The organism is Sphingobacterium olei, from assembly GCF_005048855.1.
Lineage (GTDB): Bacteria > Bacteroidota > Bacteroidia > Sphingobacteriales > Sphingobacteriaceae > Sphingobacterium > Sphingobacterium olei.
On sequence record NZ_SUME01000008.1, the window covers coordinates 173,015 to 230,685 of the forward strand.

The following is a 57,671-nucleotide window of genomic DNA, read 5'->3' on the forward strand; positions in this document are numbered from 1 at the left end:
TTGGAAAGGGCGTGATCCCCGTTTTTATCATGATATTCTCTTCGATGGATTAACGGTCATAAAAGCAACGATACCTATTCCGGACAATATAACAAAAGAAGAAGATAGAATAAAGTATGAAAATGATCGTCGTTATGCACAATTATACAGTAACGGATCTTACCGCAATATTCAGAACGGCAGTCGAACAGGCTATGTTTTACGGAAATTTATTCCTTTAACGACAAATATCTATGACCGTGCATACGATTACGGTTCCAATATGCACATTTATGTACCCTATATGCGCCTAGCAGATGTATACCTCATGTATGCCGAGGCATCGTCAATGGGCTACGGTACAGCAACGGGAAAAGCGCCTAACTACACAAAAAATGCAGTAGAAGCCGTGAACACCATTCGAGACCGCGCGGGCGTCGAAGCTGTAAATAGCAAATTTTTGGGCTCGCCAGAAGCTTTTCTTGGTGAACTACGTCGGGAGAGAGCAGTTGAGCTAGCGTATGAAGGCCATCGTTTTAATGATTTGAGAAGGTGGTTACTATTGACAGAAAGTCCATATACGGTTAAAACAGCCATCCAATTTGATCGCGCAGGAACCTTTAATGCATCCGATCCGACAGAAAACCGAGTAGTTAATATCCGGGAGACCGTTCTACTCGAAAGGAAATTCACCAGTAAACATTATTGGCTTCCGCTTAAAGTTGCAGATGTTAGTATGTACCCCGAATTTTCACAAAATCCCGGATGGTAATCAAGGTAATCGATCCAATTCAATTTAAATGTGAAGACAATGAAGTATAAAAAAATAAAAATAGCATTGTGCGTAAGTATGGTTGGTTTGAGTATGCTTGACTCATCGGCATTCCGCTTATTTGCACATACCAACAATATGGCACCGAATGCTGCATTAATGCAATTGCAGGATAGTTTAATGGCAGATAGCACCCTAGTACAGGTTGCCTTCCGAAAGGTAAGGAAAAAAGACCTTATGGGCGAAGTGCAAGCGATCGATTTCGCCAAATTGCTTCAAAAAAATTACACGACATATAGTTTAGATAACCTTGATGCCTTAATATCAGGTTATAACGGAAACATTTGGGGCTCGGGAGGCCATCTCGTTCTTGTCGACGGATTTCCACGCGATGCAAACAATGTGATGCCTACCGAAATTGAGCAAATTTCGGTATTGAAAGGTGCCAATGCTATTGCGCTTTATGGAAGCCGGGCGGCCAAGGGGGTTATTTATATTACCACCAAACGCGGAAAATCCGGAGATCAAAGAATAGATATCAGAGCTAATGCCGGTGTCAATACGCCCATTAGCTATCCAAAATACCTTGGGTCGGCAGAATATATGACATTGTATAATGAAGCTAGACGCAATGACGGACTACCTAATCTCTATTCGGACGAAAGTATTTATCATCATGCCGCAGGGCTCAATCCGTATCGCTATCCCAACGTCGACTATTATTCGTCGGACTATATCAAAAACAGCTACAACCGATACGACGCTACGGCAGAGGTATCAGGTGGTAGCGAACGCACACAGTATTATACCAATTTTGGTTTTTGGTCTGCCGGCTCCCTATTAAACTTTGGAGAGGCCGTAGATAACAATACCTCCAATCGGTTTAATATGCGCGGAAATATCAACGTACAATTAAATAGCATCATCTCCTTAAATGTAGATGCCGCAGCAAGTTTCTACACCTCCAAAGGCGTAAATGCGGACTATTGGGGTGCAGCTGCAACAGGTCGTCCGCATCGGTTTTCGCCTCTTGTACCTATCGATATGATCGAAGAAAGTGACGAAAACTCCTGGATCTATGTTAATAACAGCAATTTCCTCGTCGATGGCAAGTATCTCTTAGGAGGTAGTCAACTAGACCAAACAAATGCATTCGCTAATATTTATGCTGGAGGAAACAGCCGACACATGAACCGGCAGTTTCAGTTCAATACCGGATTGGATTTTGATCTCAGCAGCGTTTTGGAAGGTTTAACATTCGAGACAGCCATGGCCATTGATTACCAGAACCAGTACAACCAGTCGTACAACAATAGCTATGCCATCTACCAAGCAGCATGGAACAACTATGACGGGAGAGATCAAATCAGCAACCTGACGAAATATGGCGACGATCGGATTTCAGGAGTGCAGAACATTGGCGGAAGTGCCTATCGGCAAACTTTGGGTTTTACGGGGCAATTGAATTACTCCCGTACCTATGATGACCAACATCACGTATCGGCTATCCTACTGGCCAATGCCTTTCAGATCGGACAGTCGCAACAATACCACAAACAAAGTAATGCGAATTTAGGACTTCATTTGGGGTACAACTATGCCAATAAATATTACATAGATTTCAGTGCGGCGCTACCCCATTCTGCAAAGTTGCCACCGGCCAAACGCAAGGCAGTTTCTCCTACCCTTTCCATGGCATGGCGACTTAGTGAGGAAGACTTCATGAAAGATAACAGCATCTTTAATAACCTTCGGTTAATGGCATCAGCAGGAGTAGTCAATACGGATCTCGATATTCAAGATTATTACTTGTATCAGGGCTATTACACCTTCAACAATGCAGCATGGTATAGCTGGCGGGACGGTCAATTGGTACATACTTTCGATCGCTTTCGCGGCGAAAACATGGATATGCGTTACCCCCAGCGCCGCGAAATTAGCTTCGGTATAGAAGCCGGCATGTACAACAACCTCGTAACTTTTAACGCCTCCTATTTTTACAATCAAATGCATGGTATGCTAGTGCAACCAAGTACACTTTATCCGATGTATTTTATGTCCTACTGGCCGAACTATTCGGATATGCCGTTTGTCAACTTCAACGTAGACGAGCGTCAGGGTGTCGATTTTGGCGTCAATGTGAACAAATCTTATACCAACAGCTTTTTTTCTTTAGGTATGACGGGTCTTTATTACGATACCAAAGCCTTAAAACGCGATGAATTGTACGAAAATGCCTATCAAAACCGTACCAACAAACCGCTAGATGCAATTTGGGGACTTCAGAGTCAAGGATTTTACAGCGATCAAGCCGATGTAGATAATGCAGCACTAAGCACATTCGGTGAAATTAAGCCCGGCGACATCAAATATATTGATCAAAACGGAGACGGAACTATTGACACCCGTGATGAGGTATATTTAGGAAGAGGCGGATGGGCAGGAGCGCCATTTTCACTAGGCTTTAACCTTACCGCAAAATGGAAAAATCTGACGTTTTTTGCTGTAGCTACCGGAAGATATGGTGCTTATGCCATGAAAAACAGCTCTTACTTTTGGATGGACGGAGAAGACAAGTATTCTATCTTAGCGCGCGATCGCTGGACCGAAGAAACGAAAGAAACTGCTACATATCCGCGTCTAACTACCGCTATCAGTGATAATAATTTCCGCAGTTCCGACTTCTGGATGTACAAAACGAATCGTTTCGACCTTTCGAAGGTTCAGATCACATACGATTTTCCGAAAAGTATATTAGGAAATGGAATAGTTCGTGAGTTAGGCGCCTATGTGAATGGCTTCAACCTAATGACATTTGCCAAAGAAAAGGAAACCATGCAACTGACAGTAGGTGGCGCGCCACAAACGCGATTTTTCAATTTTGGTGTGAAAGCTTTATTCTAACCCGCAGACTCCTAAATAAATTGACATGAAAAAAACACTATTTATATTCGGCATCGCCTCTACATTATGTTTCACCTCGTGTGAAGATATGTTTTCGCCTGCCATTGAAAATATCCTCGATATAGAAACAGCCTACGACAGGCCGTTATATGCACAGGGGCTGTTATTAAATGGGTATACACGTGTACCTACCAATAGTTGGTCTTTTAACGATGTAGCTACCGACAATGCTGTTACAAACGATCGTGCAAGCGATTACTTGAAAATTGCCACAGGACAGTGGACAGCGATCAACAACCCTTTCGATCAATGGCGCAACAGCAAGTCGGCTATACAGTACCTTAACAACTTTCTAGCGTTGACAGACAAGGTGCAGTGGGCAACGACGGAGCCGGTTACCGCCATGTTTAACGACCGTATGAAAGGTGAAGCTTACGGTCTCCGTGCCCTCTTTCTGTTCCATCTACTCCAATCACACGCCGGAAAAAGCAAAAGCGGCGAACTGCTGGGTGTGCCTATTGTACTCGAGCATGAGACATTGGAGTCTGATTTCAATCATCCCAGAGCGACGTTTGAAGAGTGTATGCAACAAATTTATGCAGACCTCCAAAAAGCAGAGGACCTACTGCCCTTAGATTACGAAGATATTTCTTCGGAAAGTCAAATTCCAACCAAATATCAAAGTATCGGGATTAATGTAAGCGATTACAATCGGGTTTTTGGAGATCATTTTCGGCTGCGGATGACTCGGCGGATAGCCCAGGCCATCAAGGCAAAAGCTGCCCTACAAGCCGCCAGTCCAGCCTACAGTAGTGGCAACACAACCACTTGGGCTGACGCGGCCAACTACGCGGCTCTGGTCATCCAACAAAAAGGAGGAATAGCAGGCATAGATCCACAGGGTGCGTTATTTTATCAATCGGCAAGTGTGAATACGATGAATGAGGGGCGAAATACGGCCGAAATCCTATGGCGCGTGGATCGTGGTGATGTGACATCAAACTTAGAGGCAGACCATTTCCCACCAACATTATTTGGTCGTGGTCGCCTGAATCCGACACAAAACCTTGTCGACGCCTTTCCCATGGCCAATGGATACCCTATTAGTGATGCCGCCAATAGCGGATATGTTGCCACTGCACCTTATGATAATCGTGATCCACGTCTTAAAAACTATATTTTGGTAAACGGTGGCACGGCTGGTGTCAATAATACGGCGATCAACACCGCGGTAAACAGTCCGACCAATGATGGGTTAAATAAGGTAGAAACCTCAACACGGACAGGATATTACATGCGTAAGCTGTTAAGACAGGATGTCAACCTCAATCCGTCTTCTGTATCAGGACAATACCACATCACTCCTAGATTACGTATGACCGAGATTTACCTTGCCTATGCCGAGGCAGCCAATGAAGCTTGGGGACCTATGGGTACAGGTATACATAGCTTTTCCGCTTATGATATCATCAAAGCGATCCGTACCCGTGCCGGTGTAGGTACGACAAACGGAGACCCCTATTTAGAACAAGTGAAAAACGATAAAGCGCTCATGCAGCAACTCATCCGAAACGAAAGGCGTTTGGAATTATGTTTTGAAGGCTTCCGTTTTTGGGATCTTCGAAGGTGGAATTCAAATTTCACGCAGCCTGCACAGGGCGTCAGTATACAAAATAATGCGTATACAACGATCAATGTCGAAAATAGAGTATATGAGCCCTATATGCAGTATGGCCCTATTCCTTACAGTGAAATACTGAAATATAATAATCTCGAACAAAACAACGGCTGGTAAACCATAAAAAAACAATCAGATGAAAAGAATACTTATATTTTCCGCGATGCTACTTTTAGCATTTATCTCCTGTAAAAACCAGGATTGGGAATTCCCGGATTTCGAATACCAGACGATATATTTCGCCTACCAATATCCCGTACGTACGATCACTATGGGAGAAGATATATTTGATACTTCACTTGATAATCAGGGGAAAGTGAATGTCATGGCTACGACCGGTGGTGTCTACAGCAATAAGCAGGATATCACGATTGATTTTGTTGTTGATAATGCCATGACCGAGAATATTACGTACGGTTCAGGGGGTGCAGATGTGCAACCCCTACCTAGTAATTATTATACCCTAGCTTCCAACAAAATTGTTATACCAAAGGGCAAGCCTTCTGGAGGAGTCGAGGTACAGCTTACGGATGCTTTTTTTGCAGACCCAAAAGCTGTTCATACGACTTACGTTCTCCCTATCCGTTTGACAGGCGTAGCCAGTGCCGATTCAATTTTATCGGGCACACCGTCTCCAGGAAGTTTATTACGTAAGGCGGTGGCCGATGACTGGGATATAGCTCCTAAAGATTACACCTTCTATGCTATCAAATACATCAACACCTGGCACGGTAATTACCTGCGCAGGGGACAAGATGTCATTGTTGGAAAAAACGGAAACACTTCCCTTAGCCAAACGCAGGTAAGACGCGAAGCATTCGTTGAAAAAGATGAGGTAAAGAGCCTGTCTACACAGTCGCTAAAGAATACCATACTTCCGCTTACATTCAAGGACGTGGATGGCACAAACATCAACTTTAATCTCATCCTGTCTTTTGATAACAACAATAACTGTAGTGTTAGCTCCGGTACAACAGGCATCACGGCATCCGGTAATGGCAAGTTTATTAAAAGAGGGGAGAAAAACAGTTGGGGCAACACCGATCGCGATGCGATGTATCTGGAATACCAGATCGATATGGCGCAGATGAGTATCAGCACAAAGGACACATTGGTTATGCGCGACAGAGGTGTAAAAATGGAAACTTTTTCTGTGGCTCTAAAACCTTAATTCAACCAATTAAACACTTACAAATATGAACCGAGTTAATAAACGAATTGGATATAGCCTGCTTGCAGGTGTCCTATTAAGTTCATGCGCCAAGCATGAAATGTTAGACTACTTAGCGGGAAAACCAGAAAGTGTCATCGCACAGGAAGATATAAACTCGTATGCACCATTAATGTCATACATAGATAGAAATGCTCATCCTAATTTTAAATGGGGTGTAGCATTGAATATGGATGATTACCTTAATAGAGGGGTGATGTACCGCTTGGTAAATCGCAATTTTGAGGAAATGGTGATGGGATACGAGATGAAGCACTCCTCCATCGTACAAGCAGATGGCTCACTTAACCTGAGCAAGCTTGAGCGTTTGATTACCGCAGCTAAAGAAAATAACATGGCCCTCTTTGGTCACACGCTTACCTGGCACTCCGGACAGAATGCAACCTATCTAAATAGCCTGATTGCGCCGATCAAGTTACCTGGGGGTGGCGGACCAACATGGGATATCGTGACCTCAAATGACTTCGAAAGTTCGGATAATGGTAACTATGAATATAACACCAATGCTGTGGTTTCCTTTACAGCTAACGGCCAGGGCGCCAACGGCGAAGGTCGTGCACTTAAACTGGAAAACGAAAGTGTGCGTACGAATGACTGGGATGTGCAATTTTTCATCAAATTTTCGCCCGTTGTGAAAGCAGGCGAACGTTATACGCTCAGCATAGATATGAAGTCAGACGCTGCAGCTACATTCGGAACACAAGCTCATTTGGTACCCTACTCCTATAAGCATTATGAATTTTTCGGGAGCTTTTCAACCACTCCAACTTGGGCAACATTTACCAAAGAGATCATAATTACGCCAGAAATGGCAGACTGTAGTACCATTGCCTTTAACCTTGGAAAGCACGCGACCACATTTTATTTTGACAACCTGAAGTTGACTAAATACAATGAAGAAGGTACTGGAGGCTCAAGTGAAGCGGGGTACGCGTTAAAACTGACAAATCCGACGGTAGTAAATGCTTGGGAAGCGCAAACGGTCCATGATCTCACAGGTATTGAGAACAATACCGAATATATCTTAAAAGTGGCAGCAAAAGGCAGTAAAGCCGGAAACATTAGCTTTGACCTGCAAAGCACCGCTGATTATCAAGGCAATGGCTTTGGTGCGATAGCTTTAACGACAGATTATAAAGAGTACGAACTTAAACTCACCACTACCGCTTTGCGCAACCGGTTTATCATTAATCACGGACAATATAACGGTACGGCTTTAATTGATCATATCAGTTTAACAAAAGCGGGATCCAATACCAACCTGCTTAGCAACGGGGATTTTGAAAATGGCATCAGCCCTTGGGGCGGTTGGGGTAACAGCTCCACGCGTTCACAATCTGCAAAAGGAGAAGGATATGGTGGCCCCGGGGGTAGTATAATTGAAAAAACACCGGAAGAGAAAAAGTCAATCCTAACCGAGGCACTGGAAACATTTATCGCAGGGATGTTATCGGTTACCAAAGACTATGTTAAAGCTTGGGATGTCGTAAACGAACCGATGTCCGATTGGCCAGATCAGTACGCGCTAAAGACCGGCGTCGGTAAAGCCGAATTGGCAGAAGATGAATTCTATTGGCAGGATTACCTCGGTAAAGACTATGCCGTCCAAGCGATCCAATTTGCTAGGCAATATGGTAACCCAGCCGATATACTTTTCATCAATGATTATGGTCTCGAAGGTGGCGGTAACAAATGTAAAGGCCTGATTGCCTATGTTGATTACGTAGAAAGTCAAGGCGTAACGGTAGATGGTATCGGTACACAAATGCACATTGACATTAAGACCAATAAAGATAACATCATCAACATGTACGAATTATTGGCTGCCACCGGCAAATTGATCAAAGTATCCGAGCTCGACATCGGTCTGGGCGACGGCATCAAAACACCGAATGCGACAGCCGAAATGTACCAAAAACAAGCGGAAATGTACAAGTTTGTGATCGAAAAATATTTTGAGATCATTCCGAAAGCCCAGCAGTACGGTATTACCGTCTGGAGTCCATTAGACAGCCCAGACAACCAATATTCGTTCTGGAGAAGGGGCGAACCAATTGGATTATGGACCGAGTCTTTCGTCCGGAAACCGGCCTATCAAGCAGTTGCTGAGGCACTGGAAAAACAAAAATAACGATATGCTGTTTCCGTTAGAAACACTGAAACAGTTCTTTTTTGGGGGGGCGATAGGGCAATCGTCCCTCCTTTTTTACTAATAGGCACAAAAATCATGAATATAAAGAATTACTTTATCTTATTGACCATTACAACCTCTATTTCAATATATACAAATCAGCAATCATATGCCCAAGACAAAAATTTCCACATTTATCTCTGTTTCGGCCAATCCAATATGGAAGGCCATGGCAAGTTCGAAGATCAAGACACTGTCGGTAATGACCGCTTCTATGCGCTCCAAGCCGTAGACTGCCCTGATCGCGATCGCAAAAAAGGAGAATGGTATATTGCCAAACCTCCTATCACGCGGTGCAATACAGGTTTGACACCTGCAGATTACTTTGGCAAAGCATTGACGGATAATCTTCCAGACAGCATTCGCGTTGGCGTCATCAACGTATCCGTAGGTGGATGCCATATCCAGCTCTTCGATAGAGATAGCACCAGCAGCTACGTAGCCAAAGCACCTAGTTGGATGAAAGGGATGCTGGCAGCCTATAGCAACGATCCTTATGGGAGACTCGTTGAAATGGGCAAGATAGCGCAACAAAGTGGTATCATAAAAGGCATCTTACTGCATCAGGGAGAAAGCAATACTGGAGATCCCGACTGGCCAAACAAAGTGAATAAGGTCTATCAAAATCTATTACAAGATCTTAGACTCGAAGCATCCAAAACACCGTTGTTGGCTGGTGAAATGCTATCAGCTGAGCAGGGCGGGAAATGCGCCAGTATGAATACCATTATTCAAGCCTTGCCACAGACGGTTCGCAATGCACATATCATTTCATCCAAAGATTGTGAAGGTGTGCCTGACGGATTGCACTTTAGCCCTGCAGGCTATCGTCAATTGGGGAAAAACTATGCTTATAAGATGCTTCAGCTTATGAAAAGTGCTCCATAAAAACTATCGCATAAGAAACCCTCAACAATCGGGCGATTGTGAGGGTTCATCCTGTTGCAAAAAGAGCAGCGACGATTAAATAACTTAATGAAGCAGCTTTACATCATTTGCGGACGTGCTATACAAGCCAATCATCGATCCTGTAAATCCGCCGGCAATATCCGTAGAAAGGATATCACCCGATACAGTTCCACCTATATTTTTATAATCCGAATCGATTGAAGCATAGGAAAACTGATAATTATCGCCTTCTGCGTGAACACGTAATCTAATTTTACCAGATTCGGTGAGCTTCTCCTTCGCTACTACTTGCGCACTTCCTTTTTCCGTGCGTTCTAATACCAAGTAATAGTCGTTACCAGATTTGGTCACGCCAAATACATAATTGAATGCTTCACTTTGCAGGCAAGTAATACCAGCCAAATCGCTTTCGGACCTTGGCGTATAGTTCATCTCTACCTCGGTCGTAAATACCATATGTTGCTGCCGATAGAAAAGTGCTGAAATCGGTTTTTGTTCCCTTATACTTACTTCAAATGGCTTAATGATCAGTCCCGCCTTACCCTCCACAACAAACTTGTCACGAGGTCCGCGCAGTGCAATCCAACGCAAATCCAAACCTTTTCCTTCAAATTTATCTATAAACGTAAAGTTGCCATTCTCAAAATATGCCCCTGTATTCATTTCGTTCTTTGCACCTTTAGGCATATGGATAGACGGTTTCAGTGGTTCCATCCCACCTTCAAATACAGGCCATTCGTCCGACCAATCTACCGGTAAGATAAAGGTCTCACGTCCCGTGTTAACCCGTTTTTTTTCGTTGGGTCTAACCGCCAGAAAGACCCCATACCACTCCCCTTCTGGAGTTTGCACCAAATCGGCATGCCCGGCCCACTCTACGGGGTTTGGTCTGCTTTTATCCAAATGACGTTGCGAAAGAATAGGATTCGTCTTCGCAGGGACATATGGCCCCATAGGATTGGTACTGGAAAAAACCACTTCACTGTGATTGCCCCCGGTGCCACCTTCGGCACACATTAAGTAGTACTTCCCATTTTTCTTATAAACATGTGGTGCTTCGATCCAAATGGGTTTTTTCGTAATATCAACCCCTCCGTCCACGATAATTTTACTCGTACCTGCAATTATTTGATCCTTTTCCACATCATACTCCCATATTTTAATGACGCGGTGCCCTTGATAAAGCTCTTTCCCTTCATCAGGGGCATCGTTATGTACGACATACGCTTTGCCGTCATCATCAAAGAACAGCGCAGGATCAATACCTCCAAAGTTCAGTTTTATGGGGTCTGTCCAGTTTCCTTTTTGCGGATCCTTTGTTTTAACGACCATATTACCAATCCCAGAAGCGATCTGTGTCGTGATCATGTAAAAAGTGTCGTTGTATGGGTTGTACATAATGTCTGGAGCATATATCCCCTCACTAATACCTGCTGTTCCGACTTTCAACTGTGATTCCCGATCAAGTACATGCCCGATCTGTTTCCAATTTACGAGATCTTTCGAATGGAAAATAGGCACACCCGGAAACATCACAAAAGATGAATTTACTAAATAATAGTCATCACCCTTTCGCGTAATACTCGGATCGGGGTAACAGCCTTGTAAAATAGGGCTGTAAAACTCTCCCCCTGTGAGCGGGTTTTCATCATATATCTTATCGTTTCCGCTGTATTCAAAGTTACTGAATACCGGTTGCCCTTCAGCAGGACGTGTACTGTCTGCATCATTTGATTTCAAGCCATGGCAAGAAACAAATAATGCGCAAGCCATTAGGCTCCATATTCCTATGTCTCCTGCTATCTTGGTTGTCTTTTTTTGCTTCATTTTTGGTTGTGATTTTACGTTATTCGAATAGGTTAGCGCGTCAGGATTTAATTATGGTGTTTTAACTTTAATTTAATTTTCTTGAGGTCTTCCAGTTCGTGTATGGGTCTTTCGATAGCATACGGAATAGGTTGTTCGGAGAACGTCTGAAAATAAAGCAGGCAGGCGTCCTTCCACCATACCGCGTCCTTCGCCTGGATCTTGAGTTTCGACTGTACATCTGCAAACCGCTGACTGTCGACATGGCTTTCCAGCTTATCCCAGATCTGTTGAAACGCCCGTACCTGTTGCACTCCTTCATCGTATTTATAACATAATTCGGCCCACATGCTACGTCCATTTTTCATCTGATAAGACCAGGGCACATGATGGAACCAAAGCAAAAAATTCTCTGGGCAGGTTTCAAGATCGCCATAGATACGATCCAGCGGTGCGAAATACTGGGACACGGCGTTACTTCCAGTGGCTGATCGGTCAAATCCGAGACCTGCACTATTCGCATTGTGATAATACCATGGCATCCAATCTGGCCTTCCCCCTTGACGATCGCCCCAAGGCTCAGGCCCGTAATGGTGATCAAAGGCGAAGATATGGTGCAGTCCCAAAGGCATCATGTAATTCACTGCAGCTTCGCGCGACTCCAGCATCATTTGTTTGATCGGTTGTACAAATTCTTCGTGCGGGGTGAATGTCGACCGGATCCATTCGGATGCAATTTGGTCGGAAGTAAGGCTGTGATTCCATGCCAATCGTCCGAATGCATACCAATTGGCCTGCGCAAAATTGTGCCCGGTCCAATTGCTGTCTTCCCCGATATTCGCCACGGCAGCAATCGCTGTTCGCTTTGCAGTGCGGAGCGTACCGTCTGTCAATTTAGCTATCGTACTCCCCTTTCCGCTGGCATACGTGTCGCTATCCAACGTTTCCTTAAATAACGGTGCGAGGTATACCAAATGATTCGAAAAGCCAAGGTACTCCTGTGTAATCTGGAATTCGATCATCTGCGTTGTTTCTTTCATCGCGCCGAAGAGTGGCGTGAATGGTTCCCGGGGTTGGAAATCGATAGGACCATTTTTTATCTGTATAATGACATTATCACGGAATGCGCCATCCAGAGGTACAAATTCTAAATATGCTTGCTTGGCCCGGTCCTCATTTGTGGGGTTATATACAAAAGCGCGCCACATAACCAGACCGTTATAGGGAGCTAATGCATCCGCAAGCATATTGGCACCATCTGCATGCGTGCGGTTGTAATCCTGTGGACCGGGTTGGCCTTCGGAATTCGCTTTTACCAGAAAACCACCAAAATCGGGTATAGACTTATAAATTTCCCGCACCTTAGCCTTCCACCAGGCACGAACCTCGGGGTTGAGTGGATCTGAGTCGTGGACTCCTCCTATTACTTTTGGTGATGAAAAATTGATCGACAGGTACACCTGAATACCATAGAGACGAAACACATCCGCCAAAGCCTTAACTTTCAACAAATAGTCCGGCCGTAATATATCCGGAGATGCATTTACGTTATTGAGCACGACCGCATTGATTCCGATAGAAGCATTGGAGCGCGCATATGCCGCATATCGCGGTGAAATAGCTGTCGGAAGTTCGTCCCATTTCCAAAGAGAACGCCCAGCGTATCCACGCTCTACGGTACCGTCTAAGTTGTCCCAGTGATTGAGGATGCGTACATCATAATCTGGAATTTCCGTGAGGTCGATTCCCTGTAAATCCCGTCCTTCCTGTTGCAGACGCAGTAAATGGTAAGCACCATACAGCAAGCCTCTATCTTTATACGCTACCACCTGTAAATGGTCTTTTTTCCATTTCAGCTGATAACCCTCATTCAGGTGCTTCATTTTCTTATCCAGTACCAGGTCTACCGTTGGACCACGCCAATAGGTATCCAACTCCGTCTTAGCAACCTGAACGATAGCACCCATAGGCTTCGCCACAATAATATGTCGCCCGGCCGCCTGTGCCGCGGTGACGGGATCGTATCGGAGCCATAATAAACTACCATCTTCCGCTAGCAGAAAAATGGGTAACAGGAAAATAAAGCAAGCAAAAAATCGTGGTTTATTGGTAAACATAATTTTATTTTTATCCTATTGGGCTATTGCCCCGCAATGGTCTTTATTGTGCCATCCTCGTTATAGTACAGTTCCACCACTTTCATACTCCTTAACCAGGTCTTACCATTAGACGGAACAGCATCGTGGTGAAAAAGGTACCATTTTCCGTTGTATTCTACAAAACTGTGGTGCGTTGTCCACCCCACTACCGGCGTTAATATGACCCCCTGGTATGTAAATGGACCGTAGGGATTATCCCCTATAGCGTAACACAACAAGTGTGTGTCGCCCGTAGAATACGAAAAATAGTATTTACCCTTGTATTTATGCATCCATGAAGCCTCGAAAAAGCGACGTTCGGTATCGCCCTGTGTCAGCGGATTTCCATTTTCATCCAAGATCAGCAATTCCCTCGGTTCCTCGTCAAACTCCAACATATCTTCAGTTAAACGCACGACTTTAGCCGATAAGGCTTGCTCATGGAAATGCGGAAGATTGGATCCAGGCACAATCTTATTATCTCTGTAAAATTGGAGTTGACCACCCCATATACCTCCGAAATACAGGTAATGGGTTCCGTCCTCATCTTCAAATGCACAGGGGTCAATACTATAACTCCCTTTGATCGGGTTGTCCTGTGGCACAAATGGACCGTAGGGTGTATCACTGACCGCCACGCCTAGACGAAAGATATCGGTCTTGTCCTTTAACGAAAAATACATATAGTATTTCCCATCCTTATGGGCTACATCCGAATCCCAAAGCTGCCTTCCGCCCCAGGGAATATCCGCTATCGAAAGCACCTGACCATGATCGGTTACTTCGCCCCCAATGTCTTCCATTGAAAAGACATGGTAGTCCTTCATATTAAAATGATCTCCATTATCATTTTCAGCGATTCCGCTTTCCCAGTCGTGCGAGGGATAAATATAGATTTTACCTTCAAATACGTGGGCAGAAGGATCTGCCATAAAATCACTGGGATACAAATATCTTGCGTTTTTCATCGTTCAGTCGTTTTGCATGGCCATTTTAATAAGCTCCCCAACTACAGGCTTAGGTTTATATTGTCGGTCAAAAAGTAACGGATAATCGGTTCTGCCCCGCATGGGCCATCCATTGCGCCAAGAATCGCCATCGCCTACACCCCACAAGGTAACCCGGCTGATTTTGTCCTGATGTTTAAGATACAGCGCAAAGAACTCACGGTATCTTTCATCCAGTTCCCTAGCTTTGTTTGCCGGTAGGCTATCCACATAGGGATTCATTTCCTTGTTATAGGCAAAATTTTCGCTTACCTCGGCGGTGATATGGCGGCTAGGCGGCGGGAGTACCGTAATATCCATTTCTGTCACCATCACGTGAACCCCCAGGCCAGCAAAAGCCAGTATTGTTTTTTCTACCTCCTCCACGCTGGGGTTGTCCAGTTGGTGGTGTTCCTGCATACCGATTCCATGGATCTTTACCCCCTGTGCCTGCAAATTCTTTACCATGTTCACAATACCCTCCCGCTTGGAAGGTACCGCTGTGGAATAATCATTATAGTACAGTTCGGCATCGGGATCTGCAGCATGTGCAAACTCGAAAGCAAGCTTAATAAAATCCTTACCAATGATCTTATAAAATTTACTTTCACGCCATTCACCATTGTCAAGAATGGCTTCATTGACGACATCCCACCCTTTGATCCGTCCTTTATAGCGGGAGACCACTGTCGTAATATGATTGCGCATACGCGCTACCAGGACCTCCTTCGAAACATCGTTACCATCACCATCCTTAAAAAACCAGTTCGGCGCCTGGGAATGCCATATGAGGGTATGTCCGACGATGTGCATGTTGTTGCTCTCTCCGAATTCAACGAATTGATCTGCATCGTTGAAATAAAACTCACCTTCGCGTGGTTGCAGATACATACTTTTCATACAGTTCTCGGCGACAACAGCGTTAAACTGTTTCTTCACCACCGATACAGCCGCGGCATTCCGGCCTCTGATCTGATCCAGATTCAGTGCCGTACCCATATAAAATTTATCCTCAAATGCATCCTTCAGTACAGCGGGATTGTCCTTTGAACCATTTACCTGCGACTGTGTAGTGCTACATGCGGTGGCTAATGCAGCTATTGCGGCTAACAAAATTGTCTTTGCTATATTCATTGTTTAAGTTTTTCCGTTTTTACTTAATTTTAATATTCGTGTCTAGATTCTATTTCGTGATTGATCTTATCGATGACTTCATCATCCAGTTCATATCGGGAAATAATGAACATGGCAACGATCAACAGCAGAGCAGGAATAATAGCGACCAGCCACAAAATGCCCTGCTCTGCAAAAGCCGATTGGCTAATCGCATTATCGTTATCAAACCCGACGTAGGCCAGTACGAGACCCGGCACGACACCCCCTAAGGCCATTCCGGCCTTATAGAAAATACCCGTCAGCGCATTCACAATACCGGATATACGTTTTCCCGTAGCATGCTCGCCGTAGGAAATAACCTCTGGAACCAAGGCCCACATGTAGCCCGTTGCGACGATAATACCTGTGGACTTGACAAACTGCGCGACAAAAACCAACCATATCTGCGACCGTAAAGAAGGCACTATAGAGATAATATATAGCATTGCCATTCCTATAACGGCGATGGTAAGAAATACATAGAACATTTGTTTCTTGCCAATAGCCCGTTTGATAGCAGGAACCAACGGCATAAAAATGAAAGCAGGGATAGATCCCAATGCCATAAAGTAGGGCAACATCTCGGGAGCCTGAACATTATAGATCATATAATAGGATCCCGCCGAATTTCCGATTGCCATCATGGCAAAAGCCGTAATAAAAAAGAAAGCCAGCACACGTAGTGGCCCATTATGTTTAAATTCCGTCCACAGATCTGACACCTTCACGTTTTCCGTCTCTTTCTCATCCATCACGACACGCTCTTTGGTCTGCGTATAACAAAATATCAACAGAAACAGGCCTATTATCGCGTAGATCGTCATCGTGATGAACCATGCCTGCCCTGATGCTGCAGAATTGATTTTACCATCCGGCGAAAAGTATTGCACCACGATAGGGACGCCATAGCCGACGGCCAAGCCTCCAAGATTGGCCATAAACATCCGGGTTGAGGTCAGCTTTGTAATTTCGTCGGTATCGCGCGTCAGTGACGCGTTAAGCGCGCCATATGGTACGTTGATCAGCGTATAGAGCATCGACAGGCCTACGTAGGTAATGTAGGCATAGGCGAGAGAACCCGTGAAGCCGTTCCAGAAACAGAGGACTGCAAAGCCAGTCAGTGGGATCCCCCCTAGAATCAAGTACGATCGATATTTACCCATTTTCGGACTGCTTTTATCGACAAAAGCTCCCACAATCGGATCCCAAATAACATCCACGATACGCACCACCAGGAACATTACGCCAGCAGCAGCAGCAGATATGCCAAATACATTCGTATAGAAAATAAGGAGATACATGGAAACCGTCTGGTAAATCAGGTTTTGTGCCAGATCTCCCGATCCAAACCCGATTCGTTGGAATTGCGAAAGTTTATAGAACCCTTTTGATTCTCTGACTAATTGTGTTTTTGCGTTCATTATAAATAGGTCGTCTATTGGTATGATTTGCTAATTTTTAGGATATGCAACTTATTTCCATTCGCTCTGTAAAACGCTTAACTAGCATATACTAAAAAATTGATTTGTTTATAATCGTTGTTTATAATATTATACACGCTCCATTCGCGGTCGTATTGTACAGTGGTAAAGGTAGTAAGAGTTGATTGTCGAGGGTGATACAAATGTTTTATAAAGAGGTAAAAATGTTTACAACAGTACGTCAAATGAAGCTTTTGGTTGATTTTGGCGCAAATAAACGGTGACCTAGCTATGTCATATGACGACATAGCCAGGCTTAGGCTACCGCCATCTTCTGAACAAGAACTGTACGAAGAGAACCAGGACGACGAAGCAGTCTTTCGTTAATTACTTTACTAGATTGCCGCGTCGCTATGCTTCTCGCAAAGACGAGCACTGTGATCCTGATTTCTAGTCTCTAACCCCTAGTAACCAGCAACCAATCACCAGCAACCAATCACCGGTCACCAGTCACCAGTCACTAACCCCTATCTTACAATCATTGATACCGGTTCGGTCCAATCGCTTGTACCCTTTCCATTTCGTGCACGTACCCTCACGTAGTACTTTGTCGCGGGCACTAGCGGTGCAATGATATTTCCGCGGGATGTTGTTGTAAAGTATGAATCTCCCCATTCGATCTCCGTTGCACCACTTGGCCATTCACCGACCTGGATTTCATACTCCCAGATAGCTTTCTGTGCTGTAAAGTCTACCCGCATCTGTCCGCTGAGGTTACCGTCCTTTAAAATTATCCGTTCGACGGTATAAGGCGCACGTTTGCTGGTCGGCTGTTTGGCCAAAATCATAGCCGAACTCGTCAACACGGCCAGGTTGCCTACCGAAGTGGTATTCACATAGTGTGCCAGCTGGCCCAGTTGATACAGCAGCAATTTTCTACTTTCATTCTTGATCCGAATGTCGAGCACGCTACCGCCGCGTATGGCGATTTCGTGTTTGGAGCGGTAGTCATTTACCACCGTCGTTAAATCCGCCAATGCGGGAATGGGATCGGGAAAATTTGCATTATCTGTCAATGCACCTAAAATTTTTCCCGCTAAGGCTGCCAGTTCATCGTCCGACAGCTTTTCGTAATTTGAGACAACTCTTTCTATTCTCATGATAATTTGTTTTTAAATGTTAAACTGTAATGTTTTCTGCCTACGGAAGATAGCAAAAATGAAGCGTGGTGAAGTTGTCCAAAACAGCTCATGTTTTGACATACAGCTTCACCTGATCTAATGTAGAGGGCGGCGCCCGAGTGGGTATGTTTATCGTTTTCATATCCGAAGATCGCTAGCACGAAAACGCTATACGAACATTTGGCCAAAGTCGGCCCTGGGCTGGCCAAGATGAGCCAAGATGAGCCAAGTATTACATGTTAACCGCAAAATCGTGGGTTTTTCCAGTATCATTAGCGCTGGAAGACATCACTTCCACGACAAAGGAAACAACATCCAGCGCTAAGAAAGTACCCCTGAAAGTAAAGGATACGTCATCCAGTGCTAACAAAGTATTCCTGAAAGTCAGGGAAACATCATCCGCCACTAAGAAAGTATTCTTGAAGCCTAGGGAAACCTCCCTGTCGGTCAAGGATATTACTGAGAGACCTGATGTTATATCCTTGAGTGTAGATGATATTGCCCTGATAGCTAAGGATATTTTCTTGACATCTCCGGATATTTCTCCGACTGCTACTGATATTTCATTGAACACGGAAATCATATTCTTAAACGTCAATGATGTATCCCCGGCACCCAAGCACATTACCTTGAGTGTTGAGGATACATCCTGAAGTATAGATGATGTTACGGTTAGGCTTAATGATATTGCCTTAACCGTTAGGGATACCTCCTTGAAGATTAATTATATTACACCGGCACTCACTGATATTAGGTTAACGGTTGATGATATCCAATTTTTACACTTTCCCCTTCGGAATACTGTACCAGTTTCGCATATTTTCGACATCATTTTCGCGAAAGCGCACCGCCCTTCCCTTCTTCACGGTGGTGATTTTACCCTCCTCCCGTAAGGTGAACAGGGTAGACCGCACGATGCCCAGTCTATTGCAGGCATCATCTATGGTCAGCAGTACCACGCCCTCTTCGACATCTGCAAATGATATTTCGCGTTCAGCTGAGGTTTGTGGAGGGACGACAGCAGGCAGGTTACGATTAAGTTTTACAGGAACATCTAATGCGTTATATATTTCGGTCAAGACAGTATGGCACTGTTCGACATGCTCAATTAAAATTAAGAGAGATTTAATCATGGTCTTTGATTTAGGACCATCCTCCTAACAAACACAGGAATCCCGACCAAGTTCGCGATAATAATATGGGTTTCCTTAAGTAGATAGTTGGGTTTATAATAACCCTAAATTAACAAAAAACCTCATAGAGCCAAATTTCCACATAAAAAACATGCCCTTCTGTCCAAACATGTATGCGATTTTCGGGGTGTAGAAAATGGATCGTTTCGCCCAATCGGGTCAGCTGACCACGCTTAGGGTTATCTTCTGAGGCGTCGGGGTCGGCAATTGCATTTTTACTCTTAATACGTAACGCACCACTCGACAGGCGCTCGATCCAGAGCTCCGCAGGACATGAAGGATCCGTAAGCAGACCATGCTTAGAAATGCCTTCCGCAAGATTGACTAATAGACCGGGCGGTATCTTGGTCGTCGCTGGCACACGTTCATCGATCTTTATGAGGAGCTCAGCCTCCTCACCAAACCGCAGTTTATAAATTTTCAGGAGCTTGTCAAGCGGTTCGCGTTCCTGCGCAAGGCTGATGTACGTCTCCTCGTTATAAATCAGGTAAAAACGCGTAATCTCGCCCAAGAGTAGAATTGCACTTCTGGCTATTGCGGGATCTTTGCGCGAAAGATACATAATAATGGTAAGCGTAGCGAATAAAGTATGGGTCGGCAACCGGTATTGCCCTAGCTTATGCAGCAGTAGATTAACCTCAGCCGTAAGTTTATCAAATTCTCGTTTTTCCCTATCACGTTCCAGTTTGAGGATAACATGACGCCGATTTGCAAAAAACAGGCCACCCAATAATATTGGCCCGATCAACGTTAGTACCACTGCCCAAAAATTCTCCACATGTAGCGTGTTCCATCCGTCAAATTCCATGGCACCGGATGCCAGACTTAGTAATGCCATTAATAAAACATCCCCTACAAAGACGAGTAAGTACAGCAGCAGTCCCCATTCCAATTTCCGTTTGGTCTTGCGGTCAATAAACGGACACACGCCGTAGCGGGTCACTAGATAGGTGCCTATGTGAAACCCCAACAGTGTTAAGAACTCCTTCCAGCCCCGGACCATAAAAGGTATTACGTTAAAGACATGAATCCCAAGTGCCACAAGGTAGAGCAGCAAGCTAACCACCTTTCTTTTCCAGAGATTACGCATAGTCGGTTCTATCATTCGCCGAGCAGTTTAGTTCTGCGGAGATATTCGTGTATGTCTTCAAACTAATTGGGACAAATGCCTAAGGAGTGTTTTGGTTTTATAAATCTATTAATTTTTGTTTTAAATATTCTGTTTTTCTGTTAATAATGGCCAGTTTTTTTAGGCGTTCTCTCTGTTTTAATATAAGATCTCCACGGCCATAGTATACGTCAGCTGGCGTTAGGTTATTTAAGGCCTCATGGTAGCGTTCGTTGTTGTATCTTTCTACAAACTCTTCCAGAGCTTCTTTTAGCTCTTCTGGCGAATAATAATTGTTCAATTTGACCACATTTTTCATTGTTCTGTGATATCTTTCAATTTTCCCTTGAGTCTGTGGATGCGCAGGTCTGCCATGGACCTGTTTCATTTCCAGTTCTTGGGTCAGGTATTTTCCAAGTTCCTTGGAGATATAGCACGATCCGTTATCTGACAATAATTTAGGCTTAACCTTTGTCTTTAATTGTGCCTTTTCTATTGCCATGTCCACACTACGTATCACATCCTCATGCTTCATTGATGTACAAAGTTCCCAATGTACAATGTAGCGGCTGTAGTCGTCTAATATGGTGCTTAAATAATAATCACCCCAGCCTTTTATTCTAAAATAGGTAAAGTCTGTCTGCCACATTTCATGTACAAAACTGGTCTTATCCTTGAATTCATTGGATGCACTGATCAGAATATGGCTTGGAGCACTGATCAGCCCTTTGCTTTTAAGGATTCTATAGACAGAAGATTCAGAAATAAAAATCTGATGTTCGTCTGTAATGTAATGGGCTAACTCACGTGCTGATAAATCAACCTTATCCAGGGCGGCCTCGACAACGAATTCTTTAATCTGCTCAGGAATGCTGTTCCACTGTTGTTTGGAGTCCCTATTTTTCAGCTCTAGCCCTTCATAGCCGTTTTCGAGGTAACGGTCATACCAGCTATAAAATGTACTTTTAGGAATACCAAATTCAGTTAAAGTACGCTTCACACCAAGCTCCGATCGGGTAACAGCATCTATAATCTCCATTTTTTCTCCCGCTGATAATCGCATATACTTTTTGTATTTATCCGTTAATCCAGCAGATCCAAGCTTTTTTTTACGATATCATAGCGCAGAACCAGGTCGGCAACCATTTCTTTGAGTCTGGCATTTTCTTTTCGGAGCTCGGCAACCTCATCTGATGTTGCCTCACGGGTAACATCGCCTTCAAGTCTCTTTTTTCCGGCCTCCAGAAACTCCTTGTTCCATTTGTAGAACTGCGACTCGTTAATACTGTGCTTACGACAGATCTCGGCAATAGAATTCTCTGCACGTAAAGCTTCCATCACGATCAGAAGTTTCTGCTCTGCTGTAAAGATTCTGCGTGTACTGCGACGAACATCCTTGATGAAATTTTCGGGGGTTGTTTTTTTCGGTCTTCCCATGATGATTAAAGTTAAATCTTTTTTAGGAAAACACTCTCTTAGTTTTTAATGAATTATGTCCAAATTTTACTGACGATTTACATGTTTGACGATTTTTCTATCGTAACAAAACCTACCTGTATATATATTCTGCTTAAACTCATCGTCTAAATGCTTTATTTTTCTAAAATATTCTTTCTTTACCTCATGAAGGAACACATCGTTGGAGGGCTTATCATTTAGTTTACGTTCCCAGTCCGCAAATAAAACGTGAAATTTCTCTTTGTCTCGATCAATTTCCTCTCGTTTAAGATAAGTTGTCCCAGTAAAAACAGGTTGTAAAAAATCTAAATTAAACAAATACCGTAATATAAGCAATTTAAACAAGCTTTCCGAACAATAGTCTAATTCATAAATATTGTATAATGGTTTATAAACATACTTCTCCTTACTTATATGTGGTAAAATTCTTGTAATGAACTCTAATTCATGAGGGAATATTTTTTTTACCTCATTTTTTATTATCTTACTTAAGTATCTTGAAACAGCTACTTCTCTTTCTTTACCCTCGCCGACAAAACCTTCTAGTTCTTGTTTTGAATATATCATCTTAAACCCATCAATTTTTTTTATATTTTCTTCAATTTGGGTATTCTCAGTATTATCTTGACCTCCTCCCGGAGTGAATAGCGTCTAAAGTAACGAACAGCTGCCACATTTAACAGTTTTTTGCTTCAAGATAGGAATTCATTGTATTTTATTATTTATAATTCAAGCAACCAATTAAATACATTCAGGTGCTTTACACCGTTACGATCTTGTGTAAATGAATCGGTGGTAAGTAAATATTTCGGATAGTTGTCATTGATTTTCTCCAATGAACCAAATTCACGTTCTACAGTCTTTTCGCTGGACATTTCCCAAGCTACCTGATAATATTCTATATCGCCTGTTCGGGTTTTGCAAACAAAATCTACTTCGGCATTACGGGCTGTGCCTATCCAGATTTTATTTCCTCTGCGTAACAGCTCTAGATAAACGATGTTTTCTAAAATATGTCCTCTGTCGGTCGTACGTTCTTTGCCTGTCAAAACATTGAGCAAACCTGCATCAACTAAATAGTATTTTTCTTGTGTGGCTAATTGTTTCTTTCCTTTCAGGTCGAAACGGTTTACTTTATAAAACACAAAACTTGCTGTTAGGTATTCCAGATACTTTTCCACGGTGCTGTGGTGTGTGCTTTGTCCGTCCTGTTTCAAAGTCTTTGCGATATTACCAGGCGAAAGCGGATTTCCGATATTTGAAGCCACGAATTTAACAATGTTCCCGAAAGCTCGTTTGTCGTTAATCTGATGACGTTGGGTAATATCTTTTTCAACAATGGTGGTGTAAATGGCTTCTAAATATTCGTAAATTTTGTCAAAGCCTTCTTCACGTAATTCAACCCCTTTAGGTAAAGATGTTTCATTGATATAATCAAAACAAAAGGCTTCGTAATTGAGGTATTTATTGGATATATCAATATCTCTTGCCGTTAAGTATTCTTTGAACGAAAAGGGTAAAATAGAAATTTCTATATAGCGACCACTCAACAAAGTAGCTAATTCGCTCGAAAGCAAAAATGCATTTGATCCTGTGATGTAAACATCAACATTTTCGGTTACAAAAAGTCCGTCCACCAATTTTTCAAAAAGCGGAATGTTTTGCACTTCGTCTAAAAATACATAGTTGGGTTTGTCGGCTTGCAGTTTGTTTTTGATTTCGAAATAAATGTCGTCCCAATTTTTGTTCAAATAATTTTCGGGCAATTCAAAATTGTAGAATTGAACTTGACGTTTACCAACACCAAGTTTGAATAACTGCTCACGGTATAATTCCAAAAGAGTAGATTTTCCCGACCTACGCAAACCGCTCACTACTTTTATGAGATCTTTGTCTTTGTACGACAGCAATTTGTCTATATATTGCTTTCTGTTGGTGTATCTTGCCATAAGGCAAAGATATAAAGTAAATTATCAAAACCTGCATAAGTTACAGGTTTTGATAATTTTTAAAGAAGTTATAAAAACAGAAACCAACGGAAATAATTATCACAATTTACATAAAATACAAGTTTTGATGATTAACTGATATACTGATCAACTATGGAACAACTCCTGGAAGATTATATAGGTCTATTTCTACATTAAAAACTGGTGGTCGTCAGGGTGCTTCTCTGGTAAGTGGTGCTGGGGTTTAGCAGTAGCATCTTCCCGTTACATTCCTGTTGAAATAGAGATAAGATAATGCCCCGCTCTCTTTACGCCTAAAACGGTGTAATCCGCCTCAGAGAATATAGATGAATTTCACCCCAATACAAGGAAAAACAGCAATTAATTTCAATGGCAGTGATATAATTGTTGTATCGTTATTCTCTTTACCTTCGTTATATTGATATTAGGAGCTTTGCATTTTAGCTGAACAACTTGTCATCACCACCTTTGATAAACCTTGGTTGACAATTAAAAACAATATATTATGACATACAGAATAAATAAGTTCCTTCCGATTTTGGTGCTATTTGGATTGCTTTCCTGTGAAAAGGAAAAAATTCCCTCCGACATCATATTCACGGAAAAATGTGACTTGTACGACCGAACAAAAATCTTAAAAAACATGCATGGAACGCTCCATTTTACGGACTCACTACCGACAGGACCGTTACCTGAGCCTATTTTTATCATATTCACAACATCACAAGGACTTTTGCCAATCACGGTATGTAACATGCCACGTGAATTCCAGATGGCAGAAGGGGAATCAAGGGGCATTACATTCAGCGGTCGCATCGAGGTACTCCCCGACAACGTCGATGCCGGATCTGTGCCCATGGAATTGGATTATTTGAAATTTGAATAACTCCTTAAATTAAATAATTTCGACTAACATGTTACATCACAGAACCTGTGGGAAGACCCCACTCCCAGCCCGTATGATGGAGGAGCTTACTATTTCACCTGGCATCATCCAACAGGAAATGCCGGTTTGATAATTGATTTCGATCTGCCATCCTTACCTGGAAATTCAATTCAGTTTTCAGTACATAGAACCAATACTTGCGGTATCAGTGGTGAACCCTTTTATTTTCAATACCAATGCCCACCTGTCTATATATGATACTATAGTATCCAATACAGAAGAATCCAGAGTTAAGGTAACGCAAATGAGTTGGCGATATTCAAGATAGTATACCCGGAATTACGCCAAAGGCCATGGCCAAGGAATTGAAGGATTTGGAGCAACATAAGCTCATTCAGCGGATTGTGACCAATGATTACCCGGTAAAAATCACTTACAGATGGACACCTTATGCAAATACGTTGATACCTATCATTGATGCACTAAAAGAGTGGGAAATAAAACATCGGCAGGAGGTGTTAAAAAAGTAAACATTTCGACAGATGTGAAAGACTACCTAATGTAAATCTGATCACCGCTTGCGATTTTAATATCGCTAATGTAACTTGCTTGCTCGAAACATGTATAATAAACATTGCAATGACAAAAAACTCATCCAGACGTTCCTTTCTGCGTTCGGCGGCTATAGCTGCAGTCGCTGGCGGCCTACCACTTCAAATAGCTAAATCATCGGACGTCAAAGATGCGACCTGTTTAGAGAAACAGGCAAAGGGCATGACCATTTTATTTCAAGGAGACTCGATCACCGACGGGAAGCGCGGAAGAAATGCCGATCCTAATCATATCATGGGTCACGGATATGCATTTTCGATTTCAAGTCGCTGGGGCGCAGATTTTCCGTCAAGTGATTTGCTATTTTACAACAGAGGAATCAGCGGCAACACGATTACTCAATTGCAAAGCCGCTGGCAAACAGATTGCCTTGACCTGCATCCTGACGTACTAAGTATTTTAATTGGTATAAATGATGCAGCCAAGTTCGTAGAGAACCCTCCTGCAGAAGCAAAAGAAATTTACGTTCAGGCATTTGAGGATTGCTACCGTAATTTGTTAGAGCAAGTGCATAAACACGATCCCAATACCCTAATTGTACTAGGCTTACCATTTTTAGCGCCAGTTGGAAAGATCAAGGAACATTGGAATTCTTATCAGCCCATGGTCGCCAAACTAAGTGACAGGGTGCGAAATCTCGCCGTAGAATTTGATGCTGTAGTCGTCGATTTTCAGCGGGTGTTTGAAGAGGCAAGAAAAAAGGCACCAGATACGTACTGGATATGGGACGGTATCCATCCTACAGTGCCCGGGCATGAATTAATGGCCAGAGAGTGGATTACACAAGTAAGTAAACGCCTGAAATTTCTAAAAATATACAGCTAGTCGGACAAGGTCCTATGTGCGGGCAGACTGCTCACTTCATTCTCAATCCTGTCAAGCAGTCGCAATTGAACCCGCTTCAGTTCGAGCGACACATTAGGGTCGGACGACAATTCTCCGCTGTTGTCGCCGGTATAATGCTAATCGCTGGCGCGTGGACTTTGTCCTGTGTCCATTCTTATCAATCCATATAAACTATCAATTTTATTACTGCGCATTGTTATCAAATGCAATAGGAATAGCGATTGCACACAACCATCCGACAGGAACATTAGAACCATGCAGGTTTGACAAAATACTAACAAAAGAAATTTCAGCTATCTGTGGGTTTCTGAACATACGGTTATTAGACCATGTTATCCTAACTAGCGAGTTCCATGTAAATAAATCCTAATCCTTCGTAAAACTCTTGAGTTGAATTTGCATATTTGGTAATTTCAACGAAATACTCTTGCTGGCCATATAAAAACAAACGCATTCAGCAAAATATTTCCCCCGAGTCTCTATAGCACAGGCAGATATCATGTGCTACAGCCCCAGTTCCTGGAGCATGCGGTTATAGTTATTCATAAATTATTTGGTTAATCTGTACTGCTCGGTATCTTCATAGAGCACATGCTGTAATCCATCTTCCGTAACCTGATAGATGTCGGCATCGGGATAAGCCAGCAGGATCGGCGAGTGCGTAGCGATGATAAATTGTGACCTGGCGTTAACCAGTTCCCGGATCCGCGTGAGCATATTCATCTGGCTGACGACCGACAGTGCAGACTCCGGCTCATCAAAGATATAAAGCCCATTGCCATACAGTCTGTTATGCAGAAGTGCAAGGAAACTCTCCCCGTGCGAACGCTCATGAAGGGATCCGCCATAACTATCCTGAGCCGAATAGTTATCTACCGCTGTGGCTACATTATAGAAGCTCTCTGCTCTTAAAAAGTAGCCGTCTTTATTCCGATACCCTGTACGTATGAGCTGAATATCTTCAAACAGTACGGAATGTGAATCCTGTGTGCTAAAATTGAAATTACGGCTCCCTCCTTCCGCATTGAACCCGGCATTGATCGCGATGGATTCGACCAACGTTGATTTGCCGGAACCGTTTTCACCGATGATAAATGTAACGGGGTTCCGTAAGCTCAATTCATCAAGCTTGGCGATAGACGGAATATTATAGGGATAACTATTCCGCTCAGCTGTGGGTCTGTTATTCCGTATCTGGCTGATATAAATCATGGATCGATAAATTAAACGTAAAGATAAGGATGAATTAAGATTATATAATAGTAAGTTTCACTATATTTATTTCGGTAATACAGTTGTAATCGGTCATATTTGAAAAACTTGAAAAATTAGGAGATAGATGAAAAAATATTTTTGGATTATCGGAATTTTAATAATAATTGTATTTCTATCTATTCCAATTTTTCACATTTTAAAAACCAAATGGAATGAAAGGGAAATAAGTATCGAAATACCAAAAGGTTATACAAATGATGCAAGTCAACTGAACTTAACCAAAATTGACACTATTATCCAAGTTCCAACAGACAAAAAAGAGATTGAAATTCAACTCAAAAAAGCACTCAAATATGCAAAAGAAAATAATCTAAAAATTTCTATTGCTGGTGCAAGACACAGTATGGGTGGACACACTATTTATCCAAACGGAATTGTGTTGAATATGCTTCCTTACAAGCAGATGGAACTTGACACCATAAACAATATTTTAACCATTGGTTCTGGTGCTTTATGGGAAGATGCTTTAAAGTATTTAAACAAATATGGAAAATCAATTTCCATAATGCAAGCATTCAGTTCATTTTCAATAGGCGGTTCAATAAGTGTAAACGGACACGGTTGGCAAAAAGATTTACCGCCAATTTCCTCAAGTGTAATTTCTTTCACTTTAATGAAAGGGAATGGCGAAATTATCAATTGTAGCAGACAAGAAAATCAAGAACTTTTCAAATTAGTAATTGGAGGCTACGGATTATTTGGCGTTGTTTTAGACATAAAATTAAAAGTTGTAGAAAACGAAGCCTTGCAATACAAATACATTCGTTTAAGTCCTGGCAATTACGTAAAATATTACAAAAAATACATTTCAGAAAATCCAAATGTAAATCTCGTATTTGGTAGATTACGGATTTCAAACAAACATTTTTTAGAAGAAGCAACATTAAATTTCTTTGAAAAAGTTGATGCAGCTATACCTATTCTACAAAATGGGAAAAGCACCGAAACACAAAGATTGGTGTTTCGAGGAAGTGTGAACAGCGAATATGGAAAACGTCTTCGTTGGGATTTGGAAACAGGAATGAATAAAGTTTTTAAAAACGAAATTTATTCAAGAAATGAACTTTTAAGCGGCCACGTGTCACTAATTGAAAATAAAGACACTTCTTCAACCGACTTACTTCAAGAATATTTTATTCCTGAAAGGAATTTTAATCAATTCATTTCGGATATGAAACCAATTTTGAGAAACTCAAAAATAGACTTGCTAAACATAACCATTCGGGGTGTTCATCAAGACAATGACAGTTATTTGAACTACGCAAGAGAAAATGTATTTGGTTTTGTAATCTTGTTCAACCAAAAGAAAACAGACAAACAAGAAGCAGAAATGAAAAAATTGACAAGCCAACTTGTAGAAGTCGCACTAAAAAACGAAGGAACATTTTATTTGCCTTATCGTTTACACATTGACAAAGACAAAATGAGAAAATCTTATCCAAACGCCGACACGTTTTTTCAATTAAAACTGAAATACGATCCGACCGAATTGTTCAATAATAAGTTTTATGAACACTACAAATAAAAACAACCACTAACATCTGGCGACTTACATCACTTACTGTTAGCTGCTACTTTATAAGACTTTACATATTGACAAATGACAAAATCCCAAATCATACGACAAGCTATAAAAGATTTAGTATTGTCCTATGAATTATGTCCAAATTTTACTGACGATTTACAGGTCCGGGTGTTGGAAAAACTTATTTAAACAGCTGTCCTTGTGGATTTAAATTTGAAACCTTTTTTGCTTGGATTGCTGTGTATCTTCTCAGTTCATCATAACCAATTGTAAACTCATTAGAAATCATCTTTAAATAAACCGTGAAATAAAGTAAACTCCGCTTTTCCAAATGCTTTGTAGCTTTCCAAAACATAATGCAGTGTAGAAAATTCTATTTTTTCATATCTCATTTCTAAAATTAATTTCTCCATTTCCTCGGCCAGTTCTCGTTCTTCCCTAGTAAATTTATCACTTGGTTCTGATGTAATTTGTCCCAAAAATTTCCCATCATCTGCATAATAGTATTCAATTTCCTTATTATATACACAATAAAAACGTTCCAAAATCGATATACAAAATACAAGATTAGCCTCTTTGCGAACTGCAACTTTTTCAACATGTTGGCTTTTTTCTGTAAATGAATACGTCACACAACGATCACCACTAAAAAGCATGGTTTCATCCTTAACAGTATAGTTATGTTCAAATGCGATCTCTTTTATTCTGAGAAATAAGCTGGCAAACTCTTTTCTATAATTCTTTTTAGAAAGGATGACCTTTGTATCTCGGTCAATTGACTCTGGACATTCATCGTATCCTTCCGAATAAGGGTAGATAAATGGCGGATAGTACTTACTTATATATATATCGTATTTTTTCATTGGAATTGAAGGCGGATATAAAAAATATTTTACTGTACTTCTATATAAATATGTCAGATAAACTTACTGTCTTATCCATCAATGATCTAATAGTTTAATCGGTCAGCTTATCTAAAGTTAGATAAAAATCATGAATTACAATCGTATTAAAAAAAATTGATATTGTAATCGGTCGGTTTAACTTCTTTGAGCTCGGCACTAAGTTGCCCCCCTGACATAGGGCTGTCATACGGCCATTATACTTTTGCAATGTCAATAATGACAAATAGTTTAAGAATAAATAAATGCAAAAGACATCATTCGACCCTTGGGCGTCGGGGAAAAACACAAATTCGGTATGGAGAAAAAAGAAATAGAAATATTTTATCCAAAAAGCCTAACAGCATGGAGAAAGTGGTTAGAAAAAAATCATGTTTCAAAACAGGCTGTTTGGCTTGTTTTTTATAACAAAAAATCAGAGTTAAAATCAATCACTTGGAGTGAAGCTGTAAATATTGCTTTGTGCTTTGGTTGGATAGACAGTAAGAAAGTAAAAATAGACGAAGAAACGGCACATCAGTTTTTCAGCAAACGAAAACCGATAAGCACTTGGTCGAAAATCAATAAAGAAAAAGTAGGAAAACTGATAGAACAAGGCTTAATGACTGAAGCAGGATTAAGAAGCATTGAAACTGCAAAACAAAATGGCTCTTGGAAATTCTTGGATGAAGTTGAAGAGTTAATTATTCCGGCAGACTTGGATGCAGCATTTGCTAACAAACCTAATGCAAAAGATTTCTTTTTGAATTTAAGTAAGTCGGTAAGAAAGATAATTTTGACCTGGCTTGTGTTTGCTAAAACAACAGAAACAAGACAAAAACGTATTAATGAAATAATAGAGAGTGCTGAACAAAGTCTTAGACCGAAACATTTGCGATAGAAAAATAGAAAAGGCACATACTTATCGATACAATGCGAATTATACTCTCGTCGTAGACTCAAGCTACGATAAGTAACTTCCTAACAATTTCAAGTTTTGGGCACAAAAAAAGCGTCCTGACTCAGAACGCTTATATAATTTTAAGGACATAGCTAGCTCAGCAGCGGATTTCCCCGAGACACTTAAAAACTATTTTAAGTTCCCGACCTCCTCGATAGTAAGGCCCAGAAGATCACAAATTTCCTGTCTGTCATAGCCTTTGCTTAACATTGTTCGAGCAGATTCTATAGCCTTTTTACGCTCGCCTTCGGCAAGGCCTTCAGAAAGTGCCTCCTTTTAAGCCTGGACTAAATTAGACGCATGCGCCTCCTCTAATGCCTGCTGCTTTTGCTGTAATGCTTGCTTACTTTGCTCTAAGGCCTGTCGTTCCGCCTCTAGAGCTTGCCTTTGCACCTCCAGTGCTTGCTGCTTCGCCAATAACTCCTGCCTATCTTCCTCGTGCGCCTGTCGAACGGCTTCCGCGTCCCATTTGCGCTTTAAACTGATATCATACATATATCGCTCCTCCTTTGTCAATTTTGCGTAGCTCGCCAGCTGGAAAAACCGCTGGAAAACGCCCGAATTTAGTATCCGGGGTAGCTTCTTTAACCTGGACATATTCTTGAGCATAAAGAATACCTTGTCCAGCTCGCTTTCCAACTCTGCTTCGCCTTTTACAAAGTTAATGAGTTCCATGTAAATAAACCCTAATCCTTCGTAAAACTCTTGAGTTGAATTTGCATATTTGGCAATTTCAACGAAAGACTCTTGCTGGCCATATAAATCAAACGCATTCAGCAAAATATTTCTCCCGAGTCTCTATCGCACAGGCAGATATCGTGTAAATGACCCCTACTGCTGCTATCGGGCATATGGAAACCGTCCATCAGTACAATGGTGTACACTTCGGGAAGGGAGTATGCCCAGCCTCTGCGGTCGCCATGGGGCACTTTGTCCGAAATAACCTTGCTCGCATAGTATAGCATCCGCTTCTTGAGATTCGAATGCCGGCTGGTCTGCATCTCGATAATGATCTCCTGCCCCGTACTGGTCTCGACCATCAGATCGAAGATAACCGTACCGATATCTTCTGCTGCCCCGACCCGCTCGGTATCACGGTAGGTGAGATCGACAATGACCTTAAGGCTCCGGAAGATGATATTGAGAAAATTGATAAGATTAATCTTATCGCCAAATAACCATTTGAACCCCTCATCGGTAGTAGGGTCAATGAATACGGGATTTTCTAGCTCTTTCATAATTAAATAGTGTTTACGTTAACATGAATAAATGATAAAGCAAACATCTAAAAAACTAAAAATATTAGCTGTATTATAAACGACTATAGTCGTTTATAAGCGTTTGAAAACGGCTATATTATAACTACGGATTTAAAAAGTGTAAATATAGTACAACGAGACTATAGGAGTCCGATAGATATTCGGTTTAAATGAAGCTAGATAACTTAGCGCTATATTCGTCACACCAAAGGTAAGCTTCATCACATTTTATTTTACTAGTTTAGTATTCTGATTATCCTTGCAGAATCATTTACATAATAATCCTAATAAAGTATGAAATCACGTTGGATAGAATTTTTCATAATCAGTAGCGTCTATTTGTTTCTATTAATTACCATAGCGCACAACAACGACGGGGGCTACAAGCAGCTGGCTTATCAACTTCACACACTTACCGTGTATGTAATTTCAGGTTTTTACATATTATATATCTATCCCGTCTTCTTTTCCATACATAAAATGTATAAATGGATTGTTTGGATAGCAATTATCTTCGTCACCGAAGCACTTATCCACCTCGGGGTACAACAGTGGTACCCGGTTCCCCTAAATCAGATAATACCACCCTTTGTGCTAAGTGCTATCGTTTTATTAGGAATACTAACGTACACGGCTATAAAAGCCGTTATAAAAATGCTAAGCGCTACCGCCAATAAGGAATCTTTATTAATAAAGACTTCTAGAGAATTGCTCATTTCTCAAGCTGTAGGTATTGCTATCCTTATACCGGTTTTTCAGGTGAATGAATATATTGCTGTTTTAACGGGCTTCACTATTCCCTTTTGCTACACGTTATTTGCTATTCATCATTATTATCTCTTGCCTTATCTGGATAAAAATGAAACGCCAAAAGCTATCCATATCGTACTGTCCATACTGGTTAATCTTCTATGTATCGTATTTTTTTCCAGCTTAATGGAAATAATGCTCGATGGATTTAGCGCTAAAAGGTATCCGTCGTTCAATGGTTTTAACATATTTTTTTGCATGCTATTAGGGACGATACTTACACCTATCATTTACATATTTTACTATCATCAACAAAAACAGCAAAAGCAGATCGTTGGGCTACGAAAAGAACTTGGACAAACTTCCTCGGATCTAAAACTTCTGCAGTCTCAGATCAACCCTCATTTTCTGTTTAACGCGATGAATACGCTATATGGCATTGCCTTAAGGGAGAATGCCGATAGAACAGCGGTGGGTATTCAAAAACTCGGTGACATGATGCGTTTCATGCTACACGAAAATCAACAGGATAGCATATTACTAATTCGCGAAATTGAATACCTCAAGGAATACATTGAACTGCAAAAACTAAGAATAGCAGACCTCCCCTCTATACAGATTACAACAAATTTACCGGAAGATCAGCTCGACACTCACTATATCGCTCCTATGCTCCTAATACCGTTTGTAGAGAATGCGTTCAAGCATGGTATCAGCCTGAATAAATTGTCGTGGATACGGATACAGCTGTTTATCGAAAATGATGTCTTGAAACTGAGTATATATAACAGTATCCACAGAGACCAAGAAAATGATCCTGAAAGGGATAACCATGGAATTGGATTGGAAAACGTAAAAAGCAGGCTTGATTTACTTTATTCCGATGATCACCAGCTCCATATCGAAGAAACAAATACCGAATTTTTTATATTTTTAACACTGTATATCGGACAAAAGAAATAACCGCCCACTTTAAATAAAAAAACTGATGATCAAAGCCATTGCCATTGACGACGAACCTATTGCACTGGAAATTATAAGTACACTAGCAGAAAAAGTTCCTTTTGTAGAGCTTGAAGCGACATTTTTCAATGCGCTCGAGGCATTGGAATATCTGAACAATAATAAGATTGATCTATTGTTTTTAGACATCAAAATGCCTGATATTTCAGGTATCGAATTTTACAACAGCTTAGTCCGAAAACCATTATTGGTATTTACTACCGCATATTCCGAACATGCCGTGACTGGCTTTGAATTGGAAGCGACCGACTACTTGTTAAAACCATTTACCTTTACCAGATTTTTGAAAGCGTGCAATAAAGCTCAAGCAATACTGCAAAATAACAGAAACAATGTTCCCTCCTTTATCCTCATCAAAGATGGATATGATGTCGTAAAGATCCTGCTGGAAGAGATTCTCTTTGTCGAGGCAACGGGTAACTATATGAAGTATGTGCTGAAGGATAAAGAAATTCTTACACGCGCGACGATTAAAGAAACGACAGAATCATTGCCCAACGAATTATTTATCCAGGTGCATCGTTCTTTTGTTATTAATACATCTAAAATAGAAAAAATAGAACGTCATCAGATTAGAATACTCAGTTATGTGATACCAGTAGGTGGATCCTATAGCAATAGGATAAAAACACATTTTCTTACATAGCTGTTAATGACTTATATGGAAATGATCTTATAAATTCATCTTAATAAAAAACTAATCAGGAACAGGATGAACTTAGGATATTATATTTTCGCATTATTAATATTAATAATTATCGATGTCAAAGCCCAGAACAGTAAATCCTATGACAATTCTTTCCACGAAATTGAGCTTACGGATGGAGCTAACGTTGATCAGTTTTCTTTCATTTCAAATTACCTTAAGGACATAAGCCATGTAGGATTAGGGGAAGCGTCTCATGGAACACAAGAATTCTATATAGCAAAAAGTATGTTAATTAAATATCTTGTTAATAACTTAAATTTTAAAATTATTGCTTTTGAGATGGACGAACATGTAGCAAAAGACCTTAATAATTTTGTGATTGGTGGAGTTGCCGACATCAGCACTACGTTGAAAAACTATGGTTTATACAACTCTATCGAACTAAAAGAATTACTCGAATGGGTTAAAACCTATAACTCAAAACAAATTCAAGATAAATCCAAAGTAAATATTATTGGCTTTGATAATAAAGAATTTTGGCCTCGCCCGTTTGAAAGGGACAGTCTAATGGCAGACAATTTATTGCAAAAATCGCCAAAGCAAAAGTGTATCATATGGGCCCATAATTCACACTTAATCAAAAGTAATACGTGGGATGTAACGAATTCGAATGTGAAAGCTATGGGAAATTACCTTTCAAACAATCTTAATGAAAAATATTATTTCATTGCCTTCGACACAAAAAAGGGGTCATTCAATGTGATAGAAGATGGTGATCTAAAAGAGTATGGTTTCGAAATGAATAAAAAGTCACTGCACGAGGAACTCGATAATTTCTTTGTAGGGTTCAAGAATTATAGTTTAACCAATATTTATGATTTAACCCACATAAATTCTAATTGGCAGGGTCCTCCACAAACGGCACCTTCTAAATTGGGGGTAGATTTTGATGCTCTAATATTTGTAAATAAAACTTCAGCCGCTAAACCAATTGAATAAAATGCAAAATACATTTTTTTAACTGCGACAGTGGACGCCGTTATTTGGGTTGCCGAACTTTCATTTGGTGAAGGCCTTGCTCGCATAATATAGCATCCGTTTCTTGAGATTCGAATGACGGCTGGTCTGCATCTCGATCTCCTGCCTCATACTGGTCTCGACCATCAGATCGCTATCCATACTCGGCATAAGAAAGCTTTTGGGAAGCCCTAAAAGCATGTCCTATTTTTATAACGCATCGAGTGTATTTATATTAACAAATTATTAAGCAGATTAACAAATCATTATATCTGATAATTGGAATAGCAAAATCTTTCATTTGGGTTACTATACTCATAGAGGACGACAAATCGTGTCTTCAATGCGTATGGAAAAGAAACTATCGGATATACTAAACAAGTATCACAGTAATAAATGTACCCCTGAAGAAATCCAAAGTTTGGAGACCTGGTTTGAAGAAATTGCAAGAGGCCAACCGGGGGAGGAACCCGACCAGCAGACGATAGAAAACATGCTGGCTAAAATCAAGCGTTCGCCTCGATTCAATGCATCACCGCAGGCAAAATCAGCATTGTTAAAAACCTTGGCACGTCGGTACCGAGTTGCTGCCGCTTCATTGGTTTTCCTATTAGTCTCCGTTGCTGTGGTATATCAGTACAGCAGAAGGCCCGCCGAACACACTGACAGGATAACCAGCAACGACATTCTGCCAGGAGGCGACAAGGCAATTCTAACACTGGCCGATGGGACCAGCATTGCACTGAACGACCAACAGGAGGGATTAATATCCAGACAGGATGGCATCACGATATCAAAAAATGGGCAGGGTATGCTTGTGTATGTGACCGAAGCTCCTGAGCGCGCTGCTCGATATGCAACCAACACTTTAACTACGCCTAGGGGCGGGAGTCATCAAATTATCCTTCCCGACGGATCCAAAGCCTGGCTAAATGCTGCTTCCTCCCTCTCCTACCCATTGGTTTTCAGTAAACACGAGCGCCGGGTGAGGATGACCGGTGAAGTCTATTTTGAAATTGCCAAATCTTCCATCAAACAGTCCGATGGAGAAAAAGAACCAGTGCCATTCTTCGTGGAAACAGACAAACAGACCATACAGGTATTGGGTACGCAATTTAACGTAAATAGCTACACCAGCTACCCTACCGAGCGAACGACATTGGTAGAAGGCAAAGTAAAGGTAATATACCGCGCGACGGGCGAATACAAATTCTTAAGCCCCAATATGCAAGCGCAGGTTGCAGACAAAATCCAGGTCGTGAAGACCGATGTAACCCGAAACGTCGCTTGGAAAAACGGCGACTTCATTTTCCGGAATGAACCGTTGGCCGACATCCTTCAGGAAGTGATGCGCTGGTATGATGTGGATATCGTCTGCCCAGAACACTTGGGTAAAATACGATTCAACGGCATGGTATCCCGTAAAAAGCCCCTTTCGGCCATCATCCAAATGATCGCATCTACGGACAAAGTGGAACTGGAAGTAAAAGAAAGGAGGATAACCGTGAGGTAATAAAAAAGAAAGATAACCCAAATGAGTAGACTTCATCAAAAAAAGCAGAGGGTGTTAGAGCACCCCCTGCCATTGTGTCAAAAGTTTACTAAAACACTGTTCAATCAATATTTCAATCTTTTAACGTTAACAAAAATATGAATTTTTATCAAATCATGCGTGTTATGAAAATAACGATGCTATTGACCTTGTTTTGTCTGATGCATGTGAGTGCCGCGACATATGGGCAACGCCTGTCTATCAAGAAAAACAACGTATCAATACAGGAGATTCTCGAGGATGTGCGCCGCCAAGCAAACTATGATTTCTTCTACGATGCTGATTTATTTGCCGATGCCAAGGTAATCAGCATGAATATCGACAATGCAGATATTAATCAAGTATTGGCTCGATGCTTCAATGGATTACCGTACACCTACACAATTTCAAACAAAATCGTAACCATCAAAAAAGACAACAGCAAACGGCATCATAAGACTGCAACGGCGGTAACGCCGCCAAAACAAACGGCGCGTATATCCGGAAAGATTACCGATGAAAAAGGAGTTCCACTGGAAGGGGCTACCATCACGGTATTGGAAACCCAAAAAACCGTGCAGTCTGACCGTCGTGGCGAATACGAAATACCGGTGGCTCCAGGTACATACACCATCCGTGTCAGTTACATTTCGTTCGAAAGCCAACAAATCGATCGCGTGACGGTTACAGGCAGCGATCAACGCAAGGTAGTCGATGTTACCCTCAAAAACACAATGGACGCCTTGGAAGAGGTAGTCGTCACATCGTTGGGACTGACGAGCACAAAGCGACGGATAGGCACATCGATCCAAGAGATTAAAGGGGAAGACATGAACACAGCAAAAAGTGGAAATGCATTAACGGCACTGCAGGGAAAGGTAGCTGGTATGAATATGACCATGACATCGGGAGGCATGGCCAGCTCATCACGCATTGTATTACGTGGCGAATCCTCTTTGAATATTAATAAAAACACAGCATTGGTAGTCGTTGATGGTGTACCAATAAACAACAACATCGGCACCGGCAGTAGCAGTGATCTCTCGGTGGACTATGGAAGCGGAGGCGCCGAAATCAATCCCGACGATATCGAATCGATCAGCGTACTGAAAGGTGCTAATGCTGCTGCATTATATGGATCCAGAGCGGCAAATGGCGCAATCATCATCACGACAAAAAGCGCCTCCTCTTCGAAAGCCATGGGTGTAAGCGTTAATTCAAATACGGCATTCGATCAAGTGCTCAAACTTCCAGACTTCCAAAATAGCTATGGCGGCGGAACGGGTAGCGGGCTGGATTATTATTCCTATGGAGATGGGCCGGACGGACCCAATACCAGCAATTCAGGACATAACTGGGGCGCCCCGTTCAACAGGCAGCAATTCATCCAGTTTGGCTCACCTTTGGATGAGAACGGCAATAGGATTCCGATCCCTTGGCAAGCCCGGCCGAATAACGTGCGGGATTTCTACGAACTGGGCCGGACACTTATCAATAGCGTATCGGTATCCAAATCGGGAGAGTTGGGTCACTTCCGGGCATCTTACAACAACTACACTCAAACGGGGATCATGCCCAATACCGAGCTAAAACGTAACCAGTTTAATTTAAACTCCAATGTCAACATCTCTTCCAAGGTGTCGGTAAAGGCAAACATGAACTACATCAATAGCCATAGCGACAATTTGCCTATCGTCGGATATGGCGGATCGTCGCCCACTTACAATTTTATTTGGTTTGAGCGAAATGCGGATATCAATTGGTTTAAGAACTATTGGATACCCGGACAAGAAGACGTGAAGCAAGACTACTACTTCACCTGGGGAGACAATCCGTACTTCACGATGTATGAACAGTTAAACGGGATGAAACGCAATCGCCTATTTGGTAACGCAGCCGTGGATTACCAAATCTTGCCGCAGCTCAAAGCGATGGTCCGCACCGGCATCGACTACTCCGGCGAAATGCGTAGCTCCCAGCGCCCCTTCAGTTCGGCAGTCAATACCAAAGGGTTGTACCGTCGGCAAGACCTGATGTACTTTGAGCGCAATTCGGATTTCTTACTCACGTACCAAGGCAAGGAACTAGGAGGATTCAATTGGTCTGCTAATGCCGGGGGAAACAATCTTCAGATCAACACCGGGCAAAATACGGCGACAGCCAATGGCCTGATCATACCAGGTGTATACAACTTGGGCAATGCCAGCAACAGGCCTGCATTAAGCGAGGCAAACACAGTCAAAAATGTCAACAGCTTGTATGCCTTTGCCGACCTGGACTATAAAAATCAGATATTCGTGCAGTTGACCGGACGAAACGACTGGTCGAGCACACTGCCTCCAGGAAACAACTCCTATTTCTATCCGTCGATATCGGCAAGTGGTATCCTGTCGGATATGCTGGGCATCGAATCCCGATGGATGAACTTTTGGAAACTAAGGAGTTCATTTGCCCAGGTAGGTAGTGATACCGACCCCTACCAGACCGCTGCCTACTACGAATACAGCACGCTGCCCGGTGCGGTAGGTCTCCCGGCGACCATGCCCAATACCAATCTCAAACCCGAGATTACCTCTTCTTTTGAGGTGGGCACCGAATTCAGGATGTTTGCCAACAGGCTGCATGTGGATTTTACCTGGTATACCGCACAAAGTAAAAACCAAATCTTACGCAGCCCGCTATCCGTCAGCACTGGGTATACAGACAAGATCATGAATGCCGGTAAAATAAACAACCGCGGATGGGAAGCGTTGATGACCGTGACCCCCATCAAAAACAAGCTCACCTGGGACATTACCCTGACTGCCTCCTCAAACCGAAGCAAAGTAATTGAACTTGCCGATGGCGTGGAAAGTTATATCATGGCGTCTGCTCAGGGTGCTACCGTGGAAGCTCGCGTAGGTGGCCGGATGGGTGACATCTATGGAATCGGGCTTCAGCGTAATAACGCAGGCGAGATCGTCTACCGGGGAGGTGTACCCGTATTCACCAGCAATACGATGAAGATCGGAAATTATAATCCCGATCTGATCGCCGGTATAAAGAACAATCTTAGCTACAAAACCTGGTCTTTGGGCTTTCTTTTTGACGGCCGATTGGGCGGTACGATCTATTCATTTACCCACGTAACCGGGACGGAAGCAGGCAGTTTATCTAATACGCTACCGGGCCGCGAGGAAGGCATCGTCGGAGATGGTGTGGTCCTCAATAACGACGGTACGTATTCGCCCAACACGGAACGGGTATCAGCCTATACCTACTACCGGGGTTATTATCGACGGCCTAACGTGGAATCCAACTCATTCGACGCTTCCTTCATTAAATTGCGTGAATTGACGCTTGGCTACACACTGCCTACCGAAGTAGTCAAAAAGACACCGTTCAAATCGGTGCAACTGAACCTGGTGGGCAGAAACCTGCTTTTGTTTTCAAAAGCGCCAAACATCGATCCCGAAACCTCATTCGTATCCGGTGGCACCATCGTACCCGGCGTAGAAAACGCACAGATCCCATCGACGCGGAGTTTCGGACTGGACATCAAAATAGCACTTTAAAAAAAACAGACATGAACATTAAAATAGCCTTTATATGCGGAATCATCCTCTTAGCCACCGGAGGTTGCCAAAAAATCGACAATACAAACCCCAATGTCCCGTCACAGGTCAACCCGGGTGTCGTATTACCGCAAGTGGTGTACAGCATTTCGAATACCCTTACCCACAGCGCTTTTGAAATCAACAACGAGTTGATCCAATACACCTGTATGAACAATACATTCACAGAGGTACAGCGATTCAAGTTACAACCGACTAATTCTAATCAACTATGGAACCTATACAACAGGCTGCGGGATCTCAATGACATCAACAGGATGGTCGAGAATGGCACGGGACACAGCAACTACCGAGCAATCTCAGGCTTGATCAGAGTCTTCATCCTATCGATGATCACCGATACCTTTGGCGATGTGCCTTACACCGAAGCCGGTAAAGCGGTCGCCGATAATACCTTCACCCCGAAGTATGATTCGCAGGAAGACATTTACCTCGGACTGATCGAAGAGATACAGCAATATACGCAGCTCATCGATGTCAATGCAACACTGGATTTCGGGGGTGACCTCATCTATGACGGCGACATGCTGAAATGGAAAAAATTTGGCAACAGCCTGCTGCTCCGTATGCTCATGCGAACTGTGGAGAAACAAACGTCAAAATCCAGCGAACTGATCGGCCTTATTTTAGCTGCTCCGGCGCAGTACCCCATCATGGAAGGTAATGGCGACAACTTCATCTACCGCTACTCGGGCAGCTTTCCCGATGTATTCCCGCTCGCACCGAGCTTTGTCCGTGATTTTGACTTCAAGTACAAATCGGTAAGTGCGTTTGTCGTGGATTCATTGACTAAATTTGGTGATACCAGACTTTTCCAATTTGCACGGCCAACCAACGCATCGGCTAATACGGCCTTCCCGGTATACGTAGGCCTACCCAATGCGCTCCCCGTTACCGAATCTGCAAACTACAACGGCGGATATAATTTTCAATCCTATCTAGGGACGCGCTTCCAGGCAGATGATGAGCCGGCCATCTGGATGACTTGTGCAGAAGTATTTTTCCTGAAGGCCGAAGCTGCTGCCAGGGGCTTTTATACCGGAGACGCAAAACAGTCCTATGACGAGGGTATCAAAAGCTCTTTCGACTATTGGGGTGCCCCATTTGAGACGGACTACCTGGCGCATCCGAGCGTCGCTTATGACGGCGGATTGGAAAAGATCTACCTGCAGAAGTACTTTAGCTTGTTCTTTACCGGTATCGAGGCTTGGTGTGAATACAGAAGGACGGGCCATCCCCGTCTGGTACCCGGACCCACCAATGTCAACGATGGGAAAATACCTTCCAGATTGCCCTACCCGATATCGGAACAATCACTCAACCAACAGCAGTACCAAGAAGCCTCCCAACGTATGGGTGGAGACCACATGAACGGTAAAATGTGGTGGCAAAAATAAAAATAGCATCATGAATACGAGAAAAATAGGATGGAGCATCATCGCCACTTGCTGGTTGATGGTCACTTACGGACAGGCTGCAATGGACAGTCTGTCCATTGCCAACAGCGTCTTGCCACGCTTCAAAAATTGGTCTGTACAGGAGGTGGTGCCGGGCGGAAGGATCGATGCGATACGGCAATTGGATGAGCATACGATCGCCTTGGCTACCCGAGGTGCGCAAAAAGGCAAGCTCTACATCAGTGACGACCAGGGGCAACATTGGCGTTTCCTAGCCAAGCCGACCGAAAACGACATTACCTGCATTGCCGAAACGGGCGACAAACAAGCGTTTTATATCTTGACGAGTCAGGCAGAGGTATACAGTACCCTAGACGGTGGGCAATCGTGGAAGCTATTGAAACAGCTGACGACCAACAAAAATACGGAAAACTATGCGGCTGCCTACGCCATCATGTACACGGCCCACGGCACACTGCTGGTCACCGACACTGATTCGGAAGGCGGCCATATCTACCGTTCCACAGACAAGGGCGACACCTGGACAGATATGGGGGCTGTGTCCAAGAATGCGTTGTACAGACTGGAAAAAGTTGGGAATGGCATCGTCGTCAATGGTTGGGATGGTACCGTGTACAAAAGCATCGATGATGGCATGACTTGGAACAGGTTGGAAAAACTGACTGACGCGGCATTGTTTGCCACCGAATACCTCGGGATGGCTCGTTTGCTGCAAGCCGACCAAGACGGCTACATCTACCGTAGCAGCAACCTCGGGTACACGTGGGAAAAATGCGCTCAATTAGATGGCTCGGCAGATGACTTCGTCAATATCGGCTACGGTGCAGCATATTACGGCACCTATACCAGCGAGAAAAACGTGTACCTCACCTTAAACTATGGCCGTAGCTGGTGGAACCTCGGTGCCCTGCCCACGGTCGAAGGAGATTGGCTGGATCACGGTATACGGGTAGAGACAACAGACTCGGTCATTACCTTGTCTGCCACCAACAAAGGGTTTGTACTGCGTGCGTCCTTTGCCAAAGACTTTCTTCACCATACCCTCCAACAGGTACAGGGTGTACAGAAAGAAATCAGCGCCAAGCATAAAATCCCCTTACATCAAGCTACTGTGGGCATGGTCAGCCATGTGAAAGAAATCAATGAGCCCGAGGACATCGTGATCCATAAGAAATTTGCGTACATCCCCTGCCGGGATGGAAACAATGTGGCCATTATCGACTATCGCAATCCGCATAACCCGGTATTGGCCCACAGCTTGCGGGATCCGGATATTCTTGATGCTTTTAGTGTCGCCATCAAGGACCAGTACTTGTATGTGCTATCGATGACCAACTGTCGGATAAGTACCTATGATATCTCCGACCCTTATCATCCCGTAAAACTATCGGCAATCACGGTGGGCGGTGAAGGTAGCTTTTTGGAGCACTATCAGTCAAATTATACGCGTCTTAGGAAGATATGGATCGATGGGGACTATGCCTACGTAACCCATAGCTCGGAAAGCAAGGTTTATATATTGGATCTCCATCATCCGGCGAAACCGGCTATTCTAAGTTCATTCCACACGGGAGACGGGGCTTTTGCCGCACTGACCAAAGGAGATGTACTCTATTTGGCGGGTTACGGCCCCGGATCATCGCTCATCACGGTAGACATCCGGGACAAACGCCATCCCGTCATTACGGATCGGGTGTATGACCCCGTGTTGCTAAAAGGCACTTGTGCGCTCGCCATAGACGGGAACCATCTTTTTGTGGTAGCATATAATGCCAATACCTTCTGGTCATTGGACATTTCCGACCCATTGCACCCCCAGGTACGTTCACATATCAGCGACACGGATATGCAGGGGCCGGGCAGGATAGCCATTTGGAAGAAAAAGGCGTTCGTTTTGAACTCTTCCAATCACTCTGTAGCGATAATAGATATTTCAAAACCAGACAACCCCAGCCTGGCCCGCTACTTCCAAGACCCCCTGCTACGCAGGGTATACGGGATAGCGATAGATGGGGATATGCTTTTATTAGCCAGTAGGGAAGCCAATAATTTTATTGTCCTTGATCTTAAAAATACTGGATTGTAATCGCTGATTTTCGCTGCTCTACACTTGCAGTAGCAACATCGGCTAATGTACTATGATTGCAAAACCCGAAGCCGACAGTCTTCGGGTTTTGTATTAAACAACTCGCCACACCACAGTTGAAGCCGTTATCAGGCATTTTCCGCGCAACCATCAAACGTTTCCTTGCAAAGCTCAGCAAAACTGGGGCGCGTTGAGTTGCATGTTACTGGTTTTCATCATCCACGGCTTCTTCAGTCTCATGGCCCCCTTCACACAGGATTAACACAAACATAACAATTTCTATAGACCGAAGTCCCTAACTTTGGCTGTTAGGAACTCCAACCTAAGCAATTGATTAGTATAACATGCAATTCGGCAGCGAAGTGGTACAAACGACAGACAAGGAACTCTGGGATTCTTTAAAGCGAGGGGAAACGCATGCGTTTGACCACATGTACCAACGTTGTGTCCGTCGATTGTACAAAGAAATCAGCAAACGCATTAATGATCAATCGGCGGTGGCCGACCTCATCCATGACATCTTCTTATCGCTCTGGGAAAAACGGGAGATCCTCCAGCCCCAGGGAGAAATCTATCCCTACCTACATGGAATGGCCATCAACAGGGTATTGAATTATTACCGAAAGAACAAACACCAACCGCATTTCGTAACCATCTGGGATAACCTGTCTGAAGAAATTGCAGACCTGGATGAGTTGTCACTGGCATTCAGGCAAGCGCACAATGAGGAATTGGAATCGTTACTGGATCTGGCAATCTCCGATCTGCCTCCCCGTATGAAACAGGTCTATGCGTTGCGCTATGAAAGCAATAAAACCGTATCCGAGATAGCCAATACGCTTTCCACCTCACCCCATACCGTATACAATCAACTCAAGATCATCCGCAAACGCTTTGTAAAGGCCCTGAAAAACACATCCTACTTCCTATTTTTATAACGTACCGGGCATTCTTGTTATAATTGTTAAATAGATTAACAAATCATTATATAGGAAGTGTGTTTGTAAAGGGACTTATTAGAGACATTAGATAGTTTTAATCTTACTTTTATGAATAAATTCGATGATTTTGACACATCTTACTGGGCCTTTCAGTATACAAGGTAAGCCAATAACTATTTATATCCTCATTGTATATGATTGAATCCGACAATACGGCATGTTATAATGCACAACGGGCTAATTCATATGTCCAAAAAAATCCCCGGCAAAACCGGGAATTCTTAGTAAAAAACAACTAGCGAGTTCCAAACTCGTACCCAACACTAATCGAGCTAACCCGATTCCGGAAAGTTGCATCCAAATTTGACATATTCATAAATCCGGCAGTACTATTTAAACTTAAGACCAATCCGTTGAAAAATTATATACATCGCCTTCATTTTTAGAAGGGTTGAAATTAGTACTGGAACTAAAAATAGGAGACTACCAGTAGAATTGTGCCTATAAGATAAAGACATTGTACAAAACTTATAACATAAGTCGTGCTTGATCTGCATCGTTATATAAATTTACTTAATTTTCAATTTCTTTAAACGTTCTTTTGCTGAAGGAATGACATCATCATCATCTTCATAATTATCAATCACACTTTCCAACGTACTCTTTGCCTGGAGACTATTGCCTTTGACTGTATAGGTATCTGCAAGCAGGAGAAAGCTCTTGGCCACCCAGTAATCATGCACCCCCCTATTGTTGATCACATCAAAGGCTGTTTCCTGTGCTTTGTCGTATTCCTTGTTTTCATACTGCAGTTGCCCGGTGCGGTACCGTGCCTCTGCGCCGACTGCCGTTTGGCTCTTGAGCGCTGCCAGATTGAGCTCCTTCGTGGCTGAAGACACATTTCCTTCCTGCAGCATGGCTCGCGCACTGTACAAGTGGGCTTTGGCAATGTCTTCCTCAGATGACCGGTTGTAGTTCTTTATCAACATCGCATACTTGGCCACCTGCTCCAAGTCACCGATTTGGAAATAGCAAATCATCAGGTTAGTTACCGCGTAGTTATAGTTTTCTTTAAATTCTGAATTAAGCTCCAGTTTTTTGAGATGCACGATGGCCTCGTTGTATTTCTTCAACTCTAGATATAACGCAGCTACCGTTAGCAAGGTGCTTTCAGTATACTTGCTCGTCCAATCGTTCAGGATGATGTTCAAGTCGTGTAGCGCTTCTTTTGGCTGTCCGGTCCGGTATAAACTCACCCCGCGGATATAACGGGCATGTTTTTCCTTTATGGGTTTCGGAAATTTATCAAAGTATGCATTGATCGCTTCCACAGCCCCTTCATATGCTCCCTTGTTAAATAAAGAGTAAGCTACCTGGAAAGTGAAGTTATCCTGATCTGCGGCACTCAGATCACTGACATCGGTGTTGGTCGCGTAATGAATATAACCGGAAGCATCCCCTTGATCCAGGTAAATGTTCTCAATGGAACGCAATGCTTGTCGTGCTTCATCTGTTGTAGCATGTTGCTCCACCACCCTCCGGAAGGAAGCCTTCGCTTCTTCGGTCTCACCTTTATTGTACTGGACAAGCCCGATGGTCATCAACGCCCGGGGTACATAGCTACTTCGGGGGTATTTTTTGACCATCTTCTGTAGCCCTTCGATGGCGGTATCGTAATCTTCCATTGTGAAATACGTGTACGGAACCTCAAAGGCCACGTCATCTGCATAGTTCGAACCGGGGAATTGCTCCACAACAGACCGCAACGTGCTGATCTTGGTTTCATTGTCGCCCTGCAATCCATACATAATACCGCGCTGAAACAACGCGTAGTCTTGATTAGGAGCTTTACTGTTGATCAACTGATCAAAGTATTGGTTGGCCCGGCCATAATTGCGCAAGGACAAATACGAGTCACCTAAACGTGCGATCACGTCATGCCGTACACTTTCCTCTATCGAACTTCCATCGGTAGTCAAAAAGCGTTCAAAATAATCAGCAGCCACGCTAAAGCTGTTGTTGCGAAAAGCTGCATAGGCCAGGCCATAGTGCGCATAACTGTATACATCGGTATTTCTTGCAGCGGGCATCCGGAGGAATCGGGAAAAGTTTTCCACCGCCTCTTTGTATTTGCGTACTTCATACATCGCCTCCGCTTTCCAATACGTGGCCAACGCTGCCATTTCTGGATCGATCGGGAATTTTTCAGATCTCATAAACATGGATATGCTATTTTCGAAAGCACGCTCATTATAGAACTCCAAAGCGCGGTAATACGTTGCTTTTTGATAGGTTACATCGGCTTCGCTGCTCCTTTTGTTTAACGATTCCAGCATACTTACTCCCGCGTGAAAATTACTCGTACCCAACAAAACATCTATGGATAATGTTTCCGCACTCTCCGGTTTCTTGCCATCACGATTAATATCCACATGTCTCTTCGCGATATAGTCTTGAAGTATTTCTAGGCCAACTTGGGCGGAGTCTAGTTCATATAAGACTTTGGCGTAGTTATACAACGCAATTATTTTCAATTCCGGATCGAGATCCATTTTCGTCGCTTTGAGAAAAGCATTTCGGGCACGTTGTTTATCGCCGGTCTCTATAGCAATATTGCCCAAAGTAATTATAGCGCCCTGATAATAGGCATCCGATTTTTCCAAACTCTCTAAAATAGAGGTCGCTCTTGGGTACTCCCCTGCACGGTAAGCCAGATAACTAATTCGGTAATTGTCGATATTGTCGCGTGAAGCATTGGGATTCCGTTTAAGAAGTTCATCATTGTAGGCTTGTTTGAAACCATTTATTGAAAAATATGTAGCAGCGGCGACCTGCTGTAGCTCATTTTCGATCGCTTCTCTATTGATACGCATATCCGGACTCCGACGGGCCTTTACGGCATCTGCCAGTATCGGCCGGTAATCACGTACGACATCAATGGAATCCACAACTTGAGTTCCCTGCGCATAACCCATAATCAGCAAAGCTGAAAAGACCCCGGTAAGCAGGTATTTCAGGTAGTGATAGCCGATGCTTTTTTTCAATATCATTGCTCGTCCCTATTTCTAAATTTATCCAAAACATTCCTTCGCCGAAGAGATAATATTGCAATCTTCTCCTAAATAGCTACAGTCAAAACTAAAGAATTTCATTCAATTATATGAATCGTGAGCAAAAATGGATCCTAAAAACCTGAGTTCGATTATTAACCAAAAGGTTACGGTTATTTGCTGAGGCTGCTTCCAGGTTCGGTTTTGTTAATGTATATTAGATTGATTATATTCTAGGATCGTGTAATATTATTTGTTCTACCCGATCCTACAGTTCAACTTTAACACTATTATATGTCAAAAATAGTTGCTTTGATTGTCATTTTATTCTTCTCCTGCGGGAGACCTTCTGTTAAAGAACCCCAATCATAAGGTATCGCCAATTCAGTCAGAAAAGCTGATGTAACGGGAAATAAAGATATATCCTGCGGACAACTGACATCTGATCTTGTACAGTCAAGCAATGCTATTGCATTCGATCATTTTGGTAAAGAACTCATAAAATCCCAAATTGCATATATCACCTCCGAGATATCAACGATTAAACTTTATATTGTCAATGATATCTTTCATTTAGTTCTCTAGCATATGAAGACGCGATAGGAATTCTGTGAAATGAATCCGATCCAAACCAATGTAAGTCAATGCTTTTGTTACGTAGATAGCATCGCTATTTGCAAAAAAAAGAATAGTTTTACGATTGCTAATTGTAAACGCTATTAAACTTGAATTAAAAAATAGCACTAATATATCTTATTATGGAAAGCAGAAGAGACTTCATCAAGAAGAGCACCCTTTCGGCTATTGGATTAACCATTGGCGGACTTGGAATGAGTGCAAAGAGCTACAGCAAGATCCTCGGCGCGAACGACCGGGTACGCGTAGGTATTATCGGGTTTTCGGACCGATTCAAGCATTCGTTGCTTCCTGCATTTAATAGCCACGCCAAGGCGCTCGATTTCGAATTTGTCGCATTGTCAGATATATGGGACAGACGCCGCAAAGAAGGGGCTGCCTATATACGCGAAAAGACAGGGGCCAATGTCGCGCTGTGTCGCAATAACGACGAGCTGTATGACCGGGCAGACATCGATGCAGTGATCATCAGCACAGCAGATTTCCAACATGCCTTCCACCTAGCTGAAGCAGCGAAAGCCGGCAAGGATGCCTACTGCGAGAAACCTTTCGCCGAAACAATGGACGATGCAAATATGGCACTCGATGCGGTAAAAGCTAGTAATATCGTCGTGCAGATCGGTTCCCAGCGTCGAAGCGGTGGTAACTATCAGGCTGCCAATGACTATATTCGTTCCGGGCGGTTCGGCGATATTGTGATGGTCGAGATGTGCTGGAACGTAAACCAGCCGGGCAGATGGCGCCTCCCTGCACTTACGTCTTCCATCCGTGAATCCGATACGGACTGGAAGCGCTTTTTAATAAACCGGCCCTTCGAGGCTTGGGATCCCCGAAAATACTTGGAATACCGCCTGTTCTGGCCTTATTCATCTGGCATCCCTGGTCAATGGATGTCCCACCAGATTGACACGGTGCATTGGTTCTCGGGCCTCGCCTACCCTCGCGGCGTGACGGCCAATGGTGGGATATACCTATGGAAGGACGGACGCACCAACGCCGACACGTTGACCGCCGTATTTGATTACGGACCACTGGATCGTAAAGAGGATGGTTTCCAGGTCGTTTATTCCTCGCGCTTCAGCAACTCGGCCGGAGATACCAAGGAACTGTACTACTCCAACGGGGGCATGCTTGATTTGGACAAGAACAGGGTCACACCGACTGGTGGGCTTCAAAATGATGCAGCGAAAGCGATGGGACTTAAAGCCAATCTATTGGAGGAATATAAGCTTCCAGATGTGCAGGCCGCTTCGGGTGCAAATACCGGAGGGGATTTCCTGACGGATGCGCATATGCGTAACTGGATGGATTGCGTCCGGTCGCGCCAAACCCCTAATGCGCCGGTGGAGGCCGGTTACAACCACGCGGTAGCCTGCATAATGGCCAATGCGGCATACCGGACAGGAACACGGGCTACATTCGACCCCAAGGCAAGGCAAGTCATGGCAGGACAGAACGTATTCAAGTATTAACGCAATATCCATGGAAATGAAATTGATTTTAAAGGGAATGATTACGCTAGCCGCTGTTTTTTTTACATCGGCCGGCAGCATAGCGCAACAGCTCTTCAGACCGGAGCTGGGTGTCTGCGCATCGATGAAAGATACCGACCTTGTAGCGCGTCATGGTTTTTTGTTTATCCAACCCACCGTGTCGGAGTATTTGAAACCGAATGATCCGGTTGATTCCCTCAAGCTAACCAAAAGTCTTCCCGTCTATGCCTGCAATGTTTTCCTGCCCGGATCGCTTAAGGCCGTCGGCCCGGAAGCAGACCATGATGGCATCCTTTCCCATTCCGCAAACGTGTTTGCCCATGCCCAGAAAACCGGGGTCGGGATTGTCGTCTTCGGTAGCGGTGGATCCCGTCGGGTACCCGAAGGTTACGACCGGCAAGAGGCGATCGAACAGTTTACTAGTCTTGCAGGCAAGATGGCTAAGCTCGCAGCATCTTACGGGGTAGTGATATGCCTGGAAAACCTCAACAGCGGAGAGACCAACCTGTTCAATACAGTGGAGGAAGCCTACGGCATCGCAAAACGAGTGAACCACCCGAACTTCAAACTATTGGTAGATATTTATCATATGCTCAAGGAGCATGAATCCCCACAAAGGATCGTTGAGGCTGGCAGGGAATTCGTCTACCATGTGGATATTGCCGAAAAGGAAAACAGGACCGCGCCCGGTGTCGCTGGCGACGATTTCCGACCGTACCTTCGGGCGCTGCGCAAAATTGGCTACACCGGAAAAATTGCCCTGGAATGCCGGTTTGACGACATGGCTATTGAATTGCCTGTTGCTATGAAGGAACTGACGTTGCAGCTGGAAACATTGTGAATATAGGCAATCTCGCTTCATAAAAGGTGTTGCGATTGAGTGATAAGGATTAAAAATAGACATTATATGTATTAAGCCAGATAGAAATAATCTTCAAACAAACGAATTTATAAAATAATAATCTTATATCTGCCTTTTGGATTCATTTATCAAAATATCGGTTTGTAATACTGCTGAGTCCCTTCTAAAGTTCAATGAACCTTATTATTTCGTTGTCATGATGGACGGAAATGCTTCTTTTTCAATAGATTTTAATCCGCATGATACCTATGGAAAGCATATACTTTTTTTATCACCTTATCAGTTATTAAATTGGAATTTTGGAGATTCAAAAAACATTCGCATCCTGCAATTCCATGGTGACTTTTATTGCATCGAATATCATAAAGTGGAAGTTGCCTGCAATGGCATCCTTTTCAATAATATTTATGAGAAGCCTTTCATTTCAGTTGAAGATGATTTTTTTGATGAAATTACGATGCTTTTTGATAAAATAGCAAAGTTTGGAGATGTTATACAGAATTATGATTTGGCGATTGTAAGGACATACCTTCAGCTTATACTTGCCTTATGCAGTAAAGAAAAGCAATCTACACAAAAATCCATTGAAAAATCTTTAAAAAAGCCGGACATCTTTAACTTCCGAACGATGCTTGACACTCATTTTGCTTCGTCAAAATCAGTTGTTTTCTACGCAAATCTTCATGGTCTATCCGTAAATGCCTTTAGCAAGAAAGTAAAGAAAAACTATGGAAAGGCGCCTTCAAAGCTTATTCAGGAACGCTTAATACTCGAAGCAAAAAGGTTACTCCATCTTACCAATAAAAATATTAAAGAGATTTCCGCAGAGCTGGGATTTGAGGATGAATTTTATTTCAGCAGATATTTCAAAAAAGAGGTTGGTGTCTCCCCGAAGACCTTTCGCCAAGAAGTTGGTATATCCATTGTAGCCGAAAAGTCTATGTAATATCCACATTTATCCATTTGTAGACAAGCGTATCTATTGTATTTTTGATTACATTCAATGTATGTAAAAATGGAAAAATTTCTTAGTTTATTTGTCAATTTTCAAAAACAATTTATCAATTTAATGCGGGGTGCGCTATTCTTAGTGATGGTGTGGATTGGTGGATTGAAGGCCTATCAATATGAAGCCGACGGAATAGTGCCCTTTGTTATAAACAGTCCTTTGATGAATTTCTTTTATCAGAATACCGATAACACAACATTAAACGATCATAATAAAGAGGTAAGTGAATATACAGTTTATAAAAATCCGGAAGGCAAAACGGTACAGAAAAATATAGATTGGCATAAACAAAATGGAACCTATGTTTTTTCTTACGCATTAGGATTGGTTATTGTTACTATCGGCAGCCTCGTCTTATTGGGTATTTGGTTTCCCAAAATCGGTTTTTTGGGCGGTCTTTTAACTACTGGAATGTCATTGGTTACGCTTTCATTCCTTATAACTACACCAGAGGTTTTTGTACCTAATCTAGGTGGGGATTTTCCCACACCACACTATGGATTCCCTTATCTATCAGGAGCAGGAAGATTAGTCTTAAAGGATATTATTATGCTGGCAGGGGGACTTATCGTTGCGTCTGAAGCAGCGGCAAGAATCTTACATAGAAAGTAACTTATAAATATGGTAAACAGGGAAATCTCAAGAAGCTTACTTATAAAGTATTGACGATACTAGCAAACGAAAAGAGACCCTACCACCTAAAAGATTCTTACTATTTTCACATTCAGTTAACATTGCATACCTAGATTTGTCGTGTCTTCTACTACGTTACTGCTCCTTATAGGGCAGCACATGCTATAGAAACCAACAACAGAGAAAATGCACTACTCCGATCCAAAAATTGACTGCTTTAATCGCATATATAAGTTATACTGGAAAGAGCTCTACTACTTTGCCCTAAAAAAAGTAAAGGATCATGCACTTGCCGAGGATCTTCTTCATGACGTATTTTTAAAATTATTAAAATCAGAAAGCCTAGAAGATCGCATCGACACAATTAAAGGTTATCTGTACACTGCACTCCGTAATCGAATTACCGACCATTATCGTAAGAGTAAACTCCAGACGGACCTTGAGCAGGACATCCCCACCTGGTACAGTCAGCATGACAATAAAGCACTGGAGATTACGATTAAGCGAGAATTTGACGAATTCCTAGAACTACAGGTAAGCAGGTTGCCTGACCAGATGCGCCGTGTGGTACAGCTCAATAACAAAGGAGTTTTCAATACGACAGAAATCGCCCAAAAGCTACTGATCTCTGACAAGACCGTTCGCAATCAGCTCTCGCTAGCTAACCAAAAACTACGAACTGCTCTTGAAAAATTCCTGAAATAGCTCCAAAAGGAATAGTCGTATTAACCTTATGTAAACACCGTATTTAATAATTATTAAATCTCATAAACAGTCGGGATTTGCCTATAGGATGTTCGTATACCTCATATGAAAGCACCGAAGCGCAAGTCATTAGCTACAAAAGAAAAAGAACACATTTTTAGTGAGGTTCCTCCTCTTGATAGTGAATCAGAGAGCCTATTGGAAAAGCGTTTGTACGAGCGTGTGCTTCAAAGCTACAACACGCATCGTAAAAAAAATGAGCGCCGAACCATCATATGGAAGTATGCTGCGATATGGATTGGTGTACTGCTTCTTGCCGGAGGCGGCGTTATCTGGGGTAATGTACTATTACATTCTACGGACACGAAAGAAACTGCTCCTGTACAATTATTCAGCAGTACAAATAATGCCAAGAGAATAAATCTGCCTGATAGTACGGTGGTCATACTTCGTCCCTATAGCAGTTTGCAAGTCACTGCCGGTTACAACCGTGCTGAACGTAATGTGGTTCTAGAAGGAAATGCTTTCTTTGAAGTTAAAAAGAATCAAGCAAAACCGTTCGTTGTACACAGCAAACACTTAGAGACGACCGTGCTTGGAACTCGATTTTCGGTAAGTAGTCCGGTAGAAGGTGATCAACATAGCGTCTTTCTTGAGGAAGGAAAAGTAAGTATCCGGATAGATCAACGTGAAGTCGTGCTTACCCCGAATGAAAGAATGGTATATCAAGAAAGCACGCAGAAATGGGAGGTGAGAAAATCGAGCGATGTCAGTCTGAATATGCAAAACGGCTCGTTGACTTTGTATGGCGCTGACTTCGCGACCTTGCGGCAATGTCTAGCAGATTACTACAACATTTCTCTAATACACCTTACGGATAAAGCTACCCAGGTACGCTACAAAGTTACTTTGACCCCACACATGGATTTAAAAGACATCGCCTCATTGATCAGTACGATCAGTGCTAGACGTACTATTATAAAGGATCAAACAATTACAATCAAATAAAAAAGAGTGTCAGTCTCTCGCTAAAGTAACCGACACTCCTAATCAAATTTACAATTTAATAATATCAAAAGTATGAAAAAAAAGCTAAAGACAGTTCGCAATTTACTATTTGCTGCAACGGTCTTCAATGTCGGTATTATGCCATCTACTCCTGCAATAGGACAGACATCCAAAATGCTACAAGAAAAACAGATTTACTGGGCAGGAAGTAACGGTAATCTAGAACAAGGTTTGAATCAATTGGAAAAACAATTGGACATTCCTATTTCTTACGACAAAAATCTTATCCAAGGAAAAAATGCGCACACCATAAAACAAACCAGTACAACTGCAAGTGGGGTGCTAAATCAACTACTGACTGACAACGGACTGGGGTACCGTATTGTGCAAAATAACATTGTAGTAGTAGCTGCTTCGAAATCGGCAAAAGAAGATCCTACACAGAAAAATATTATCGCTGGGTATGTCAAAGACGCCAACTCCGGACGTGTATTGCCCCATTCGACACTGGTCAACCTTTCTAATAATCGGGAAACCATGGCTGATGCTAATGGTTATTTTATCCTACAAGGTCTAAAACCGGGAAAAATAAGTATACAAGTCTCTTATGTTGGATACCAAAACCAAACTATAGAGCTCACCTACCCAAATGGAGGGACGCCTATCAACATCCTGTTAGAACCAAAAGATAACAACTTAGAAGGCATCACGATCAACGGCATACGCCGGGGCGAAGCACTGGCATTGAGCAACATGAAGAATGCCGACAATATACGTTATGTGCTTTCGCAGGAGCAGATTGAGCGTTTTCCAGATGCGACAGTTGCAGAAGCATTGCAACGCGTACCTGGTATCGCCATGGATTACAGCTACGGATTACCGCGTAATGTCGTGATGCGCGGCCTCAGTCAGAATATGGGATCCGTTACCTTAAATGGAACCAGACTACCTTCTACGCAGACGAATAGCCGCGAGATCGATCTTAATGGGATCCTTTCCTCTACAGTCGAAGCGATCGAGGTAAATAAGACCTTTACGCCTGATATGGATGCCGATGCAACCGCGGGTTCGGTAAATATTGTTTCCAAAACACCAAAGGCCGGTGAAGAACTTTTTCGCGTTAATGTAGGCGGAGGATACAACCAGTTGCTGTCCAAAGCAAATTATAATATCGGTGCTGTACTCGGAAAGCGTTACGACAGATGGGGATTTCTTGCTGATATAAACTACAGCCAGACCTACCGTGGAGAAGACCGTGTGCAGGTTGATTATGACACCTATGAGATCGATGGCCAAGAGCGCTTGCTGATGTCAAACCTAGAATTGGAAGGCAGCGATCTGGAACGTAAAAATACTGGCTTGCAATTAGAGCTTAACTATTATCCCAACCAAGCCACGAAGCTGTATGCGCGTTCTTCGTATAACAAATATTTCGAGTTACAGACCCGCGGCACCAAATCCTATAATATCGGTGAGTATACCGATATCAACCAAGCAACAGATATCAGCATCGGTTCGGCGGGGACGCCACGTGACTACAATAGAGATATTATCACATTTTCTCTGGGCGGAAAGACGGTATTCAACAACTATGAAGTGGATGCAGATGCTACGTTTGCCAAAGGACGTTACGACCAGCCGCTGTACTATGACGGGTATTTCCAACAAAGTGGACTAAGCGCCGAAATTGACAACAATGACCCGAGCGCACCGCAGTTTTTATTTACGGGTTCAGACCAAAATGATGCGGCAAAGTACACAGCTAACAGCTACAACCGTCGCCACCAATTTGCGCACGATCAGGATCTACAGCTGTCTGGAAATATCAAACGCTCCCTTTCATTCGGCGATGGTCATACCTTAGATCTTAAAGCGGGTGCACGTTTCCGCTACAAAGAAGACGCGCACACGCGCAACTATTTCCAATATCGTCTAAAAACCGGTTCATTAACTATGGATGCGTTTACATCAGACTACAGTCGTAGCGAATATTTTGGTGGTAAATACAATCTTTCTGGAGCTATAGCCAATGGGTACTTGATGGAAAAATACTATCAAGAAAACATGAACCTTTTTGAAACCAATGACAATTACATTCGTCAAAATACGGATCCTGATTCTTACGAAGGAAATGAGAATCTAGCTGCAGGTTACTTCCTGGGTAAATTGACCACTGGTAGATTAGAAACCATACTTGGTATGCGCTACGAACGTACCGGATTTAAGTATACGGGTAATATTGTCTCATTTGATGACCAGGGTAATTATCAATCGACACAGCCGGTAAATACTGAAGCTGCTTTTGCGGGATTCTTTCCAAGCTTGAATCTTAAATACAAAATCACCGAGCAGACTAACATTCGCGGTGCGCTTACACGCACCCTATCCCGTCCTTCTTATTATGACTTGGTTCCCTGGGAAGAAATTGAGGTGCGCCGTAAACGTATGAAAAAAGGTAACCCTCAGCTCGACCAAAGTACCTCGACCAATGCGGACTTGTTGTTTGAACACTATTTAAATCCTATCGGCTTACTTTCTGGTGGTATATTCTATAAAAGAATAAACGACTACATTTATGAGTCGGTATACACACAGTCTGGTGGTACTTACGACGGCTACGCGATCACACAAACGGTAAATGGCGCGGCAGCAGATGTATATGGTTTAGAAATCGCTTGGCAACAACAGTTTACCTTCTTGCCGGGCTTTGCAAATGGCTTTGGTGTTTTTGCAAACTACACCTACGTAAAATCATCTTTTGAGGTACCTGGAGTAGAGTCTGTTCGCAAAGTGAGGCTACCTGAAATGCGCCCGAGCGTAGGAAACTTTGCGCTTTCGTACGAAAAATATGGGTTTTCTGGACGTATAGCCCTTAATTTCTACGAGACCTTCATTAGCGAATTGGCAGATGAAGAAGCTAA

Annotated in this window: 44 protein-coding genes (2 of these 44 running past the window's edge); 28 read left to right on the plus strand and 16 right to left on the minus strand. The window is 42.8% G+C overall.

The annotated features are described in order from the left end of the window. From FAZ15_RS18265 to FAZ15_RS18290, 6 genes are all read left to right on the plus strand, one after another. Window positions 1-751, plus strand: the final stretch of a protein-coding gene (locus FAZ15_RS18265) for a RagB/SusD family nutrient uptake outer membrane protein (protein WP_136902752.1). The gene continues 1,190 nt to the left of window position 1, outside the view; only the last 751 of its 1,941 coding nucleotides appear in the window; its start codon lies off the left edge, out of view; the stop codon is at window positions 749-751. A gap of 39 nt (window positions 752-790) precedes the next feature. Beyond that, window positions 791-3,655, plus strand: coding sequence for a SusC/RagA family TonB-linked outer membrane protein (locus tag FAZ15_RS18270; protein ID WP_136902753.1), 2,865 nt, complete (start codon window positions 791-793; stop codon window positions 3,653-3,655). Window positions 3,656-3,680: 25 nt separating this feature from the next. After that, window positions 3,681-5,450 (plus strand): RagB/SusD family nutrient uptake outer membrane protein, encoded by a 1,770-nt coding sequence (locus FAZ15_RS18275; protein WP_136902754.1) that lies wholly within the window; start codon window positions 3,681-3,683, stop codon window positions 5,448-5,450. A gap of 19 nt (window positions 5,451-5,469) precedes the next feature. Beyond that, complete coding sequence (locus FAZ15_RS18280) at window positions 5,470-6,504, plus strand: DUF5627 domain-containing protein (RefSeq protein WP_136902755.1); 1,035 nt, start codon at window positions 5,470-5,472, stop codon at window positions 6,502-6,504. Between the two features lie 25 nt (window positions 6,505-6,529). Continuing rightward, a complete protein-coding gene (locus FAZ15_RS18285; protein WP_136902756.1) occupies window positions 6,530-8,695 on the plus strand; it encodes an endo-1,4-beta-xylanase in 2,166 nt (721 codons plus the stop codon). A gap of 96 nt (window positions 8,696-8,791) precedes the next feature. Next, window positions 8,792-9,643 (plus strand): sialate O-acetylesterase, encoded by an 852-nt coding sequence (locus tag FAZ15_RS18290; protein ID WP_136902757.1) that lies wholly within the window; start codon window positions 8,792-8,794, stop codon window positions 9,641-9,643. Window positions 9,644-9,727: 84 nt separating this feature from the next. Here the strand turns inward: FAZ15_RS18290 and FAZ15_RS18295 are convergent, their stop codons facing one another. From FAZ15_RS18295 to FAZ15_RS18320, 6 genes are all read right to left on the minus strand, one after another. After that, complete coding sequence (locus FAZ15_RS18295; RefSeq protein ID WP_238387308.1) at window positions 9,728-11,491, minus strand: glycoside hydrolase family 43 protein; 1,764 nt, start codon at window positions 11,489-11,491, stop codon at window positions 9,728-9,730. A 47-nt stretch (window positions 11,492-11,538) separates the two neighbouring features. After that, window positions 11,539-13,587: an alpha-glucuronidase gene (locus tag FAZ15_RS18300; protein WP_136902758.1), complete on the minus strand. Its 2,049-nt coding sequence runs from the start codon at window positions 13,585-13,587 to the stop codon at window positions 11,539-11,541. Between the two features lie 23 nt (window positions 13,588-13,610). Further along, entirely contained in the window at window positions 13,611-14,576 is a 966-nt protein-coding gene (locus FAZ15_RS18305; RefSeq protein ID WP_136902759.1) for a glycoside hydrolase family 43 protein, read from the minus strand. A gap of 3 nt (window positions 14,577-14,579) precedes the next feature. Then, window positions 14,580-15,728, minus strand: coding sequence for an endo-1,4-beta-xylanase (locus FAZ15_RS18310; protein WP_136902760.1), 1,149 nt, complete (start codon window positions 15,726-15,728; stop codon window positions 14,580-14,582). 29 nt (window positions 15,729-15,757) lie between these two features. Beyond that, window positions 15,758-17,170, minus strand: coding sequence for an MFS transporter (locus tag FAZ15_RS18315; RefSeq protein WP_136902761.1), 1,413 nt, complete (start codon window positions 17,168-17,170; stop codon window positions 15,758-15,760). A 527-nt stretch (window positions 17,171-17,697) separates the two neighbouring features. After that, window positions 17,698-18,330: a fibronectin type III domain-containing protein gene (locus FAZ15_RS18320; RefSeq protein ID WP_136902762.1), complete on the minus strand. Its 633-nt coding sequence runs from the start codon at window positions 18,328-18,330 to the stop codon at window positions 17,698-17,700. A gap of 257 nt (window positions 18,331-18,587) precedes the next feature. Here FAZ15_RS18320 and FAZ15_RS18325 point away from each other — a divergent pair, with 257 nt between their 5' ends. Beyond that, window positions 18,588-19,004: a hypothetical protein gene (locus FAZ15_RS18325; protein WP_136902763.1), complete on the plus strand. Its 417-nt coding sequence runs from the start codon at window positions 18,588-18,590 to the stop codon at window positions 19,002-19,004. 126 nt (window positions 19,005-19,130) lie between these two features. Here the strand turns inward: FAZ15_RS18325 and FAZ15_RS18330 are convergent, their stop codons facing one another. The 5 genes from FAZ15_RS18330 to FAZ15_RS18350 all read right to left on the minus strand — a co-directional run bounded on the left by FAZ15_RS18330 (window position 19,131) and on the right by FAZ15_RS18350 (window position 24,059). After that, window positions 19,131-19,484: a helix-turn-helix domain-containing protein gene (locus tag FAZ15_RS18330; RefSeq protein WP_136902764.1), complete on the minus strand. Its 354-nt coding sequence runs from the start codon at window positions 19,482-19,484 to the stop codon at window positions 19,131-19,133. Between the two features lie 109 nt (window positions 19,485-19,593). Then, window positions 19,594-20,649, minus strand: a complete 1,056-nt coding sequence (locus FAZ15_RS18335) for a sensor histidine kinase (protein ID WP_136902765.1) — start codon at window positions 20,647-20,649, stop codon at window positions 19,594-19,596. 82 nt (window positions 20,650-20,731) lie between these two features. Continuing rightward, a protein-coding gene (locus FAZ15_RS18340; protein ID WP_394343817.1) for an IS3 family transposase occupies window positions 20,732-22,089 on the minus strand; the annotation gives its coding sequence in 2 pieces (ribosomal slippage) (window positions 20,732-21,751 and window positions 21,754-22,089; 1,356 coding nt in all). Between the two features lie 66 nt (window positions 22,090-22,155). Beyond that, complete coding sequence (locus FAZ15_RS18345) at window positions 22,156-22,677, minus strand: hypothetical protein (RefSeq protein WP_136902766.1); 522 nt, start codon at window positions 22,675-22,677, stop codon at window positions 22,156-22,158. A 155-nt stretch (window positions 22,678-22,832) separates the two neighbouring features. Then, a complete protein-coding gene (locus FAZ15_RS18350) occupies window positions 22,833-24,059 on the minus strand; it encodes an ATP-binding protein (protein ID WP_136902767.1) in 1,227 nt (408 codons plus the stop codon). Between the two features lie 526 nt (window positions 24,060-24,585). Here FAZ15_RS18350 and FAZ15_RS18355 point away from each other — a divergent pair. The 4 genes from FAZ15_RS18355 (at window position 24,586) to FAZ15_RS22580 (ending at window position 26,794) form a co-directional block, all read left to right on the plus strand. Beyond that, on the plus strand, window positions 24,586-24,966 hold the full coding sequence (locus FAZ15_RS18355; RefSeq protein WP_136902768.1) for a hypothetical protein: 381 nt from the start codon (window positions 24,586-24,588) through the stop codon (window positions 24,964-24,966). Between the two features lie 317 nt (window positions 24,967-25,283). After that, complete coding sequence (locus FAZ15_RS18360; protein ID WP_262709319.1) at window positions 25,284-25,496, plus strand: winged helix-turn-helix transcriptional regulator; 213 nt, start codon at window positions 25,284-25,286, stop codon at window positions 25,494-25,496. 109 nt (window positions 25,497-25,605) lie between these two features. Further along, a complete protein-coding gene (locus FAZ15_RS18365) occupies window positions 25,606-26,403 on the plus strand; it encodes an SGNH/GDSL hydrolase family protein (protein ID WP_136902769.1) in 798 nt (265 codons plus the stop codon). Window positions 26,404-26,554: 151 nt separating this feature from the next. Continuing rightward, complete coding sequence (locus FAZ15_RS22580; protein WP_238387309.1) at window positions 26,555-26,794, plus strand: JAB domain-containing protein; 240 nt, start codon at window positions 26,555-26,557, stop codon at window positions 26,792-26,794. A 179-nt stretch (window positions 26,795-26,973) separates the two neighbouring features. Here the strand turns inward: FAZ15_RS22580 and FAZ15_RS18375 are convergent, their stop codons facing one another. Then, window positions 26,974-27,636, minus strand: coding sequence for an AAA family ATPase (locus FAZ15_RS18375; RefSeq protein ID WP_136902770.1), 663 nt, complete (start codon window positions 27,634-27,636; stop codon window positions 26,974-26,976). Window positions 27,637-27,763: 127 nt separating this feature from the next. On the opposite strand from FAZ15_RS18375, the gene FAZ15_RS18380 reads away from it, so the two are divergent. Beyond that, the gene (locus tag FAZ15_RS18380; RefSeq protein ID WP_136902771.1) at window positions 27,764-29,224 is read left to right on the plus strand and encodes an FAD-binding oxidoreductase; all 1,461 of its coding nucleotides are present in this window, start codon (window positions 27,764-27,766) and stop codon (window positions 29,222-29,224) included. 278 nt (window positions 29,225-29,502) lie between these two features. Here the strand turns inward: FAZ15_RS18380 and FAZ15_RS18385 are convergent, their stop codons facing one another. Next, window positions 29,503-30,087 (minus strand): hypothetical protein, encoded by a 585-nt coding sequence (locus FAZ15_RS18385; RefSeq protein WP_136902772.1) that lies wholly within the window; start codon window positions 30,085-30,087, stop codon window positions 29,503-29,505. Window positions 30,088-30,424: 337 nt separating this feature from the next. Between FAZ15_RS18385 and FAZ15_RS18390 the strand changes: the two genes are divergently transcribed. Next, window positions 30,425-31,006, plus strand: coding sequence for a YdeI/OmpD-associated family protein (locus FAZ15_RS18390; RefSeq protein WP_136902773.1), 582 nt, complete (start codon window positions 30,425-30,427; stop codon window positions 31,004-31,006). Window positions 31,007-31,342: 336 nt separating this feature from the next. On the opposite strand, the gene FAZ15_RS18395 is transcribed toward FAZ15_RS18390, so the two are convergent. Next, complete coding sequence (locus FAZ15_RS18395) at window positions 31,343-31,846, minus strand: PD-(D/E)XK nuclease family transposase (protein WP_162305004.1); 504 nt, start codon at window positions 31,844-31,846, stop codon at window positions 31,343-31,345. Continuing rightward, window positions 31,840-32,304 carry a PD-(D/E)XK nuclease family transposase gene (locus FAZ15_RS18400; RefSeq protein WP_136902775.1) on the minus strand — a complete coding sequence of 155 codons (465 nt, stop codon included), beginning with the start codon at window positions 32,302-32,304 and terminating at the stop codon, window positions 31,840-31,842. The genes FAZ15_RS18395 and FAZ15_RS18400 overlap by 7 nt, the downstream gene beginning before the upstream one ends. Before the next feature lie 315 nt (window positions 32,305-32,619). Here FAZ15_RS18400 and FAZ15_RS18405 point away from each other — a divergent pair, with 315 nt between their 5' ends. The 8 genes from FAZ15_RS18405 (at window position 32,620) to FAZ15_RS18445 (ending at window position 45,351) form a co-directional block, all read left to right on the plus strand. Further along, entirely contained in the window at window positions 32,620-34,038 is a 1,419-nt protein-coding gene (locus FAZ15_RS18405; RefSeq protein WP_136902776.1) for a sensor histidine kinase, read from the plus strand. A gap of 25 nt (window positions 34,039-34,063) precedes the next feature. After that, window positions 34,064-34,744, plus strand: coding sequence for a LytR/AlgR family response regulator transcription factor (locus tag FAZ15_RS18410; protein ID WP_202912451.1), 681 nt, complete (start codon window positions 34,064-34,066; stop codon window positions 34,742-34,744). Between the two features lie 66 nt (window positions 34,745-34,810). Continuing rightward, complete coding sequence (locus FAZ15_RS18415) at window positions 34,811-35,746, plus strand: erythromycin esterase family protein (protein WP_136902777.1); 936 nt, start codon at window positions 34,811-34,813, stop codon at window positions 35,744-35,746. Between the two features lie 367 nt (window positions 35,747-36,113). Beyond that, a complete protein-coding gene (locus FAZ15_RS18425; RefSeq protein WP_162305005.1) occupies window positions 36,114-37,277 on the plus strand; it encodes a FecR family protein in 1,164 nt (387 codons plus the stop codon). A gap of 137 nt (window positions 37,278-37,414) precedes the next feature. Next, window positions 37,415-40,849 carry a SusC/RagA family TonB-linked outer membrane protein gene (locus FAZ15_RS18430; RefSeq protein ID WP_136902779.1) on the plus strand — a complete coding sequence of 1,145 codons (3,435 nt, stop codon included), beginning with the start codon at window positions 37,415-37,417 and terminating at the stop codon, window positions 40,847-40,849. A gap of 11 nt (window positions 40,850-40,860) precedes the next feature. Continuing rightward, a complete protein-coding gene (locus FAZ15_RS18435) occupies window positions 40,861-42,306 on the plus strand; it encodes a SusD/RagB family nutrient-binding outer membrane lipoprotein (protein WP_136902780.1) in 1,446 nt (481 codons plus the stop codon). 55 nt (window positions 42,307-42,361) lie between these two features. Beyond that, entirely contained in the window at window positions 42,362-44,413 is a 2,052-nt protein-coding gene (locus tag FAZ15_RS18440) for a selenium-binding protein SBP56-related protein (RefSeq protein WP_162305006.1), read from the plus strand. 344 nt (window positions 44,414-44,757) lie between these two features. Beyond that, window positions 44,758-45,351 carry an RNA polymerase sigma factor gene (locus FAZ15_RS18445; protein WP_136902782.1) on the plus strand — a complete coding sequence of 198 codons (594 nt, stop codon included), beginning with the start codon at window positions 44,758-44,760 and terminating at the stop codon, window positions 45,349-45,351. Window positions 45,352-45,923: 572 nt separating this feature from the next. On the opposite strand, the gene FAZ15_RS18450 is transcribed toward FAZ15_RS18445, so the two are convergent. Then, window positions 45,924-48,404 carry a tetratricopeptide repeat protein gene (locus FAZ15_RS18450; RefSeq protein WP_136902783.1) on the minus strand — a complete coding sequence of 827 codons (2,481 nt, stop codon included), beginning with the start codon at window positions 48,402-48,404 and terminating at the stop codon, window positions 45,924-45,926. Window positions 48,405-49,162: 758 nt separating this feature from the next. Between FAZ15_RS18450 and FAZ15_RS18455 the strand changes: the two genes are divergently transcribed. From FAZ15_RS18455 to FAZ15_RS18485, 7 genes are all read left to right on the plus strand, one after another. Further along, the gene (locus tag FAZ15_RS18455) at window positions 49,163-50,512 is read left to right on the plus strand and encodes a Gfo/Idh/MocA family protein (RefSeq protein ID WP_136902784.1); all 1,350 of its coding nucleotides are present in this window, start codon (window positions 49,163-49,165) and stop codon (window positions 50,510-50,512) included. A gap of 10 nt (window positions 50,513-50,522) precedes the next feature. Continuing rightward, the gene (locus FAZ15_RS18460) at window positions 50,523-51,374 is read left to right on the plus strand and encodes a sugar phosphate isomerase/epimerase family protein (protein WP_162305007.1); all 852 of its coding nucleotides are present in this window, start codon (window positions 50,523-50,525) and stop codon (window positions 51,372-51,374) included. Between the two features lie 217 nt (window positions 51,375-51,591). Further along, complete coding sequence (locus FAZ15_RS18465; protein WP_202912452.1) at window positions 51,592-52,341, plus strand: helix-turn-helix domain-containing protein; 750 nt, start codon at window positions 51,592-51,594, stop codon at window positions 52,339-52,341. 69 nt (window positions 52,342-52,410) lie between these two features. Next, the gene (locus tag FAZ15_RS18470) at window positions 52,411-53,016 is read left to right on the plus strand and encodes a DUF417 family protein (protein WP_136902786.1); all 606 of its coding nucleotides are present in this window, start codon (window positions 52,411-52,413) and stop codon (window positions 53,014-53,016) included. A gap of 207 nt (window positions 53,017-53,223) precedes the next feature. Next, window positions 53,224-53,742: an RNA polymerase sigma factor gene (locus FAZ15_RS18475; RefSeq protein WP_136902787.1), complete on the plus strand. Its 519-nt coding sequence runs from the start codon at window positions 53,224-53,226 to the stop codon at window positions 53,740-53,742. 105 nt (window positions 53,743-53,847) lie between these two features. Then, window positions 53,848-54,750, plus strand: coding sequence for a FecR family protein (locus FAZ15_RS18480; RefSeq protein ID WP_136902788.1), 903 nt, complete (start codon window positions 53,848-53,850; stop codon window positions 54,748-54,750). Between the two features lie 72 nt (window positions 54,751-54,822). Then, window positions 54,823-57,671, plus strand: the 5' portion of a protein-coding gene (locus FAZ15_RS18485) for a TonB-dependent receptor (RefSeq protein ID WP_136902789.1). The gene runs 196 nt beyond the window's last position; only the first 2,849 of its 3,045 coding nucleotides appear in the window; it begins with the start codon at window positions 54,823-54,825; its stop codon lies off the right edge, out of view.

Excerpts from the sequence above, each read along its gene's own strand:
- FAZ15_RS18270 (WP_136902753.1), top strand. The coding sequence starts at position 791 with ATGAAGTATAAAAAAATAAAAATAGCATTGTGCGTAAGTATGGTTGGT.
- FAZ15_RS18275 (WP_136902754.1), top strand. The coding sequence starts at position 3,681 with ATGAAAAAAACACTATTTATATTCGGCATCGCCTCTACATTATGTTTC.
- FAZ15_RS18280 (WP_136902755.1), top strand. The coding sequence starts at position 5,470 with ATGAAAAGAATACTTATATTTTCCGCGATGCTACTTTTAGCATTTATC.
- FAZ15_RS18285 (WP_136902756.1), top strand. The coding sequence starts at position 6,530 with ATGAACCGAGTTAATAAACGAATTGGATATAGCCTGCTTGCAGGTGTC.
- FAZ15_RS18290 (WP_136902757.1), top strand. The coding sequence starts at position 8,792 with ATGAATATAAAGAATTACTTTATCTTATTGACCATTACAACCTCTATT.
- FAZ15_RS18295 (WP_238387308.1), bottom strand. The coding sequence starts at position 11,491 with ATGAAGCAAAAAAAGACAACCAAGATAGCAGGAGACATAGGAATATGG.
- FAZ15_RS18300 (WP_136902758.1), bottom strand. The coding sequence starts at position 13,587 with ATGTTTACCAATAAACCACGATTTTTTGCTTGCTTTATTTTCCTGTTA.
- FAZ15_RS18305 (WP_136902759.1), bottom strand. The coding sequence starts at position 14,576 with ATGAAAAACGCAAGATATTTGTATCCCAGTGATTTTATGGCAGATCCT.
- FAZ15_RS18310 (WP_136902760.1), bottom strand. The coding sequence starts at position 15,728 with ATGAATATAGCAAAGACAATTTTGTTAGCCGCAATAGCTGCATTAGCC.
- FAZ15_RS18315 (WP_136902761.1), bottom strand. The coding sequence starts at position 17,170 with ATGAACGCAAAAACACAATTAGTCAGAGAATCAAAAGGGTTCTATAAA.
- FAZ15_RS18320 (WP_136902762.1), bottom strand. The coding sequence starts at position 18,330 with ATGAGAATAGAAAGAGTTGTCTCAAATTACGAAAAGCTGTCGGACGAT.
- FAZ15_RS18325 (WP_136902763.1), top strand. The coding sequence starts at position 18,588 with ATGTTAACCGCAAAATCGTGGGTTTTTCCAGTATCATTAGCGCTGGAA.
- FAZ15_RS18330 (WP_136902764.1), bottom strand. The coding sequence starts at position 19,484 with ATGATTAAATCTCTCTTAATTTTAATTGAGCATGTCGAACAGTGCCAT.
- FAZ15_RS18335 (WP_136902765.1), bottom strand. The coding sequence starts at position 20,649 with ATGATAGAACCGACTATGCGTAATCTCTGGAAAAGAAAGGTGGTTAGC.
- FAZ15_RS18345 (WP_136902766.1), bottom strand. The coding sequence starts at position 22,677 with ATGATATATTCAAAACAAGAACTAGAAGGTTTTGTCGGCGAGGGTAAA.
- FAZ15_RS18350 (WP_136902767.1), bottom strand. The coding sequence starts at position 24,059 with ATGGCAAGATACACCAACAGAAAGCAATATATAGACAAATTGCTGTCG.
- FAZ15_RS18355 (WP_136902768.1), top strand. The coding sequence starts at position 24,586 with ATGACATACAGAATAAATAAGTTCCTTCCGATTTTGGTGCTATTTGGA.
- FAZ15_RS18365 (WP_136902769.1), top strand. The coding sequence starts at position 25,606 with ATGACAAAAAACTCATCCAGACGTTCCTTTCTGCGTTCGGCGGCTATA.
- FAZ15_RS18375 (WP_136902770.1), bottom strand. The coding sequence starts at position 27,636 with ATGATTTATATCAGCCAGATACGGAATAACAGACCCACAGCTGAGCGG.
- FAZ15_RS18380 (WP_136902771.1), top strand. The coding sequence starts at position 27,764 with ATGAAAAAATATTTTTGGATTATCGGAATTTTAATAATAATTGTATTT.
- FAZ15_RS18385 (WP_136902772.1), bottom strand. The coding sequence starts at position 30,087 with ATGAAAAAATACGATATATATATAAGTAAGTACTATCCGCCATTTATC.
- FAZ15_RS18390 (WP_136902773.1), top strand. The coding sequence starts at position 30,425 with ATGGAGAAAAAAGAAATAGAAATATTTTATCCAAAAAGCCTAACAGCA.
- FAZ15_RS18400 (WP_136902775.1), bottom strand. The coding sequence starts at position 32,304 with ATGAAAGAGCTAGAAAATCCCGTATTCATTGACCCTACTACCGATGAG.
- FAZ15_RS18405 (WP_136902776.1), top strand. The coding sequence starts at position 32,620 with ATGAAATCACGTTGGATAGAATTTTTCATAATCAGTAGCGTCTATTTG.
- FAZ15_RS18410 (WP_202912451.1), top strand. The coding sequence starts at position 34,064 with ATGATCAAAGCCATTGCCATTGACGACGAACCTATTGCACTGGAAATT.
- FAZ15_RS18415 (WP_136902777.1), top strand. The coding sequence starts at position 34,811 with ATGAACTTAGGATATTATATTTTCGCATTATTAATATTAATAATTATC.
- FAZ15_RS18425 (WP_162305005.1), top strand. The coding sequence starts at position 36,114 with ATGGAAAAGAAACTATCGGATATACTAAACAAGTATCACAGTAATAAA.
- FAZ15_RS18430 (WP_136902779.1), top strand. The coding sequence starts at position 37,415 with ATGAATTTTTATCAAATCATGCGTGTTATGAAAATAACGATGCTATTG.
- FAZ15_RS18435 (WP_136902780.1), top strand. The coding sequence starts at position 40,861 with ATGAACATTAAAATAGCCTTTATATGCGGAATCATCCTCTTAGCCACC.
- FAZ15_RS18445 (WP_136902782.1), top strand. The coding sequence starts at position 44,758 with ATGCAATTCGGCAGCGAAGTGGTACAAACGACAGACAAGGAACTCTGG.
- FAZ15_RS18450 (WP_136902783.1), bottom strand. The coding sequence starts at position 48,404 with ATGATATTGAAAAAAAGCATCGGCTATCACTACCTGAAATACCTGCTT.
- FAZ15_RS18455 (WP_136902784.1), top strand. The coding sequence starts at position 49,163 with ATGGAAAGCAGAAGAGACTTCATCAAGAAGAGCACCCTTTCGGCTATT.
- FAZ15_RS18460 (WP_162305007.1), top strand. The coding sequence starts at position 50,523 with ATGGAAATGAAATTGATTTTAAAGGGAATGATTACGCTAGCCGCTGTT.
- FAZ15_RS18465 (WP_202912452.1), top strand. The coding sequence starts at position 51,592 with ATGATGGACGGAAATGCTTCTTTTTCAATAGATTTTAATCCGCATGAT.
- FAZ15_RS18470 (WP_136902786.1), top strand. The coding sequence starts at position 52,411 with ATGGAAAAATTTCTTAGTTTATTTGTCAATTTTCAAAAACAATTTATC.
- FAZ15_RS18475 (WP_136902787.1), top strand. The coding sequence starts at position 53,224 with ATGCACTACTCCGATCCAAAAATTGACTGCTTTAATCGCATATATAAG.
- FAZ15_RS18480 (WP_136902788.1), top strand. The coding sequence starts at position 53,848 with ATGAAAGCACCGAAGCGCAAGTCATTAGCTACAAAAGAAAAAGAACAC.